At 60.4% G+C, this 57,671-nt stretch carries 43 protein-coding genes, 1 pseudogene and 1 riboswitch (1 of these 45 running past the window's edge); of the genes and pseudogenes, 25 read left to right on the top strand and 19 right to left on the bottom strand.

All coding sequences use genetic code 11. The features are described 5' to 3' along the window. Both narJ and narI read left to right on the top strand, forming a co-directional pair. Positions 1-624, top strand: the 3' portion of a protein-coding gene (gene narJ / locus ADIAG_RS05570; RefSeq protein WP_007270347.1) for a nitrate reductase molybdenum cofactor assembly chaperone. It extends 33 nt beyond the left edge of the window; 624 of the gene's 657 nt are visible here — the last part of the coding sequence; the start codon falls outside the window, past its left edge; the stop codon is at positions 622-624. Then, positions 624-1,370 carry a respiratory nitrate reductase subunit gamma gene (gene narI / locus ADIAG_RS05565; protein ID WP_007270346.1) on the top strand — a complete coding sequence of 249 codons (747 nt, stop codon included), beginning with the start codon at positions 624-626 and terminating at the stop codon, positions 1,368-1,370. Before narJ ends, narI begins: the two co-directional genes overlap by 1 nt. A 51-nt stretch (positions 1,371-1,421) precedes the next feature. On the opposite strand, the gene ADIAG_RS05560 is transcribed toward narI, so the two are convergent. Then, on the bottom strand, positions 1,422-2,549 hold the full coding sequence (locus ADIAG_RS05560; protein WP_007270345.1) for a tellurite resistance/C4-dicarboxylate transporter family protein: 1,128 nt from the start codon (positions 2,547-2,549) through the stop codon (positions 1,422-1,424). A gap of 383 nt (positions 2,550-2,932) precedes the next feature. On the opposite strand from ADIAG_RS05560, the gene rpsO reads away from it, so the two are divergent. The 8 genes and pseudogenes from rpsO to ADIAG_RS21360 all read left to right on the top strand — a co-directional run. Further along, a complete protein-coding gene (gene rpsO, locus ADIAG_RS05555) occupies positions 2,933-3,202 on the top strand; it encodes a 30S ribosomal protein S15 (RefSeq protein WP_007270344.1) in 270 nt (89 codons plus the stop codon). 153 nt (positions 3,203-3,355) lie between these two features. Then, positions 3,356-3,844 (top strand): MarR family winged helix-turn-helix transcriptional regulator, encoded by a 489-nt coding sequence (locus ADIAG_RS05550; RefSeq protein ID WP_043473665.1) that lies wholly within the window; start codon positions 3,356-3,358, stop codon positions 3,842-3,844. A 3-nt stretch (positions 3,845-3,847) separates the two neighbouring features. Continuing rightward, positions 3,848-4,270, top strand: a complete 423-nt coding sequence (locus ADIAG_RS05545) for an organic hydroperoxide resistance protein (protein WP_007270342.1) — start codon at positions 3,848-3,850, stop codon at positions 4,268-4,270. A 128-nt stretch (positions 4,271-4,398) separates the two neighbouring features. Then, the gene (locus tag ADIAG_RS05540; RefSeq protein WP_007270341.1) at positions 4,399-5,376 is read left to right on the top strand and encodes a zinc-binding dehydrogenase; all 978 of its coding nucleotides are present in this window, start codon (positions 4,399-4,401) and stop codon (positions 5,374-5,376) included. A gap of 341 nt (positions 5,377-5,717) precedes the next feature. Then, positions 5,718-5,948, top strand: a complete 231-nt coding sequence (locus ADIAG_RS05535; protein ID WP_007270340.1) for a helix-turn-helix domain-containing protein — start codon at positions 5,718-5,720, stop codon at positions 5,946-5,948. Between the two features lie 156 nt (positions 5,949-6,104). Continuing rightward, complete coding sequence (locus ADIAG_RS05530) at positions 6,105-7,523, top strand: 3' terminal RNA ribose 2'-O-methyltransferase Hen1 (RefSeq protein ID WP_007270339.1); 1,419 nt, start codon at positions 6,105-6,107, stop codon at positions 7,521-7,523. Beyond that, complete coding sequence (locus ADIAG_RS05525; RefSeq protein ID WP_007270338.1) at positions 7,520-10,042, top strand: polynucleotide kinase-phosphatase; 2,523 nt, start codon at positions 7,520-7,522, stop codon at positions 10,040-10,042. Before ADIAG_RS05530 ends, ADIAG_RS05525 begins: the two co-directional genes overlap by 4 nt. 73 nt (positions 10,043-10,115) lie before the next feature. Beyond that, positions 10,116-10,274, top strand: a pseudogene (locus ADIAG_RS21360) (30S ribosomal protein S15); the annotation flags it as partial. Between the two features lie 456 nt (positions 10,275-10,730). On the opposite strand, the gene ADIAG_RS05520 reads toward ADIAG_RS21360, so the two are convergent. Next, the gene (locus tag ADIAG_RS05520; RefSeq protein WP_007270337.1) at positions 10,731-11,483 is read right to left on the bottom strand and encodes a FadR/GntR family transcriptional regulator; all 753 of its coding nucleotides are present in this window, start codon (positions 11,481-11,483) and stop codon (positions 10,731-10,733) included. 92 nt (positions 11,484-11,575) lie between these two features. Then, entirely contained in the window at positions 11,576-11,971 is a 396-nt protein-coding gene (locus tag ADIAG_RS05515) for a hypothetical protein (protein WP_007270336.1), read from the bottom strand. Positions 11,972-12,251: 280 nt separating this feature from the next. Between ADIAG_RS05515 and ADIAG_RS05510 the strand changes: the two genes are divergently transcribed. The 5 genes from ADIAG_RS05510 (at position 12,252) to ADIAG_RS05490 (ending at position 18,877) form a co-directional block, all read left to right on the top strand. Further along, the gene (locus ADIAG_RS05510) at positions 12,252-13,772 is read left to right on the top strand and encodes an ABC transporter substrate-binding protein (RefSeq protein WP_007270335.1); all 1,521 of its coding nucleotides are present in this window, start codon (positions 12,252-12,254) and stop codon (positions 13,770-13,772) included. Between the two features lie 101 nt (positions 13,773-13,873). Beyond that, on the top strand, positions 13,874-14,821 hold the full coding sequence (locus ADIAG_RS05505; protein ID WP_007270334.1) for an ABC transporter permease: 948 nt from the start codon (positions 13,874-13,876) through the stop codon (positions 14,819-14,821). An 11-nt stretch (positions 14,822-14,832) separates the two neighbouring features. Continuing rightward, on the top strand, positions 14,833-15,693 hold the full coding sequence (locus ADIAG_RS05500; protein ID WP_007270333.1) for an ABC transporter permease: 861 nt from the start codon (positions 14,833-14,835) through the stop codon (positions 15,691-15,693). Continuing rightward, entirely contained in the window at positions 15,690-17,438 is a 1,749-nt protein-coding gene (locus ADIAG_RS05495; RefSeq protein WP_007270332.1) for a dipeptide ABC transporter ATP-binding protein, read from the top strand. The genes ADIAG_RS05500 and ADIAG_RS05495 overlap by 4 nt, the downstream gene beginning before the upstream one ends. Continuing rightward, on the top strand, positions 17,435-18,877 hold the full coding sequence (locus ADIAG_RS05490) for an amidase (protein WP_007270331.1): 1,443 nt from the start codon (positions 17,435-17,437) through the stop codon (positions 18,875-18,877). The genes ADIAG_RS05495 and ADIAG_RS05490 overlap by 4 nt, the downstream gene beginning before the upstream one ends. Before the next feature lie 104 nt (positions 18,878-18,981). Here ADIAG_RS05490 and ADIAG_RS05485 read toward each other — a convergent pair whose 3' ends face one another. Next, on the bottom strand, positions 18,982-19,752 hold the full coding sequence (locus ADIAG_RS05485) for an SDR family NAD(P)-dependent oxidoreductase (RefSeq protein WP_043473661.1): 771 nt from the start codon (positions 19,750-19,752) through the stop codon (positions 18,982-18,984). Positions 19,753-19,795: 43 nt separating this feature from the next. Then, the gene (locus ADIAG_RS05480; RefSeq protein WP_007270329.1) at positions 19,796-21,274 is read right to left on the bottom strand and encodes an aldehyde dehydrogenase family protein; all 1,479 of its coding nucleotides are present in this window, start codon (positions 21,272-21,274) and stop codon (positions 19,796-19,798) included. A 112-nt stretch (positions 21,275-21,386) separates the two neighbouring features. Here ADIAG_RS05480 and ADIAG_RS05475 point away from each other — a divergent pair, with 112 nt between their 5' ends. Next, positions 21,387-22,541 carry a 3-isopropylmalate dehydrogenase gene (locus ADIAG_RS05475; protein WP_043473659.1) on the top strand — a complete coding sequence of 385 codons (1,155 nt, stop codon included), beginning with the start codon at positions 21,387-21,389 and terminating at the stop codon, positions 22,539-22,541. 39 nt (positions 22,542-22,580) lie between these two features. On the opposite strand, the gene ADIAG_RS05470 is transcribed toward ADIAG_RS05475, so the two are convergent. After that, complete coding sequence (locus ADIAG_RS05470; RefSeq protein ID WP_007270327.1) at positions 22,581-22,871, bottom strand: hypothetical protein; 291 nt, start codon at positions 22,869-22,871, stop codon at positions 22,581-22,583. 299 nt (positions 22,872-23,170) lie between these two features. On the opposite strand from ADIAG_RS05470, the gene ADIAG_RS05465 reads away from it, so the two are divergent. Beyond that, entirely contained in the window at positions 23,171-24,418 is a 1,248-nt protein-coding gene (locus ADIAG_RS05465) for a serine hydrolase domain-containing protein (protein WP_007270326.1), read from the top strand. Positions 24,419-25,022: 604 nt separating this feature from the next. Here ADIAG_RS05465 and ADIAG_RS05460 read toward each other — a convergent pair. The 3 genes from ADIAG_RS05460 to ADIAG_RS05450 all read right to left on the bottom strand — a co-directional run bounded on the left by ADIAG_RS05460 (position 25,023) and on the right by ADIAG_RS05450 (position 27,281). Then, on the bottom strand, positions 25,023-25,676 hold the full coding sequence (locus ADIAG_RS05460; protein WP_007270325.1) for a GntR family transcriptional regulator: 654 nt from the start codon (positions 25,674-25,676) through the stop codon (positions 25,023-25,025). 85 nt (positions 25,677-25,761) lie between these two features. After that, complete coding sequence (locus ADIAG_RS05455; RefSeq protein ID WP_007270324.1) at positions 25,762-26,514, bottom strand: SDR family NAD(P)-dependent oxidoreductase; 753 nt, start codon at positions 26,512-26,514, stop codon at positions 25,762-25,764. After that, the gene (locus ADIAG_RS05450; protein WP_007270323.1) at positions 26,511-27,281 is read right to left on the bottom strand and encodes an SDR family NAD(P)-dependent oxidoreductase; all 771 of its coding nucleotides are present in this window, start codon (positions 27,279-27,281) and stop codon (positions 26,511-26,513) included. The genes ADIAG_RS05455 and ADIAG_RS05450 overlap by 4 nt, the downstream gene beginning before the upstream one ends. 216 nt (positions 27,282-27,497) lie before the next feature. On the opposite strand from ADIAG_RS05450, the gene ADIAG_RS05445 reads away from it, so the two are divergent. The 3 genes from ADIAG_RS05445 to ADIAG_RS05435 all read left to right on the top strand — a co-directional run bounded on the left by ADIAG_RS05445 (position 27,498) and on the right by ADIAG_RS05435 (position 32,401). Beyond that, positions 27,498-29,705 (top strand): alpha-ketoacid dehydrogenase subunit alpha/beta, encoded by a 2,208-nt coding sequence (locus tag ADIAG_RS05445; protein WP_007270322.1) that lies wholly within the window; start codon positions 27,498-27,500, stop codon positions 29,703-29,705. A gap of 28 nt (positions 29,706-29,733) precedes the next feature. After that, entirely contained in the window at positions 29,734-30,987 is a 1,254-nt protein-coding gene (locus ADIAG_RS05440; protein ID WP_007270321.1) for a dihydrolipoamide acetyltransferase family protein, read from the top strand. A gap of 73 nt (positions 30,988-31,060) precedes the next feature. Continuing rightward, the gene (locus ADIAG_RS05435; RefSeq protein ID WP_007270320.1) at positions 31,061-32,401 is read left to right on the top strand and encodes an MFS transporter; all 1,341 of its coding nucleotides are present in this window, start codon (positions 31,061-31,063) and stop codon (positions 32,399-32,401) included. A 407-nt stretch (positions 32,402-32,808) separates the two neighbouring features. On the opposite strand, the gene ADIAG_RS05430 is transcribed toward ADIAG_RS05435, so the two are convergent. Next, on the bottom strand, positions 32,809-33,588 hold the full coding sequence (locus tag ADIAG_RS05430) for a type 1 glutamine amidotransferase domain-containing protein (protein ID WP_007270319.1): 780 nt from the start codon (positions 33,586-33,588) through the stop codon (positions 32,809-32,811). Between the two features lie 628 nt (positions 33,589-34,216). Continuing rightward, positions 34,217-34,391, top strand: a riboswitch (cyclic di-AMP (ydaO/yuaA leader). Between ADIAG_RS05430 and ADIAG_RS19990 the strand changes: the two genes are divergently transcribed. After that, positions 34,380-35,456, top strand: a complete 1,077-nt coding sequence (locus ADIAG_RS19990; protein ID WP_007270318.1) for a M23 family metallopeptidase — start codon at positions 34,380-34,382, stop codon at positions 35,454-35,456. Its footprint overlaps the riboswitch before it by 12 nt. A gap of 234 nt (positions 35,457-35,690) precedes the next feature. Here ADIAG_RS19990 and ADIAG_RS05420 read toward each other — a convergent pair whose 3' ends face one another. Next, on the bottom strand, positions 35,691-35,909 hold the full coding sequence (locus ADIAG_RS05420; RefSeq protein ID WP_007270317.1) for a hypothetical protein: 219 nt from the start codon (positions 35,907-35,909) through the stop codon (positions 35,691-35,693). A 362-nt stretch (positions 35,910-36,271) separates the two neighbouring features. Here ADIAG_RS05420 and ADIAG_RS05415 point away from each other — a divergent pair, with 362 nt between their 5' ends. After that, positions 36,272-37,492: a Bcr/CflA family efflux MFS transporter gene (locus tag ADIAG_RS05415; RefSeq protein WP_007270316.1), complete on the top strand. Its 1,221-nt coding sequence runs from the start codon at positions 36,272-36,274 to the stop codon at positions 37,490-37,492. Between the two features lie 37 nt (positions 37,493-37,529). After that, on the top strand, positions 37,530-38,096 hold the full coding sequence (locus ADIAG_RS05410; protein ID WP_007270315.1) for a TetR/AcrR family transcriptional regulator: 567 nt from the start codon (positions 37,530-37,532) through the stop codon (positions 38,094-38,096). Between the two features lie 701 nt (positions 38,097-38,797). On the opposite strand, the gene ADIAG_RS05405 is transcribed toward ADIAG_RS05410, so the two are convergent. The 3 genes from ADIAG_RS05405 to ADIAG_RS05395 form a co-directional block, all read right to left on the bottom strand. Next, the gene (locus ADIAG_RS05405; protein ID WP_007270314.1) at positions 38,798-39,544 is read right to left on the bottom strand and encodes a CPBP family intramembrane glutamic endopeptidase; all 747 of its coding nucleotides are present in this window, start codon (positions 39,542-39,544) and stop codon (positions 38,798-38,800) included. A 354-nt stretch (positions 39,545-39,898) separates the two neighbouring features. Next, complete coding sequence (locus ADIAG_RS21355; RefSeq protein ID WP_007270313.1) at positions 39,899-40,246, bottom strand: hypothetical protein; 348 nt, start codon at positions 40,244-40,246, stop codon at positions 39,899-39,901. A gap of 777 nt (positions 40,247-41,023) precedes the next feature. Next, positions 41,024-41,221, bottom strand: a complete 198-nt coding sequence (locus ADIAG_RS05395) for a hypothetical protein (protein ID WP_007270310.1) — start codon at positions 41,219-41,221, stop codon at positions 41,024-41,026. Between the two features lie 308 nt (positions 41,222-41,529). Here ADIAG_RS05395 and ADIAG_RS19980 point away from each other — a divergent pair, with 308 nt between their 5' ends. After that, the gene (locus tag ADIAG_RS19980) at positions 41,530-43,437 is read left to right on the top strand and encodes a hypothetical protein (RefSeq protein WP_007270309.1); all 1,908 of its coding nucleotides are present in this window, start codon (positions 41,530-41,532) and stop codon (positions 43,435-43,437) included. A 332-nt stretch (positions 43,438-43,769) separates the two neighbouring features. On the opposite strand, the gene ADIAG_RS05385 is transcribed toward ADIAG_RS19980, so the two are convergent. The 5 genes from ADIAG_RS05385 to ADIAG_RS05365 all read right to left on the bottom strand — a co-directional run bounded on the left by ADIAG_RS05385 (position 43,770) and on the right by ADIAG_RS05365 (position 55,936). After that, positions 43,770-47,909, bottom strand: coding sequence for an AAA domain-containing protein (locus tag ADIAG_RS05385; RefSeq protein ID WP_007270308.1), 4,140 nt, complete (start codon positions 47,907-47,909; stop codon positions 43,770-43,772). Positions 47,910-48,316: 407 nt separating this feature from the next. Next, positions 48,317-50,431, bottom strand: coding sequence for a DUF262 and DUF1524 domain-containing protein (locus ADIAG_RS05380; protein ID WP_007270307.1), 2,115 nt, complete (start codon positions 50,429-50,431; stop codon positions 48,317-48,319). A 668-nt stretch (positions 50,432-51,099) separates the two neighbouring features. Continuing rightward, positions 51,100-53,652 carry a GIY-YIG nuclease family protein gene (locus tag ADIAG_RS05375; protein ID WP_007270306.1) on the bottom strand — a complete coding sequence of 851 codons (2,553 nt, stop codon included), beginning with the start codon at positions 53,650-53,652 and terminating at the stop codon, positions 51,100-51,102. Further along, positions 53,652-55,316, bottom strand: a complete 1,665-nt coding sequence (locus ADIAG_RS05370) for an Eco57I restriction-modification methylase domain-containing protein (RefSeq protein ID WP_007270305.1) — start codon at positions 55,314-55,316, stop codon at positions 53,652-53,654. Before ADIAG_RS05370 ends, ADIAG_RS05375 begins: the two co-directional genes overlap by 1 nt. After that, positions 55,313-55,936, bottom strand: a complete 624-nt coding sequence (locus tag ADIAG_RS05365) for an N-6 DNA methylase (RefSeq protein WP_007270304.1) — start codon at positions 55,934-55,936, stop codon at positions 55,313-55,315. Before ADIAG_RS05365 ends, ADIAG_RS05370 begins: the two co-directional genes overlap by 4 nt. Positions 55,937-56,403: 467 nt before the next feature. On the opposite strand from ADIAG_RS05365, the gene ADIAG_RS05360 reads away from it, so the two are divergent. After that, positions 56,404-57,510: a hypothetical protein gene (locus ADIAG_RS05360; protein ID WP_007270303.1), complete on the top strand. Its 1,107-nt coding sequence runs from the start codon at positions 56,404-56,406 to the stop codon at positions 57,508-57,510. The last annotated feature ends 161 nt before the right edge of the window (positions 57,511-57,671 follow it).

The raw sequence follows: 57,671 nt of genomic DNA, 5'->3' as shown, positions 1-57,671 counted from the left end.
CCGGAGGACATCACCCACGCGTGGCAGTGCGCCTCCATCCTGCTGGACTATCCCGACGAGCAGCTGCTCTCGCGCCTGGACCTGCTCGAGGAGGTCGCCGCATCCCTGCCGGCCACCATCGGAGCCGGGCTGCTGGAAACGATTCAGTACCTGCGCCGGCCCGGCGTGGGGGCGACACAAAGCCAATATGTTGACACCTTCGACACCCGCCGGCGCGGCTGCCTGTTCTTGACCTACTTCTCCAACGGCGAGACCAGAAAGCGGGGCCTGGCGCTGCTGCGCATCAAACAGGTCTACGCCCGGGCCGGGGTGGAGTTGGCCCCGGAGCAGCTGCCGGATCACCTCTGCGTGGTCCTGGAGTTCGGCGCGCTCACCGATGCCAAGGCGGGTCTGAAGATCATCCTGGACAATCGGGCAGGCCTGGAACTGCTGCGCCTTCACCTGCGCGAGACCGGCTCGCCGTGGTCGGGGGCCATCGAATCGGTCTGTGCCACGCTTCCGCCACTGAAGGGCAAGGACCATGAAGCGGTGGCACGGCTCATTGCCGAAGGCCCCGCGGATGAACAAGTTGGCCTAGACACTTATGGAGTCCCGGATTTGGCACCGATCCAAGGAGGCATGTGATGGACAACGGATTCGATATTTTCCTGTGGCTGATTTTTCCCTACATCTGCTTGACGATCTTTATCTTGGGACACATCTGGCGCTACCGCTATGACAAGTTCGGGTGGACCTCGCGCTCAAGCCAGATGTATGAGAGCAGCATCCTGCGCTGGGCCAACCCGATGTTCCACTTCGGCATCCTGGCGGTCTTTCTCGGCCATGTCATGGGCCTGGGCATCCCGCAAACCTGGACGGATGCGGCAGGGATCTCGCATTCGATGTACCACTTCATGGCGATCTCCGTGGGTGCCGTCGCGGGGATCTTCACCATTGTGGGATTCATTGGCCTGCTCTACCGGCGCCGCTTCACCAAGGCGGTGATGGGGGCAACCACCGTGATGGACAAGGTCATGTACTTCATGCTCGGAATCGTGATCTTGGGCGGCCTGCTGAACACCGCCACCGGAGCGGTGGGTGATTACAACTACCGGGAGGGTGTGTCCATCTGGTTCCGCGGCATCTTCTATTTCAACCCGCAGCCCGAGCTGATGGTCGGCGCTCCGCTGAGCTTCCAGTTCCATGCCATTGCCGCCATCGCGCTGTTCGCCTTGTGGCCCTTCACCCGTCTGGTGCATGTGTTCACGGCCCCTCTGGGCTACCTCTTCCGCCCGTACATCGTGTATCGCAGCCGCGATGCACATGAGGGTTCGCGGGCGCATAGGCGCGGCTGGGACAAAGTCGACACGATTCCGCGCCGCCGAAAGTGACGTTGGGCAGCGCGCGAATCAGGTGATCTCCGCGGGGCCGGACCCATGATTTCAGGGCGAAGAAGGGCCCGGTCTCGCTCCACGGAGGTCGCGGCGACGGCGTAGCCAGGAGAATGCAGCATGGGCCATGGCGAGGGAGGATGCCAGCCAGGCGAGCAGCGCCACCCAAATGATGATCCGACCCAGGCCCACCATGAAGTCCAGTCCTTCGACACCGCCAAAGAGCATGCTGGCGGTGGCGTACATGCCTAGCGGGAAGACGATGCTCCACAGGCTGATTTCATAGCGTAACGGGCGGTGCCGCAGCACGTGCCGCCAGATCCCGAAGAGGATCAACAGCGGGATCCACCACAGACCCAGGGCCCACAGGATGAAGCTGATTCCGGCAACAACCGGCGTCGCGGTTTCCATGATGGGCATCGTGGCGTCAAGCAGCAGGATCCGCGATCCGGCCAGCACGGAGATGGCCGTGGCACCCATGTAGATCCAGTAGGTGGGGCTCAGGGACGCGGGGTCCACCGGGTGGGTGAGCAGCCGTATCGTGACAAGGGTGGCCACAAGCAGATAGAGCATCACCCCGACGCCCCACAGCCCGACGGCAGCTGCACCCAGCAGCGCCGATCCGCCCAGGCGGGCCACCATGGCTGCCGCCACGGCAACGGACTGGGTTCCCACCACCCACAAAAACCAGCTGCCGTTGATTTCCGCGATCATGGGGGTTTTGCGCTCCGCCACCAGCAATTCCGTTGGCAGCGTGTAGTTCAGCACCACCCACACGACGGCGCCCAAGATGGCCATCGCCAGGGCCATCGTGATCCAGCCGTACATCTCAAATCGTGCGCCAAGCACGTTGGCGGCCGCCACGATCGTGAAGAACCCGAAGGCACGACCGGGACTGCGGATATCGCGCATCACCAGGCCGAACGTCCCGATCAAGCGCATCAGGGTGGCTGCGGCGAGCACGATGCCGGCGAGAACGGCAATGATGAAAAGCACCAGCGACGGCAATGCTGCCCCGTAAAGCTCCAGACCGGTCGAGACTATTCCGGTGGCCATCACAAAAGAAAAGGAAGCCGGCGGCAGGTTGGCGATCAGTCCGCCCGTTGGTTTGTCGACACCGGGGATCGGTGCGTTGGCGGGATTGAGTTGACCTTCACTGAACTCGTCAGAGGCCTGCATGGCTACCGGTCCGGCCCAATCGAGGGTCGGGGCCCGGCGTTTTGACGAGAAGGATCCATGCTCCGTCCCGTGGGCTTGAGAGCAGCCTGATCTTCGGATTGTGGACCCCTTGGGCTTACTTTCATGCCTTCACCCTAGGCATCCAAGGGGCAGGTGGCCAGAGAAGCCAGACAAATCAACAGGAATCGGCCGGATCATCGCATGCGGCGATATGGAGTGAATGGGTATCTGCAGGCAGCGATGCATGTGCTCTGCGTCTCCGCGCGTGCCAGGGTGCACATCCGTTTGCTAGACTGATCTGCGGTGCCCGCTGCAGTCCGCGGTTGCGAGTGCACCTGCCGGTGACGGTGTTTTTGAAACGCGGTACAACTCTAGGAGTTATTGTGGCATTAGACGCCGCTATCAAGCAGGAAATCATGAAGGCCTACGCCATCAGCGAAGGCGATACCGGTTCCCCCGAGGTTCAGATCGCCGTGATGTCACGTCGCATCCTGGATCTGACGGAGCACCTGAAGATGCACAAGCATGATCACCACACCCGCCGCGGCCTGATGGCCCTGGTTGGTCGTCGTCGTCGTATGCTTGCGTACCTCAAGGGCGCCGACATCCAGCGTTACCGTACGCTGATCGAACGCCTCGGCCTGCGTCGCTAATTTTTAGCACTAGGTTTGATTGAAATTCCCCGGTTCCTGTCAAAGGAACCGGGGAATTTTTTTAGTTCATTTTGGGTAGCGAGCCCTGAGCCTTGATGCCAACGTCACGCTATTTAGCTTGTGCACAAGTTACATGTGTGCAAGCCTTATTGTATGAACGACAGCCGAGGCGTCCCCAACGATGAATCTGATCCACTCGATCAGATGATTTGCTTTGCACTTTATGCTGCAGCACGTGCCACAAACCGCTGTTATGTATCACTGCTCAAGCCGTGGGGGCTGACGTATCCGCAATACCTGGTGCTCGTATTGCTATGGACACATCGGTCGCTGTCCGTGAAGGATGTTGCCGAGCACCTGAAGCTGGATTCGGGCACAACCTCACCCCTGATCCGAAGATTAGAGGCAAGGGGCTTCCTGACAAAGGAACGCTCAGTGGATGACGAACGCACGGTAATCGTCTCCATGACCGAATCCGGTACCGCCTTGCGCAAGGAATTAGCTCATATTCCTGGATGCGTTGCGGAGGCAACCAAGCTCACTCTTGCCGATAGCAACTCTGCGCTCTCACTGCTGCGCAATGTAGCAACCAATCTAGCCAGCGCACCCGCGCCTGAAAATCCTCCTGTCGAAAGGTCGTAACTCATGACTGCCATTTACACAGCCGAAGCTTTGTCAACGGGAGCCGGCCGCAACGGTCGCGTCTCCACGACATCTGGCACTATCGATCTGGACCTGGCGATTCCCAAAGAAATGGGTGGCGCGGGGAACGGTGCGAACCCGGAAGAGCTCTTCGCCGCAGGCTATGCCGCTTGCTTCCACTCGGCGCTGCAAATGGTTGCACGCACCCAGAAGCTCACCCTCACCGATACATCTGTAGGCAGCCGAGTCGGTGTGCTGCCCAACGGGGAAGGCGGCTTCATTCTTGCTGTCACGCTCGAAGTTGTTATCCCAGGGATGGCGCACGAACAAGCGCGAGCGTTGGCCGATGCAGCACACAAGGTTTGCCCGTACTCGAATGCGACCCGCGGCAACATCGAAGTCATCGTGAACGTCACCGACGACTAGGTCCGCTCGCGGGCTAGGACACACTCCTAGGACCGCCCAGGACAGGCAAGCAAGACTTGCCTCAAGACCACAACCTTTTCTTGGCAGCTTCAAACGAAGCGCCTAAAAAACAAACGATTGAGAGCATCATGCGTGCACTAATGCATAGCGAATTCGGTGACCCAGCAGAGGTCCTGACCATCGAGAACATCCCAGTTCCGGATCCCGGCCCCGGCGAAGTTCGCGTCCGCACGCTGCTTTCGCCCATCCACAACCACGATTTGTGGACCATACGCGGCAGCTACGGTTTCAAACCCGAATTCCCGGCCCGCTCGGGTTCCGAAGCAGTTGGAATCGTCGATGCTATGGGTGAAGGGGTCACCGGCCTTGAAATTGGTCAGCGAGTGGCAACGGGCGGCACCTTTGGTGTTTGGGCCGAATACTTCATCGCCAAGGCTGCCGCACTCATCCCGGTCGCCGAGGCAATCCCCGATGAGGTTGCTGCCCAGCTCGTGTCAATGCCTTTCAGCGCCATCAGCCTGGTGGAGTCCTTGAACCTCGAAGAGGGTGACTGGCTTGTACAGAACGCTGCAAACGGTGCTGTTGGACGCCTGGTTGCGCAGCTAGCTGCAGCACGCGGCATCAATGTCATTGGGTTGGTCCGCCGAAGCGCCGGCGTCGAGGAACTTTCGGCCCAGGGAATTGGCAACATTGTTGCCACTGACACCGAAGGCTGGGTCGATCAGGTTCATGCCATCGCAGCCGGCGCACCAATTATCGCCGGTGTTGACTCCGTTGGTGGCAGCGCAAGCGGAGAGGTGCTCTCGCTGCTTGCCGAAAATGGCACCCTTGTGGTGTTCGGGGCCATGCAGTCTCCGGTGATGGAAATCGGTTCCGGGGCTGTGATCTTCAAACAGGTCACCATCCGTGGGTTCTGGGGAAGCAAAGTGAGCGCCTCAATGCCCGCCGAAAAGCGTCGTGAGCTGATGGGTGAACTCTTCAAGCACCTTGGTGCCGGTGATTTGACTCTTCCCGTTGAAGCTATCTTCTCCTTAGAAGAAGCAGGTGCCGCAACCCAGGCAAACTTCGCGCCGGGCCGCGTTGGAAAAATCATGTTGCGCCCCTAGTCAGTTGTCACTTGTTTTGACAAAGCGTTCTCCGGCACAAGGGATTGGAATTGCTCTACCGTGAGCATTCCATGAGGGGCGTACCGCCAGCCCACGGCACGAAGCCCGCCCGCATCCGGGGAGCGCTCGATGTTGTGCAAACGGCGGGCGGCCTGGCTATTGCCGCGTTCTGCTGGCGTGTGCTGAAGGGCGCCCCTGCCGGGTACCTATCGCGCGGGGACAACGGCAACTGGCGTTTGACGTTCCGATGTATCGGTCAAGACGTTGGACTCGTTGACTGCCAGGGCTACCCCTGACGGAATTGACCCATGGTGAAGTCCCCTCCGTGCCCAGGAGAGATCATGCGTGTAGACGTGCTCGTTGAGCTCAAGCCCACCGTTGCGGAGGCAGCCCTCAGGATTGACGTCTCCCGCGCGACGCTGGGCCGTGTGATCAACGAGCACGCCGACATCGGCCCGAGCCTGGCCGTGTGGTTGGAGCGGGCCGGGGCGGGGGATTGGCTCGAGGATGGCTCGCCATGCAGACGAAGTACGACCTCGCCCGAGGGCTCAAGAACAATACCCACGGGGTGAAGCCGCTCGACGCTGCCTGACCAGAAAACGAAGTCACGCATCGTCTACCGTGGCGGCGCGCTGTTTCCGAGCCCTCCGCGACGCGGCTTTTAGCGTAGTTTTCTTCGAAAAGGCCTAGTAGGCATTTGATTGCCAGGAGTTCTTGAAGGAGAGACGTTGCTGATCAGCATCACACTGGAACCGGAGAGCGGCTCCCAAATCGATGCCACGGCCCTCTCCCATTTGCTGCGCAAGCATCCCGGCAGACTGCAGACCTTCGAGCTTTCGGTCGGCAAAGCCCACGTGTTCTACCCGGAGTATTCGCCGGAACGGACCACCGCGGCCCTGCTGCTGGAAGTCGATGCCATCGGACTGGTCCGCAGCAAGCGTTTCCGTGGCGACAACGGGGTGCTTGACTACTACATCAATGATCGGCCGTACACGGCCTCCAGCCTGTTGAGCGTGGCCCTGGGCAAGGTGCTGCGCAGCGCCATGACTACCACCAGCGAGACCTACCCGGAACTGGCCACCACACCGCTGCCGCTGCGCCTCGAAGTGCCGGTGATCTCCACCCGCGGCCGCGACGGCCACGATCTGGCCCAGCGGCTGTTCGCCCCGTTGGGCTGGAGAATCGAGCAACGCCCCATTGCCCTGGACGATGCCTACCCCTTGTGGGAGGACTCGCGCTACAGCCAGCTGGTGCTCACCGGCACGGTGCCCCTGCATCTGGCCCTGCGACAGCTCTACGTATTGCTGCCGGTGCTCGATGACAGCAAGCATTATTGGGTCAGCGACGATGAAGCTCAGAAGCTGGTGCGCCAGGGCGAGGGTTGGTTGCCCGACCATCCGGAGCGTGCACTGATTTCCCATCGGTACCTCGCGCACCAGAAGGACCTGGTAGCCGCCGTCGACACCCGGATCGCCGCGGAAACCTCGGACTCCACACCTGATGCGCTGGCGCCGGCCCAAGCCCAGGAAGGCGGGGCAACTCCGTTGCGGGTGCAACGTGCCGAGGCGGTCATGGCCGCGCTCAAGGATTGCGGCGCCCACCAGGTGGTCGATGTGGGATCGGGACCGGGTGCACTGCTGCACCGGATGCGCAAGGACAGGTTCTTCACCAAGATCCTCGGTACCGATGTCTCGGTGCGGTCGCTGGAACAAGCGGCCAGGACCATGAACCTCGATGAACTCGCCGACTCCGACAAGGACCGGATCACGTTGCTGCACAGCTCCGTGTTGTACCGCGATCAGCGGATCGCGGGCTTTGACGCCGCGGTGCTGATGGAAGTCATTGAACATATCGAGCCAAGCCGGCTTGCGGCGTTGGAGGATTCGATCTTTGCCGCCGCGGCTCCGCGCCACGTGATCGTGACAACCCCGAACTCCGAATACAACCACCTGTACCCGAACCTGGCCGCCGGAACCATGCGTCACGATGACCACCGCTTTGAATGGACGCGGGCCGAGTTCGCCCGGTGGGCGCAGGCGGTGGCGCAACGCCATGGCTATGACGTCGAATACCGTCCCGTGGGCGAGGAAGCGGCCAAAGCCGGGCCACCCACCCAAATGGCAATCTTCGAAAAGGTGGGAGCATGAACGAAATCCAGATCCCAGAGGTCGGGTTGGTGTTGCTGGTCGGTGTCTCGGGTTCGGGCAAGTCCCACTTCGCGGCCAAGCACTTTGGGGAATTCGAGGTGCTTTCCAGCGACTACTTCCGTGGGCTGGTCGGCAACGACGTGAACGACCAATCGGTGACCCCGGCGGCCTTCGAAGCCTTGAACTTCGTGGCGACCAAACGTTTGGAAGCGGGTCTGTTGACGGTGGTGGATGCCACAAATGTGCAGTCCGCAGCCCGGGAGAAGCTGGTGGAGGTGGCCCGGGCACAGGACATGCTCATCTCCGCGATCGTACTGGATGTGCCGGTGAAGCTGTGCCTGGAACGCAACGAGGGCCGTGGAGATCGTGCGATCGCACCGGCGGTGATTGACCGACAGCACCGGCAGCTGCGCAAGTCACTGCGTGGCATGCGCCGCGAGGGCTTTGCCCGGGTCCATGTGCTTTCCACAGCGGAGGAGATCGAGAGCGCGGTGGTCCACCGCCACAAGCTGCTTAATGACTTCCGCGACCAGCACGGGCCCTTCGACGTGATCGGGGATGTCCACGGTTGCCTCGACGAGCTGTTGCTGCTGCTTGAGACCCTCGGCTACGAGGTGGCGCGCGATGAACAGGGCAGGGCAGTGGATGCCGCGCATCCTCAAGGACGCAGGGTCATCTTTGTCGGGGACCTGGTGGACCGCGGACCCGACTCCGCCGGGGTGTTGCGGCTGGCCATGGGCATGGTCGGCAACGGCCATGCGCTGTGTGTGCCGGGCAACCACGAGGACAAGTTGGTGCGCGCCTTGCGCGGGCGCAAGGTGGCACTGACCCACGGGCTGGGTGCAACCATGGACCAGCTGGCGGGGCAGGAGGAAGGCTTTGGCCGCAAGGTCGCCGACTTCTGCGATGAGCTGGTTTCCCACCTGGTCCTGGACGAGGGAAAACTGGTGATTGCCCATGCGGGGCTGATCCAGCAGTACCACGGCCGTGCCTCCAGACGCGTGCGTGCCTTTGCCCTCTATGGACAGGTGACAGGTGAAGTTGATGAGTATGGTCTGCCGGTGCGCTACCCGTGGGCCAACGAATACCGCGGGGACGCCGCGGTGCTCTACGGGCACACAGCCGTCACCGAGGTGGCGTGGATCAACAACACCGCCTGTCTGGATACCGGTTGCGTCTTCGGGGGAGCGCTCAGTGCCATGCGCTATCCCGAACGTGAAGTCGTACAGGTCCAGGCGCTGAAGCAGTACTGCGAACCGGGAAGGCCGCTGGAATCTCCGCGCGGGCCGGAACGCGAACCCGGAGTGTTGTCCATGAAGGACGTTTCCGGAGCGCAGTTCCTCAAGGCCGAAGGCCTGGGAACCGTGAAGATCAACGAGGCCCAGGCCGCCGGCGCGTTGGAGACCATGAGCAGGTTTGCCATCGACCCGCGGTGGTTGTGCTACTTGCCGCCGACCATGTCGCCTGCAGAGTCCTCGACACAGCCCGGCTACCTGGAGCATCCGCAGGAAGCTTTTGAGTACTACAAGCGCCAGGGCGTCACGCAGCTGGTCTGCGAAGAAAAACACATGGGATCGCGAGCCGTGATGCTGCTGTCCCGCAACCCCGATCGCTTCGATGCACCCGAGGGTTGGCTGGGCGCGCTGCACACCCGTACCGGACGCCAGTTCCTGGCGGCGGAACACGAGCACCGAGTGCTGCAGCAGGCACACGAAGCCGTGGAACGCGCCGGGTTGTGGGACGAGTTGGACAGTGACTGGGTGCTGCTTGATGGCGAGCTGATGCCGTGGTCGTTGAAGGCCGAATCCTTGATCAAGGACACGTACGCCTCGATGGCCGCCTCGGCCATTGCCGCGACGGACGCATCCGTGGCAGTGCTTGAACAGGCAGCCAACAGCGGTATTGACGTCGAAGGATTGCTCTCACGTACCCGGACACGCCACACCAATGCCAAAGCGTTCCGGGAATCCTACCGACGCTATGTCGGCTCGGATAACGAGCTGCGCTTCGCTGCCTTCCAGGTGTTGGCAGCCGAGGGACAAAGCTTTGAAACCCGGGACCACGGCTGGCACCTGGAGATCAGCGACAGACTCGCCGCGGCCGGACCCGAGCTGTTCGCCACCACCAGAAACCTGAGCGTGGATCTGAACCAAGACGCCGACATTGACGCCGCGGTGCGCTGGTGGGAGGAGATGACCGCTGCCGGCTCTGAAGGCATGGTGGTCAAGCCCTGGCAGAACCTCACCCGCGCGAAGCGCGGCCTGGTGCAGCCGGGTATCAAGGTACGCGGCAGGGAGTACCTGCGGTTGATTTACGGACCTGACTACCTCGAAGATGGAAACCTTGAGCGTCTGCGCCAGCGTGCCACGGACAGGAAACGCAATCGGGCCCTGCAAGAGTACATTTTGGGGCTTGAATCTTTGCGGCTGACAGCCTCCGGAGCACCGATGTGGAAGATTCACCAGATGGTCTTCGGGGTCCTTGCTCTCGAGTCCGAGCCGTTGGACCCTCGGCTGTAGCTCGGAACCGGGGTATCTGCCTGGATGTCGGTTCCGGGGATTGGCCCGCCACCTGCGTAGGCGATATCGCTGCCCCGAAGTGCGGATCGCCGTGACGTCACGGCGCATCTTGGAACCGACGGGAGCACCTGAAGATTCACCAGCATGTCCACCACACCCGCCGCGGCGTGATGGGGCTGGTTGGTCGTGTCGTCGTCGTTTGCTTGCATACCTCACGGGCACCGACATCTAGTGCCTCGGACTGCGAGGCTCGATTTGAGTGAGATTCCCCGGCTCCCTGCACAGGGTGCCGAGGAATCTCTGTATGTAGGAACTTGATGGCGAAGGCTATGGGGGGCGATTCTTGTGGGCACATGGAAGTCTCAACGGGATTTAGTTCCGTGACGTGCCCGGGGCAGCTGCGAAGTCGGGAAAACCAACTGGGTTCCGTGGGCCGGTATCGCTTGCGCGGAGCACGATACCAAGGCGCCACGATGACACGAGGCTCGAGTTCATTTCCGGTGGCCCGATATAGCCCCGAGACGTTCGTTGAGTTGGGGGCAACAGGGGTGGTCCCTTTACTCAGGCCACCACCTGAAATTGGGCCGGAGCCCACCTTGTAGTTCCCCTCGATAGTCGCATCGATCTCCAAGGTGGGAGCAACGGCTTCGAGCTCGCTCTCCAGCACTCCGTGTTGAGCCGTTATTGCCTAACCGAGCAGGGCATCCAGTCCCAGCACGCCACCGGTAGGGAGCAAATCGGAGTAGCGGTCGTAGATCGCCTGCCGGGCGAGCCTCCCCGCCTCCACTGCGTCGCGGGCCGCGATGGCCTCGAAGATGCCCCGGTCCAGTGCGGCGGAATCGGCCTCGGTGCGTGTCGAGTCGGGTGAATCCTTCAACTGTTGGCTGATCAGGTCGAAGATGGCGCCGGATACGGCCTGGCCACAGAGGGAAACCAACGCATTACCGCTGGCTTCCCAGACTGCTTCGTGGAATTCCACATCTGCTCGAGCGAAGGCCTCGGCGTCGGTGCCCACCGCTGCTTCCATACGCACGATCCCGGATTCCATTCTCTGGAGCTGTTCCGGGGTGTGCAGGGCAGCTGCCAGACGGCACGCGGCGGAATCAAGCACCAGCCTGAATGGAACAAGATCATCCATGGAGAGGGCTTCGAGCCGGGCCATGGTGGTAAACGATCGGGCGAGCGTTGCCGGGGAAGGCTCGAGGACCTTGGGTCCACCTCGACCACCGGGCTTGGATTCGATCAAACCCATGGACTGGAGTACGCGCAATGCCTCGCGGATGGTCGGACGAGAGACCGAAAACTGCACCATGAGCTCGCGTTCGGAGGGCAGGTGGTCACCGGGCACGATGGAGCCCGAGGTGATGGCCTTCTCGATCTGTTCGACCACCCGTTCGTAGGTGAGGGTGGCCACGGCCGGAGTGAAGGAGACGGTATTCATGGGGGACCTGACGCTCGAGGTGTTGGATGTACCGGGACCGGACGATTGGCCGGACATAGGTGCACGGGGCGATGTAGAGGGGGAATTGGCCATTAGTCCTCCGCCTCGAAAACGGTCGTTTCCTTGGATTCGGACAAAGTGAAAACGACTTTCTCCAGCCTACCCGTGAAGGGAAAAACGCCGGTGTTGCTCGATGAGACGGGGGATAGCTTGTCCGCACCCAGGTGCAAACCATACCATCCCTGGAAATTCGGCAGGACGGCGGGGAAATCCGTGCTTCCTGCTGCACCGCCGAGATGTGGCGTGCGGATCTTTGATCCGTAGCAACCCAGGTCCGCGAGTCCCACGTCGTCAAGAACCGCGTAGATGATGTTGGGGGAACCCGGGGTAGCGGCGTCGGGCTCCGGCCACCAGGGCACAGAATCCTCATGGGTGCGCCCGATCCGGCCTTGGAAAGTAACGGTCCCGGGAAGAGGGATATATGTCATATTCTGCTCCTTCGTCGGAGGGGATCGGACTCGTCCGCTTGGGTCCGTGACCTGTGCCAGCGGTAAGGTTAGGTGCGAATCCGCGCCTGAATCGACCTGTCGGTCCGGTGCCGGACCCGGAGCCGTCTCAGCGCCCCTCTGGGGGCCGCACCAACGCCACTTCATCTAACTGGTAAGACCATGCGTATAGGTTGAAATATACAGCACCCTGCTGTTAGATGAATCACATACTAAAGGGCGGAATGATTTTCCACCCCCTCTAACATCGGAGAGCATGCCCATGTCCCGCTCCAAGAAGACCAGCCTCTCGCTTGCTGCCTTAATGGCCGCGACGCTCGCGCTGACCTCGTGTTCCGCTGGCTCCGGCGAAAGCAGCGGAGGGACCGAGAGCGAGAAGACCTCAGTCACCCTCGCGCTGACCGGCCCGCCCGTGAACCTCGACTTCACCACCACCGCCGGAGCCGCGATACCACAGGCACTCATGGCCAACGTCTACCAAGGCCTGGTGCAGATCAACCAGGAGGGCGCCCTTGAGCCGCTGCTGGCGGAATCTTGGAGCGTCAGCGATGACCTGAAGACCTACGATTTCAAACTTCACCCGGACGTTAAATTCTCCAACGGCGCGGACTTCACCGCCGAAGACGTGAAATTCAGCATCGACCGCGTTAAATCTGATGCCTGGACTTCCAGCGTCAAGAACAAGATGAATGTCGTTGACTCCGTGAAAGTGCTCAGCGACACCGAAGTCCAGATCGTCCTGAAGCAACCCAGCAACGCCTGGCTCTACGACATGGCTACCCGTATTGGCGCGATGTTCGATGAAAGCGGCGTCGACGACCTGGCCAAAACGGCGATTGGCACCGGCCCCTATACGGTCGAGTCTTGGAAGCCGAACGAATCCATGGCCCTGGCTGCACGCGAGGACTATTGGGGTGAGGCACCACAGATCAAAACCGCGACGCTCAGGTACTTCGCCGATGTCACCGCGACGACCAACGCCCTGCAATCCGGTGATGTCGATATCGTCTACAACATGCAGGCTCCGGATCTGTTGACGACCTTTGAAGGCAACCCGGAGTACCAGATCCTTGATGGCACCTCGACCGGTGAAATCATTCTTTCGATGAATAACCGCGTGGCGCCCTTCGACGACGTGAAGGTACGCCAAGCAGTCATGTACGCCATTGACCGCCAGGCAGTCATGGACGCGGCCTGGAACGGGAAGGGCACCTTGGTCGGTGGCCCGGTTCCGCCCACGGATCCGTACTACGAGGACCTCAACGGCGAATACCCCTTCGACCCGGCCAAGGCCAAATCACTGTTGAAGGAAGCCGGGGCAGAGAATACGAACATCACCTTCACCGTTCCGACCCGCCCCTACGCCACGGCCATCTCGGAGATCGTCGTGGCCCAGCTCAAGGATGTGGGTATCAACGCGACCATCGAATCCTCCGAGTTCCCTGCCGTCTGGCTGGATAAGGTCTTCACCAAGCACGACTTCCAGATGTCCATCATCCTGGCTGTTGAACCGCGTGACGTGCTGACCATCTTCAACGATCCGGACTACTACATCGGATACGACAATTCGAAGATCAAGGCCGAGGCCGCGGCGGCGGACCAGGCCGATGAGGCAGGCTACATCGAGGGGATGAAGAAGGTCGTGCGCACCATCGTCGACGATGCAGCATCCGACACGCTCTTCATCTTCCCCAACACCGTCTTGGCCAAGGCTGACGTCACCGGGATTCCTGCCAACGCCGTGTCCGAAGGACTGGATCTGAGCGTCATCGGCTGGAAGTAGCCGGCCCCGACGTCTCCACCCCAGGGATCGGTTCGCTCGCCATAGTCGAGGGAACCGATCCCTGACCTTGCACCACTACCCAGATCCCAGGAGGGCCAGCCATGGTCATGCGCATCCTGACCAACATCGCCCGATTCGTCGCAAGCATCATCGCCGCCAGCATCCTGGTGTTTGTGGTGCTGCGCCTGGTGCCGGGCGATCCGGCCCAAATCGCTCTCGGAGTCGACGCCAGCCCCGCGCTGCTCGAGGCCAAGCGCGCCGAATTCGGTACCGATAGGCCCGTGCTGGTCCAATACTTCGACTGGGCCTCGGGATTACCCTTCGGCGACTTTGGCACCTCCTACCTTTCCCGCCAGGACATCAGCCCGATGGTGCTGGACAAGGTGCAGGTCTCCTTGATCCTGGTGCTCTTGGCCATGATCTTGGCCCTGGTGATCGCCATCCCGTTCGGGACCTTTGCCGCGGTGCGGCACAACAAGGTCTCCGGTGCGGTGGTCAGCGCGGTCAGCCAGTTGGGCATCGCGATTCCCGGCTTCCTGGCCGGTCTGCTGTTGGTGATTTTCTTTGCCCTGAAGCTGGGCTGGTTCCCCTCGAACGGCTGGACCGCCCCCGGGGTGGACTTCGGCGAATTCCTCTCCCGGGTGGCGCTGCCGGTGGTGGCCCTGGCCTCGGTCCAGGCAGCCATCCTGACCCGCTACGTCCGCTCGGCCGTGCTGGAAGTGATGAGCGAGGACTACCTGCGCACCGCACGGGCCAAGGGGCTGTCGCCGATGAAGGCCCTGTTCAAGCACGGGCTGCGCAACGCGGCCATCCCGGTCATCACCGTCACCTCCGTTCAGCTGGCAGCGCTGATCATCGGTGCGGTGGTCATTGAGCGGGTCTTTGTGATCCCGGGACTCGGCTCGATGCTGCTCGATGCCGTGGGCAACCGGGACATGCTCACCGTCCAGTCCGTGGTGATGGTGCTGGTGGGAATCACCCTGGCCATCAACTTGATCGTTGACCTCTTGTACACCGTGGTTGATCCGCGAATTCGGAAATCGGCCTAGGGGAGCGGACCATGACAACATCATCAATCACCGAGCTGCGCGCCAAGCGCTCGAGGCGCAGAAACACCAATATGCTCATCGGCTCCGTGCTGGTATCCCTGGTGGTCCTGGCCGCGGTCTTGTCCTTCATCTGGACGCCGTATAACCCCTACGAACAGTTTTTTGCCGAAAAGCACCAAGGCTCGAGCCTCAGCCACCTGATGGGCACCGATCGGCTGGGACGCGATGTCTTCTCCAACATCCTCTATGGTGCCCGGATCACGCTGTTGGTCGGTTTGGTGGCCGTGGGCATCGCCCTGTTGGTCGGCACCCCGTTGGGCATTCTTGCCGGGATGAAACGTGGTGCCACCGAAGAAGTCACCATGCGTTTCGCCGATATCCTCTTGGCCTTCCCGGCCCTGCTGATGGCGATCATGTTTGCCGCAGTTTATGGTCCGGGCACCGTCTCGGCGATGGTGGCCATCGGTATCGGCTCGATCCCCGGGTTTGCGCGCATTGCTCGGTCCGGGACGCTGCAGGTGATGAGCACCGAATACGTGCAGGCGGCCCGCGCCTCTTCGCAACCGGCACTTCGCGTGGCCTGGCGCCACGTGATGCCCAATATTGTCGGCATGGTGGTGGTGCAGAGCTCGGTGACCTTTGCCCTGGCGGTGCTGGCCGAAGCCGCACTGTCCTTCCTGGGCCTAGGCACGCAGCCGCCCACGGCTTCCTGGGGTCGGATGCTGCAGGAATCCCAGCAGTACATCTCCATCAACCCGATGCTGGTGGTCTGGCCAGGCCTGGCCATTGCCGTGGCCGTCATGGGTTTCAACTTACTGGGTGACGGTCTACGCGACCGCTTTGATCCCAAGCTGAACGGAGAACGTTCATGAAGAATGAAAATACCTTGCTCAGCGTCGAAGGACTATCGGTATCCACCGGAAGGTTCCCGCTGGTCCACGACGTGAACTTCGCGATGGCCCGCGGTGAGCGCATTGGTCTGATCGGTGAATCGGGGTCCGGCAAATCGGTGACCAGCACCGCGTTGATGAGCCTGCTGCCCGACGGGCTCCAGGCCACCGGCACGGTGAAACTTGCCGGGCATGAAGCGAACTTTGTTGATGCCTCCGATGCGGTCATGCGTAAGATCCGCGGACGAGATATGGCCATGGTGTTCCAAGAACCCTTGACGGCACTGAACCCGCTGATGCGGGCCGGGGCCCAGGTCGCCGAGATCATGCTGCAGCACCAGATGGTTCCCTCGCGCCGGGCCGCGAAGGCCAAGGCCATCGAGATGCTGGCCTCGGTCAAGCTGCCGGACCCCGCCGAGGCCGCGATGGCCTACCCACACCAACTTTCCGGCGGCCAACGCCAGCGCGTGATGCTGGCGATGGCATTGGCCAATGACCCTTCCTTGCTGCTCTGCGACGAGCCCACCACCGCGTTGGATGTCACGGTGCAACGCCAGGTCCTAGACCTGGTCTTGGAGTCGGTGGTGCAACGCGGAACCGGGTTGCTGTTCATCACCCACGATCTGGCGGTGGTGGCCAATATGTGCACCCGCGTACTGGTGATGAACAACGGCAAGGTCGTGGAACAAGGTGCCACCGAGGAGATCTTCACCCGGCCCCAGCACCCTTACACGCGGGGATTGCTGGCCGCCAGTGACCTGGAAGCCACTGACCACGACGGACGGTTGTTCACCGTGGCCTCGGCCGCCGCGTACGTCCCGTGGACGGTCGCCGAGACTGAAGCGCACGCCGCGGCCGCCGAAGAAACCCCCGTGGAACCCGCAGCCCCGCAGCAGGACGCGGAGATCCAGCCGGTCATCAAGATCACCGACCTTTCACGCACCTACAAGCGCGGACGCACTTCGCTCTTTGGCAAGCCCACCGAGGTCCATGCGTTGCAAAAGGCCAACTTCACGGTGCTCCCGGGGGAGCGCCTGGGTGTGGTGGGAGAATCCGGCTCGGGCAAGTCAACGCTGTTGCGCATCCTGGCCGGCCTGGACCAGCCCACCTCCGGCTCCGCGGTGGTTGCCGGCAACGAGGTCGCAGGGGCCCCAGAGTCCCAGCTGGTGCAGCTGCGCCAAGAACTGCAAATCGTCTTCCAAGACCCGATGGGCTCGCTGAACCCACGGATGAAGGTGCTGGACATCGTCACCGAACCGCTGCTGGTCCCGGGACGCACCGAGAATGCGGCCAAGCGCCGGAAGATGGCCGAAGAGATGCTTGAGGCCGTGGGCCTGGGAGCCGAGACTCTCGAGCGCTATCCACACCAGTTTTCCGGTGGTCAGCGCCAACGCATCTCGATTGCCCGCGCCCTGATCTGCCGGCCCCGGGTGCTGGTGGCCGATGAGCCGGTCTCGGCATTGGATGTCTCGGTGCGCGCTCAGGTGTTGAACCTGCTGGCAGATTTGGTTGATGCCTACCAGCTCACCCTCGTTTTTGTTTCCCATGACCTGGCCGTGGTGCGCTACCTCTGCGACAAGGTCGTGGTGATGCAAAGCGGAATCATTGTGGAGGCTGGAGACACCGAATCGGTGTATACCAATCCACAACATCCCTATACCGCCAAGCTCGTGGCCAGCTCCATGAACCTGCATGCCGAGGTACTGGCCAAGGCAGGGACCGCATGAGCCTTGCAGAGCATGTGTCACAACGCGCCGAGAAGAAGGAATCCAGCATGACGCAGCAGACCCAAGACACCACCACCGCCGACCTAGCGGCCGGATTCGCCGCGGGACTGGACCCGCGCGAGGTCGCCGAGGCGGTCCTGTCACGGATCGCCGAGCGTGAGCCGGTGCTCAATGCCTTTTACCTACATGACCCGGACCAGGTCCGCGCCGACGCCGCGGCCTCCGCCGCCCGCTGGGCGGCCGGCACACAGCGATCGAAATATGACGGTGTGCCTGTCACCGTCAAGGAAAACATCCCGCGTGCCGGACACCCCGTCCCCTCGGGCACGGCCCTGGCCAACCCGCCGATTGCCCAGTCCAATGCCCCGGTGACCGACAGGCTGCTGGAGGCCGGCATGGTGATCCTGGGGTCCACCACCATGCCCGACTGGGGGATGCTCTCCTCCGGGGTCTCGTCCCTACATGGGATTTCCCGCAACGCCTGGAACCCCGCACTAACCACCGGTGGGTCCAGTGCAGGTGCCGGTGCAGCAGCCGCGGCCGGCTACGGGCCGCTGCACGTGGGCACGGACATCGGAGGATCCATCCGGTTGCCCGGCACCTGGGCGGGCTTGGCAACACTGAAACCCAGTGCCGGACTGGTCCCGCTGCATGCTCCCTATCTGGGGCGCGCTGCCGGACCGCTGTCCCGCACCGTGGCCGGTGCCGCGGACTTGATGAGCGTCATAGCCCGCCCGGATGCCCGGGACTACTCGACCCGTCCCTACCCGCAGATGGATTGGACCAAAATCCTATCCTCACCGCGGGGCCTGCGTGTGGGCTTACAGCTCCACGCAGGCCCGGGTGCCGCAGTGGACCCGGAGGTGGCGGCAGCTGTCCAGAGCGCCGCAGAAATGTTCTCCGCGGCAGGGGCCACCGTGGTGTCCGTGGCTCCATTCCTGACCCAAGAAGTGCTTACCGGGATCGACGCCTTCTGGCGCACCCGGTCCTGGGCCGACTACAAGGCCCTGGACGAGGAAGCACGCGGCAGCCTGCTGCCGTACATCGCCCGGTGGTGCACCGGCGGCAAGGACTACGACGGTGCGGCAACAATCCAGAATTATCAACGTTTTGGCCAATTGCAGCAGGCGACCCGGGAAGCCACCGAGGGCTTTGACCTGGTGCTCTCCCCGGTGGCCCCGATGGCGGCGTTCGGCGCCGAAGACCCGATGCCATCGAATGACCCGGATACGCCGATGACCCACATTTCCTTCACCCTGCCCTACAACATGTCAGGGCAGCCCGCGGCAACGATCAACTGCGGGTTCACCTCCGATGGGCGCACCATCGGGTTGCAGGTGGCAGGGCGCGTCGGGGCCGACGATGACGTGCTGGCTGCGTGTGCCTGGTACGAGTCGGTCCGTGGTGACGCGGCCCCGGACTGGTCGCGGGTTCCCTAGCCCGGGGGCAGCACCGCGACGTCGTGAAACCACAAATGGGCCGTGGTGCTTCCCTCAATTGAGGGAAGCAACACGGCCCATCTTGTTGAGACGAGGTTTTTAGTTTAGGACGGCGGGGTGAAGCGCCCGTCAATGGCAGTCCAGCCACCATCGACGGTGAGTACCGAACCGGTGACAAAGCTGGCTGCCTCCGAGGCCAGGTAGACCACGGCCCCGGCCAATTCCTCAGGTCGCGACCAGCGGCCCAGCGCGCTCTTGTTCGCGTAGGCGTCGTACCATTCTTGGTTGGCCTTGATCTGGGCGGTCAACGGGGTCTCCACCACACCCGGGGCAATCGCATTTACCCGAACGCCCTGGGGACCGAACTCGGCGGCGGCGGTCTTCAGCAGCTGGACCAGGCCAGCCTTGGTCGCGGCATAGACACCCTGTCCCGGCTCCACCACTGTCGCGCGGATCGAGGCGAAACCGGTGATCGATCCGCCCCCGTGCTGGGCCATGTTCGGGGCGAAGGCACGGATCAGTGAGAAGCTGGCTCGAAGGTTCAAATTCACCACGGTGTCGAACTCCTCCATGGAGTACTCGGCGATCCGCTTGCGGACGTTGGTGGCTGCAGTGAAGACCAACGAATCTAAATCCGTGTGTGCTGCGGATGCTGCGGTGACGGCTTCAAGGTCGGTGACATCCAGTGCGTAGGCGGTGGCCAGGGCCCCGGCGAGCTGGGCGGTTTCCGTGGCCGCCTCAAGGTTCCTGTCGGCGCATACCACCGTTGCTCCCTGGGCGGCCAGCGCCAGGGCAGCCTCACGACCGATTCCGCTGCCGGCACCGATCACCATGGCCTTGCGTCCGTCAAGGCGGAACAATTTGCTGTAATCCATTGCTGCGTTCACGTTCGTTTCCTTCGCTTGCTGCTGAGTTCTCTTAGGCCGGACGAATCATGGCCATGCGGGTGATGGTGAATTCCTCGATGGCCCACCGTGGTCCTTCGCGCCCCACCCCGGAGTCTTTGACCCCGCCGTAGGGCATGATGTCGGAGCGGAAGCCCGGGATTTCGTTGACCACCACACCGCCGACGTCCAAGCGATTAATGGCCTCGAAGGCGTTGGCCAATGAGCGGGTGTAGACCGCGGCTTGCAGACCATAACGGGAGTCATTGACCAAATCGATGGCCTCGTCGATGTTTGCGACAGTTTCTAGGCATAACACCGGACCAAAGATTTCCTGCGCCCACAAAGCGGAGTTGCGCGGCACCCCTAAGAGCACGGTGGGGCGCACCAGGGCATCGGTTCCGTCTTGATTCTCGGGGGCCGCCTCGGTTTCCAGGATCTGGGCTCCGGCGTCCAATGCCTCGTGGATCCAGGTCCGGATGCGGGTGGCGGAAGCGGCATTGATGACCGGGGCTACTCGGGTCGCTGGATCGCGTGGGTCGCCAACCACCACTTCGGGCATCCGGGCCGCGAGCTTGGTGGTGAATTCGGCGGCGATGTCCTGATGCAGCGCCACGCGCTGGATGGAGATGCAGGCCTGCCCGTTGGCGTAGAATCCGCCGCGGATCACCGCGTCTACGGCGGCATCCAGATCGGCATCGGCGTCGACGATCAGCCCGGTGTTGGAGCCGAGCTCGAGGACTACCTTGCGCGGCGCGGCGGCGCGGGCGATCTGGTGGCCCACGTCGGCCGAACCGGTGAAGGAGACTACCGCGGCGCGCGGATCGTTCACGAGTCTCTCGCCGACTTCTATCCCGCCGTTGACTAATTGCACGATCGAGCGCGGCAAACCGTGCTCGGCCAAGACCTCGCGGATCAGCGCCACCATCCACAAGGTGGCCAGCGGAGTATCGGGGGAGGGCTTGATGATGATGGGGCATCCGGCGGCCAGTGCCGGGGCGATCTTGTGACTCGCCAGCAGCACCGGGTAGTTGAAACCGGCGATACCCACCACAATGCCTGCTGGTCGACGGGTGTAGTAGCCCAGCATTCCTGTGCCCAAGGGCTGCAGATCGAGAGGGACCGTTTCGCCGGTCATCCGGGTGACTTCCTCGGCGGCTGCCTGCCAGGTGGTGAGTGTGCGTGCCATTTCCACGGCGCAGTCGATGGCGGGCTTGCCGGTTTCGAGCACCAGCAGCTCCTGCAGCTCTGTTCCGCGTGAGGCCAGGGCATCGTGGATGGCCATCAACAGTGCCCGGCGGGCTCCGGTGGTGGTTCCGGCCATGACCGCCTGCGTGCCGGCTGCCTCGTCCAAGGCAAGTGCCGCGGTGCTGGCATCGCCGCAGGGTGCCTGGCCGATGACCGAGCCGTCATAGGGGAAAACGACAGGTGAGCTGGTGGTGGACCCGACACCGTGCTCGCCCACGGGCAGCATCTGGGCCAACTGGGCGGGAAACGGGGAGCGGGTGCTCATGGGTGGTCATCCTATCCGGGGTCCGCCGTCGGGCCCGCTATTGAACGAGTGGTCTTACCAGTGATATAGGTAGACTACTGGTCAATGGCAGGACGATGCAATGGAGATCACAATGACAGCCGGTTCGACTACCCCCGCACGCACCTATTCACTGGCCGTTGTCCCGGGTGACGGGATCGGCCCGGAGGTGACAGGTTGCGCCTTGGCCGTCTTGGGCAAGGCCGAGGAACTCTTTGGTTTTGCCACCGAACGCGAGCATATTCAGGCTGGCGCCCAACACTATGTGGCCACCGGTGAGCTTTTCGCCGGACCCATCGAGGAGAGCCTACGGGGCAAGGACGCCATCTTGTTTGGTTCCATGGGCGATCCATCGGTGACCCCTGGCATCTTGGAGCGCGGCTTCATTTTGGCCATGCGCCAGGGGTTTGAACAGGCAGTGAACTTGCGCCCGGTACGGCTGTATCCCGGGGTGAAGACGCCGATCGCTGACCTGAGTCCCGAACGCTGCGACTTGGTGATCGTTCGGGAGAATACCGAGGGTGCCTATGTGGGGCGCGGCTCGACGGTGCATGCAGGAACAAAGAACGCCGTCGCGATCCAGGAATCGGTCAATACCCGGGCCGGTGTTGAACGCGTGATCGACTATGCCTTTCGCCTGGCGGCCTCACGACGCAAGAAACTGACGCTGTGCCACAAGACCAACATCCTGGTCGAGGCCGGGAGGCTGTGGAGCGACACTATGGCCGATGTTGCCAAGCGCTACCCGGAGGTGGAGACGGACTACGTCCACGTTGATGCCATGTGTTTCCACCTGCCGATCTCTCCGGAGCGTTTTGATGTGGTGGTGACCGATAATCTTTTTGGCGACATCATCACCGATCTTGGTGCGGTGATCCAGGGAGGGTTGGGTGTTGCCGCAAGTGCAAACCTCAACCTCGATGGCAGTGCACCGAGTATGTTCGAAGCGATCCACGGCTCAGCACCGGACATCGCCGGAATGGGCTTGGCAAACCCCGCCGGCGCGGTGCTTTCCTTGGCGATGTGCCTGGCGCACTTGGGTGAACCTGTTGCCGCCCATGCAGTGGAAACCGCTGTGGTGGAAGTCTTGGGATCCATGGAGGGCCTAGCTGGTGCTGCGATGGGTGGAACTACTATCGAGGTGGGCCAGCGCATCGTGACGGCTCTTGAAGCTGTCGCCAAGGGGAAAACTCCGCTGCTGGCAGGGCAGTCAATCATGGAGGCAATGGCTGCCGCCAAAAACAAGTAGTTGCCGGGGGCCGGTGCGGCCAAGGCCTCGAATGGATGATTACCGGTGGTCGGCTGGCCGGTTTTCCCTTGATGCTGAGGGGCGCATCACCTGCATGGCATCGATCTTGACCAGCGCCCGGTACGTCGCCGCAATCAGGAGGATCAGTCCCACAATGCCTAGCAGCCCTCCGAATACGCCTAAGCCTATGAAGACACCGTCCACGTTGGCTGAGGGATTGTCGAAAATCATCCAGGCATGGAACGTTACTGCAATGAAAACGATTAGTGGGCCGGCAAGAATCAGGCTGATACCGCCGACATAGAGCCCCGCAGAGTTTTTATACTCCAAGGTTTCCCCCTAATTTAGATGGAACCGATAATTCCAGATTACATGCCGAAGTTTTTGTCACGTTTCGCAGTTCTCAGTGCCTCGTTTTCGCCATGATTTCGGCTCCCTACCGGGGGGAAGACACCACCAGAGACTTCTCAACTTTCTTCACAGCACCGGCAGCCCACCGCTGTTATGCCGGCTGCCGGTACGTCATAGTCGGCTCCGCCCGGAGTACTGACGGAGTGGACTGGGGCGGGAGGGTTACCCAGTGGTAATGTCCATATATTCACTGGGGCAGCAACGGATAGGGAATACTCATGGACGGCACAAACTTGGATTACGTCCCGGCGGGTGTGGACATGAACAACTGGAAGCTGCCCGAGAACCTGCGCTGGTCCTTCCAACATATGGCCGACTTCCTGCCCACGGCTGCAATATCCCGAGGCGAGGGACCGGTAGCGCAGCTATCGGCGGCACTGCGTGACTTGGACTCGGTCATGGTGGCCCCGGCGATTCCCGGGGGAGCGCCGGTGAGTGTTGGCGCAATCATGAATACGACAGAGACCGACGGATGGATGCTCATGCACCGCGGCACGGTGCTCACCGAGCAGTACTTCGGAGAGATGGGCGCCCAGACCCCGCACCTGCTGATGTCCATGAGCAAGTCGCTGATCGGCGCGGTGGCCGGAGCCTTGTGCGACTCGGGGGTACTTCATGTCGACGCGCAATTGACCGACTACCTTCCCGAGCTTGCCGATGCCGGATATGCCGGATATGCCGGAGCGACGGTGCGCCAGTTGCTGGACATGCGCTCGGGCATTGAATTCTCCGAGAACTATCTGGACCCGAGCGCAGGGGTGCGGATGATGGAGCAGGCCATCGGTTGGTCCGCCCTCAGGGCTCCCGGGCCAACGGGCATGTACCCGTACTTGCGCACGTTGGTCCGCAAGACGGCCCACGGCGGAGTCTTTGAATACCGCTCTTGTGAGACCGATATGCTTGGCTGGGTCTGCGAGGCCGCAGCAAAGAGCCCCATGGCCGCGTTGATGTCCGAGCTGGTGTGGAGCAAGCTCGGCGCTGAATTCGATGCCACCATGGGCATCGACCAGTTCGGCACCGGGATATTCGATGGCGGGATCAACGCCACGATGCGCGACATGGCCCGTTTTGGTTCCCTCTTCCTGAACGACGGACTCTCACCGAGCGGCGAGCAGGTGCTCTCGAAAGAATGGATAGCCCAGACCTTTGCCGGGGCACCTGATTCCCGCGATGCCTTTGCCGACAGCCCGGTGGACAACCTGATGCCAGGCGGGATGTACCGGAACCAGATGTGGTTCCCGTACCCCGGCGACGACGTGGTGCTGTGCCTCGGGATCCACGGGCAGATGGTCTATATCAATCGTCCCGCCGAAGTTGTGGCAGTGAAGTTGTCCAGCTGGCCGATTCCGCAGGACCCAGCCCGGCTCTTTCCCACATTGCACGCCTTCGATGCCATCGCCGCGGCTTTGCTGGTCGAGGTCAACAGCGCATCACCGACACCGGTGGCACCTGCCGCCGCAAGTTAACAAAACAATAAGCTGCTCTGCCGCACCGGAAACCGCCTTCGGTGCCCTGGGACCCGTGACTTTGGATCTGGCTCTTTTCGTCCACTTCCCACCCTTGGCGAGCGCCTGACACCTGGCTCCTCCGGATGAACCGCGTGGTGAAAAACCTGCTGTTGACGGCCGTCAAGGTTCTCTGGGGCGCACGCTCTTGGAGGACGCGATACAAAGAATTGCAATTGGCCTTGTCACGTGGTCGAGATCTTGAAATCTCTGATTCGCTGACGGAGTTGAGCCTCCTCGGAGCGTCGGGGACTCTGAGCCTTGCCGTTCATGCGCCTCACCGGGGATCGCAACCGTACTAGTTCAATGTTCGCGTTGTGTCCGTTGCTCCATGCATCCAGAGCACTGGCATTGCCTTACCCGTTGCTCTCGGCGATGTTTCTTTGAACTCTAAAAGTCGCCAAAAGTCGACTGGCCTGGAGTACGAACATGGGCTCAAAGAGTTTCCGATTTTGGATCCACGGGGCGACATTAGTTACTTGATCGACGGGCGGAGAGTCGCGTTGTGTGGACAAAGCCACTGGGACACGGAGGGTGACAGTCGGCCTCGCTGTTTGAACAAGTGTCAGTCGGCTGCGGGGTCAAAAACTTCGGGGTGTCGGGCCAGTTCCAGTCGGGTGCGTCGTAGATGCGAGAACATGAGGCGTTCGGCGTCCTCGGCGTCCCGATGCTTGAAGGCCTCGAAGAGAAGCTTGTGTTCCGAATGGGTGATTTGCAGTCCCTCCCAGCCGATGATTTGGGAGTACGCGCGGCGGTAGTGCTCGGTGGTGTCCCACATGCGTTTCACCATGGAATAGAGGTTGTCCATGCGCGCTGGCTTGTAGCTTTCCAGGTGAAATTCGCGATCGGCAGCCAGATATCCAGTCACATCAGTGGCGTCTTCAATGGCCTGCAGTAGCCGCTCAAGATGATTAACGTCCGCTTCGGTGTACCTGGCAACGGCGCATGAAAGCAAAAGCGAATCCAGTCGTTCACGAATCAGGTAGGTTTCGGTGCATTCGGCCAAGTCCATGGCGGTGACCCATGCACCGGTATTGGCCACCAGCGTGACCAGTCCATCCGATTCGAGCATGCGCAGGGCTTCTCGCACCGGCAGGCGGCTGGCACCGAATTCCTCGGCCACCAGTTCCTGCAGGATGCGTTCGCCGGGCTTGCGCATGCCATCCAGAATTTCCTGACGCAGCGCCGCCGCAATGCGCAGGCTTGCGGACTTCTTCACCAATTGACCTCATTCTCGTCTGATTCGGATTCATCATATGACGTGGGAGGCGTTCGCGCTGAATTACGGCTACTCAGGGGCAGTATCAACCAGCCATGAAAAGCCCGCCATTGACGTGAAGTGTCTCCCCGTTGATGAAACTTGCGCCTTCGCTGGCTAGGAACACGGCGGCTTGGGCGACCTCCTCGGCGCGGCCGAAGCGGTGCAGCGGGGTCCCGGAGAGCATCGAGTCCCCGCGTTCGGCCACTAGGGCTTGGACCATCGGGGTGGAGATCGTGCCCGGGGAAACCGCGTTGACGCGGATATTTCGGTGCCCAAGTTCATGGGCGAGGGAACGGGTCAGGGCGATGACTCCAGCTTTGCTGGCCGCGTAGTGCGCGTGGTTCTTGCTGCCGCGGTGCCCTGCCACGGAAGCAAAGGTCACGATGGCGCCGCCGTCGTTCATCAGCGGGGCAGCGGACCGCAATAGCCGGAAGGTCCCGTCCAGATTGATGTCCATGACCTGGCGCCACAGCTCGTTGCTGGTTTCGATGACGGGAGACTCGGGGTAGATTCCGGCCACTGGAACCAGTACATCCACGGCTCCGAAGCGTGCCGCGGCCATGGACAGGGCCTCATCGATGGTCCATTGCGCGGAGGCGTTTCCTGCCAGTGTGGCCACGCGGCCCGGGGCCCCGAGCGCTGTGGCCAGCGCGGCCAGTGGCCCGGGGTCAAGGTCCAGCATGACCAGATTGGCCCCGAAATCGGCGAATAGGCGGCAGATCTCACGCCCAATGCCTCCGGTCGCCCCGGTGATCAGGGCCGTCTTGTTCGTGAAGTCGTAACGTGGGGTGCTCATTCGTACCAGTTCCCGTCGATGGTCAGGCCGCCGTCGACCATCATTAGATGACCTGTGACGTAGGAGGCGGCAGGGGATGCGAGGAAATTGATGACCTCGGCAATTTCTTGCGGTTCGGCAAATCGGCCCAGCGGGGTGCGCTTTTCGATGGGGGCCGCATCCAGCAGTCCCGACTCGATCTGCGTGGCTGTCAGGTTCGTGCGGACGTAGCCGGGTCCCACGGCGTTGACGCGGATGCCGTGGGGTGCCCATTCCACTGCCAACGTGCGCGTCAGCCCGCCGACACCGGCCTTGGACGTGGTGTAGCTGGCACGCCCCGGCATGCCCGAGTGCGCGGCGACCGAGGCAAGATTGACGATGGCCGCGCGCGGCGAGACCGCGAGCAGTGGGAATGCCTGTTGGCAGGCGCGCAGAGTGCCGGTGAGATTGATGTCCAGAACCCGGTTGAACGACGCGGGGTCGACCTGGTGGCTAGGCGCCGGGCGGGACAGGCCGGCGGAGTTCACCAGGGCATCCAGCGACCCTTCGGTGTCAGCGATCGAGCCGAAAGCGGCCACAACGTCCTGGTCGTTGGTGACATCGACCTCGAGGGCCCGCGCATTGTCCGGCCCGAGCCGGGCGACCGCGGTCCGCAGGTGGCTAGGGGATACATCGAGCAGCACGACGCGTCCGCCACCGTCGACCCAACGTTCGGCGAACGACAGGCCGATGCCTGCGCCGCCGCCGGTCACCACCGCTACGGGTGCTGTTGCGAGAGGGGATGCCATGGTTATTAATTCCTGCCGAAAATCGAGTGGGGTGGGACCTTGAACGAGTCTTTGGATCCATTTGTTCACTATTCTTGCATGAAAGTGTGAAATAGACGTCGTTTTCGTTTGCGTTGTATCCAATCTGTGGTTACATTGGATTTCCGAGACGGACATCACGTCACGACGATCAGACCTACCGGATGCCGGCGGGCCAAACCCAGCGGAGAACACAACATGCCAGAAGCACACCCCCTGACCCCGAACGTGGATTGGGTCGAACTTACGACCACGGCGGCGGACTGGGACGCCGCCGATCCCGGGCTGCTGCGCACCATGCTGGTGCAGATGCAGGTGATCAGGTCGTTCGAAGAAGCGGTGCTGGAACTTGCCGGCGCCGGCCTGGTCCACGGACCAGCCCATTCAAGCATTGGCCAGGAAGGCGGGGCCGTGGGCTCCGCCATCGATATGCGTCCCGGCGACGGCGTCAACGGTACCCACCGCGGACACCACCAGTTCTTGGCCAAGGCCATGTCCTACCTGGCCCGGGGAAACGGCGGCCGCATGGACCCGGGAAAGCCGGTATCTCCAGAACTGCAGAAATTGCTCCAGCGAACGTTGGCCGAAATCCTCGGACTGGAACAAGGTTTCAGTCGCGGCCGGGGCGGTTCCATGCACCTGCAGTGGCTCGAAGCAGGGGCCCTGGGGACCAACGCGATCGTCGGCGGGGGAGTCCCGCTGGCCGCGGGAAACGCCTGGGCGCAGCGCCACACGGACGCGGGGGCCGGGTCCAGCGATCTGACGGCAACCTACTTCGGTGACGGTGCCACAAATATCGGTTCTTCGCTGGAAACCATGAATCTTGCTGCCGCTTGGAAGCTGCCCCTGCTGTTCTTCATTGAAAACAATCTCTACGCGGTCTCCACCCACGTTGCCGATGTCACCGGTGAATCCCGGCTTTCTGGCCGTGGACCCGGGTTTGGGATCCGCTCCTGGCGTGTGGACGGCATGGATCCGTTGGCCGTTTACCTGGCCACCGAACAAGCCGCCGAGCACATGCGCGCCGGCCACGGCCCGGCGCTCATCGAGGCCCAGGTTTACCGCTTCTTCCACCAGAACGGCCCGTTTCCCGGAAGCGCCTTCGGCTACCGGTCCAAGGCAGAGGAAAAAGCCTGGCGTGAACGCGACCCGATCTTGCGCGTGGCAGAAGAACTGCTGCGCCGCGGACTGATGGACGGGGAGGCGATCTCCGCGATGACCACTGTGATCGACGCCGCCTGCGCCGAGGCCGTGGCGGCACTGACCGAGCAAGACCCCGAGTCGGCAAAGGAACGCCGCCGAATCCGCCCCGAGCTGTGGCCCGACCCCTCCTTTGTGGACGTGGGAATCCGCGGAGACGGAAGCGAACTGGCCAGCGCCCGTACCGCCGAGGCCGAGACCTTCGTCGGTGAGCTGGCCGAACGCCGGTTCATCGACGCGGTCGCCGACGTCATGGGCGCGAGGATGGACGCCGATGAGTCAATCGTGGTCCTGGGCGAAGACGTGCACCGGCTCAAGGGCGGAACCAACGGTGCGACCCGGGGATTGGTCGACGCACATCCGGACCGGGTGCTGGGAACCCCCATCGCGGAGAACGCGTTCACCGGGCTCGCCGGGGGCATGGCCATGGACGGTCGCTACAAGCCCGTGATCGAGTTCATGTACGCCGACTTCATGTGGGTTGCAGCAGATCAGTTGTTCAACCAGATCGGCAAGTCCCGTCACATGTTTGGCGACCAGGGAACCATGCCGGTGGTGTTGCGCTCGAAGGTCGCCATGGGAACCGGGTACGGCTCCCAGCACTCGATGGACCCGGCCGGGGTGTTCGCGACCCAGCCCGGGTGGCGCATCGTTGCCCCATCGACGCCCTTCGACTACGTCGGGGCCATGAACACCGCGCTGGCACTGAACGACCCGGTGATCATCATCGAGCATGTGGACCTCTATTCCTCCACCGGAGTGTCCCCGGTCTCCGACTTCGACCACCATCTGGAACTGGGCAAGGCAGCCGTACGTCGCGAAGGCAGCGAACTCACCGTGCTGACCTACCTGGCGATGGTCGCGCCGGCGCTGGCTGCCGCGGAAGAATCCCAGCTGGACACCGAAGTCATCGACCTGCGCTGGCTAGATAGGGCTTCCATCGACTGGGACACCATCGGGACGAGCATCAAGAAAACCAATAACGTGCTCATCGTCGAACAGGGCGCCCGAGGAACCTCCTATGGCGACTGGCTCTCCGACGAGATCCAGCGGCGCTACTTCGACTACCTCGACTCCCCGATCCAGCGGGTGACCGGTGCGGAGTCCTCGCCGAGCATCTCCAAGGTGCTGGAACGTGCGGCCTTCACCGGCCGCGAAGAAATCAACGCAGCGCTGGCAACCGCCGCCACCAACCTGGGCCGCTAGGCCCACCGGAACTGGAGAAACAGCTCTTATGGCAACCCTTGTGAAGATGCCGGCCATCGTGGCCGACGCCGACTCGGCGTTCCTCGCCGCCTGGCTCAAATCTGTCGGCCAAACCGTAGCGATCGGCGAGCCGCTGGCAGAAATCGAGACGGAAAAAGCCACGGTGGAAATGGAAGCCGACACCGCCGGCGTAGTGGCCCGCCTCCTGGTCAGCCCCGGGATCGACGTGGAGGTCGGCACGCCGATCGCCGTCATCGCCGCGGAAAGTGATGACGATGCCGCGATTGATGCGTTGTTGGCCGCTGCCGGAGCGGTGCCGGAGCCTGCCCTGGCCGGCGCACCGAGTCCCGGTGAATCCGACCCATGGCCCCAGGCCCCCTCGAATCCCGCGGATCGGGCACCGGCCGCGCCGCGGGTCTTTAGCTCCCCGTTGGCCCGCCGTCTGGCGCGCGAGCTAGAGGTAGACCTCGCCGTGCTCGTGGGAACTGGCCCGTCCGGCCGCATCCTGCGCCAAGACGTCGAAGCCGCCGCCGCGTGTTCTACCCCCGTAGCGGAGCCTCCGGCCCCCGAACAGCCGGCAACGGAGCCCGATGCCCTGGCAGAGGGCACCGAACGCATCGAACTGACCCGAATGCGCCAGGTCATTGCCCGCCGGCTGACTGAATCCAAGACCACCGTCCCGCACTTCTACCTCACCGTTGATGTGCGCATGGACGAGCTGCTGGGACTGCGCAAGCAGATCAATGCAGGGGCACCCCGCAAGATCACGGTCAACGACCTGGTCGTGCGTGCGATGGCGTTGGCCCTCAGCGAGGTGCCCGAAGCAAACTCCACCTGGGACGGGGACGCGATCATTCGCCACCGCCATGCCGACATCTCGGTGGCCATCGCGACCGAGACCGGGCTGTTGACACCGATCGCACGCCGCGTTGAGAGCACCTCGATCTCCAAGCTTTCCGCCACGATCGCCGACTATGCGCAGCGCGCGCACGCCGGCAAGATCCGCCCGGAGGAATTGGCCGGAGGAACCTTCACCGTCTCGAACCTCGGAATGTTCGGCACCAAGGAGTTCTCCGCGATCCTGAACCCGCCGCAGGCAGGGATCCTAGCCGTGGGGGCCGCGGAACCACGTCCCGTGGTGAACGACGGAGAACTGTCCGTGGCCACGGTCATGACGTGCACGCTTTCGGCCGACCACCGAGTCATCGACGGTGCCGTGGCCGCCCGGCTCATGCGCGTCTTCAAGGAGCGGATTGAACATCCGCTCTCGATCCTGCTGTAGCGCACACCCTCCCACCAACCCACTAAAATCGTGTGTGCATGGTCGCCGCCCTGCACCAGACATAAGGACAGCTATGAAAGCACTCGCTTCGCTGAAGCCCGGCAACCCGGCCTATGTGGCAGCCATGAACAAGCTCAACTTCCGCAAACTCATGCCGTTGTTGATTCTCGCCTACATCATTTCGTTCCTGGACCGGACCAATATCGGCATGGCCAAGGACCGCTTGGAAATCGACCTGGGGATCAGTGCCGCAGCCTACGGGCTCGGCGCCGGGCTCTTCTTCCTGGCCTACGCGGCATTGGAAATCCCCAGCAACCTGATCATGCACAAGGTCGGTGCCCGCTTCTGGATCACCCGTATCATGATCACCTGGGGCGTGCTTTCGGCCTGCATGGCGTTTGTCGTCAATGACACTTCCTTCTACATCATGCGGGTCCTGTTGGGCGCCGCCGAGGCGGGACTGTTTCCGGGTGTGATGCTCTATCTGACCTATTGGTTCGGTCGCGATGTACGGGCGCGGGCAAATGGCTACTTCCTGATCGGTGCCTGCATTGCCGTCGTCGCCGGCGGTCCGCTGGGCGGCCTGCTGCTGGAAATGGAAGGCATCGGCGGCTGGCACGGCTGGCAGTGGATGTTCATAATCGAAGGCATCCCCGCTGTGCTGCTGGCCTTCGTGGTTTGGAAGCATTTGCCGAACCGGCCCCAGGACGCCAAGTGGCTCACGGCCGAGCAATCCTCCGAATTGGAATGCCGCCTCGCGGCAGAACAAGCCGAGTCGATCGAGGCCTCCGGCACACACTCGTTCTTCCAGATCTTCAAAGACCGCACGGTCATGCTGGCGATCTTCATCAACCTAGCCCACCAGGTCTCCCTGTACTCCGTCACCTACTTCCTGCCCAGTGTCATTGCCAAGTCCAATGACATGGCACCGTGGCTGGTCGGATCCCTGGCTGCGGTCCCGTGGCTTTTCGGCGCCCTTGGGGCACTGTTCATCACCCCGCGTGCCAACACCCCGCAGAAGAGCAAGAACTTCGTGATCATTGGCCTGATTGCCATGAGCGTCGGCACGACCATCGGTGTGCTGGGCGGCTCGGTGCTGAGTCTGGTCGGCTTCGCGTTGGCCGGCCTGTTCTGGTTCGTGGTCCAGCCGATCATGTTCTCGGTGCCCGGCACCCGCCTGAACGGGGTCACCCTCGCCTCCGGCCTGGCCCTGATGAACACCATTGGCATCACCGGAGGGTTCTTCGGACCGACCATCATGGGTGCGGTGGAATCCCGTACCGGCAGCGGGCTGGGCGGTCTGTGGTTCGCCATCGGCCTGCTGCTGCTGGCTGTTGTTGCGGCCTGCTTCCTGCAACTGGACCCAAAGAAGGTCCAGACGAAGGGCGACAAAAAGAACCTGCAGGACGCCTAGGCCCCGGCAAAACGGGGGCCAGCCACTGCTGGAAAACCAGAGCGGACCTTTCCTGCGGAATAGCAGGAGAGGTCCGCGTTTTCGTGCCCCGACGGTGTCAGCCCAACTCCAGTAATTCGGTGGTGCCCGGCATGGAAGTGGGGGGTAAAGTGACCAAATGGTCCTTGGTGCGTGAACGCAGCTTCCCGACGGACCGGAACCGTACTAACCCGTGTCAGTGTGCGGCTTCATTTTCGAGATGAATCGGTCTGGAGGAGTCGACCCCGGCCAACAACATAAGAAGCGGCGGGATGCACCGGGAAGCGCTGTGGCAACCCCCGGCACAGAGACGTTCAAATTTGCCGGAAACGACAACTGGCGGTCGTCCCCTCGAGGGGACGACCGCCAGTCACAGTGAACTGTTCGTCTTAATGCTCAGGGTGCGCCTCTGCTGCCTTCTTGGCCGCCTTTTCGGCGTCCTTCTCGGCCCGCACGGCGTCGGCCTCGTCCGATTCCTCGGCCTTCTCCTGGTGGATGGCCTCCGCTAGGAGCTTCTCCATTTCCTTGGCCACACCGGCGGCTGAGGCGGGGTTCTGTCCAGTGACCAGGCGTTCGTCAACTACGACGTTTTCCGCCCAGTTATCCGCTGGCACGTGGGTTGCTCCTTGTTCTTCCAGCCGATCGGCTAGGAAGAATGGGATGATTTTGTCCTTCTCCGCGGCAACTTCTTCGTCGTTGGTGAAGGCAGCCACCCTGCGTCCCTCGACGAGGCGGAACCCGTTGTCGAGTTCCACGTTCACCAGACCGGCAGGGCCGTGGCAGACCGCGCCGACTACGCCGCCGGTGTTGTAGACGTTAGCCACGATGTTTTGCAGGCCTTCGCTGTCTGGGAAGTCCCACATGGTGCCGTGGCCACCCACGAGGTAGACGGCGTCGTATTGGCTGGGGTCGATGACGTCGACTCGGGCGGTGTTGTAGAGACCGGCGCGCGTGGTCTCGTCTTCGGTGAAAGCAACTTGGATGGGATCTTCGGTGTCCACGGTGTCGCGCGGGGGCTGGCCGCCCTGGATGGAGGCGAAGTCAACGAAGTGCCCGGAATCCTTGAAGACCTTCCAAGGGTGCGCGGCCTCGGCCACGTTGTAGCCGGTCGCCTCTCCCGTATCGCCGATCTCGGAAACGCTGGTCAGAACCATGAGAATTTTCTTCATGAAGTGCTCCTTTCGTCCTCTTCCCACCCTAGGGGAGTGCCCGTGACCTGCCTACCCCCTGATTGATCTGCCGCACCGAAGTTCGCTTTCGCGAACAGTAAGAACCATGCGGATTCAATAGGCGGTTACTTGATTACCAAGGGTCGCGGTAGGCGATCGGTTCTGGGACTTTCTATGTGCTTCCGACGGCTGAGACTAGTTTCCGAAAGGACCGGCTGTTGGGAACGTGGAGAACCGCGGTTGGAGATTTCAGCACTCTCGTCCAACCCCAGATGGGACCATTCGCACCGTTGTAGACCCCGGGAATACGGTCTCCTTGATCACGTTTACGCCGCCGTCATGGGGGAGCGCCCGGCCGAAATCATCCAGATGGAACTTGACCTGTTGGACTAGCCCGGCTATAGCAGCATTCGATCGGGTGCCTAGTCACCCCGAGAGGGGCGGTATCACATCATTGTGCAGCCGTAGGGAAAGGTGGCGCCGTAGTGCTGCCGAAAGCAGTTGTTTCCCTTGCGTTTGTCAGCTGTTTGGATTGATAACGAAATTATAACTTTTGCCTTTACCTCGGTAGCGTCGTATGTCAGGTTGCACTTGGGCAACCCAGTCCCGATCCGGTTCGCACAACCCTACCGGCGGATCGCGGATCAAGAATTCCCGGTAGGGGCGGAGGACCCAATCAACCGTTCCTGGTCTTGGACCATGGATCTCGGGGTGAAGCTGAGTCCGCCTAGGCGGGCTCGGCCGAGTTGATCTCATGACTCGAATCCGACAGCTAACTTCGCAGGCGACACATGAGAGGTAATCATTTGACCCAGCAGCACAATTCCGGGCGTTCCCGTGCGGCCAATCCCGTTGACGCTTCGCCTACCGATGGTTCGCTAGAGCAGATCGTGGACACCGCACTTACCGGCGAGAGAACTTCCCGACGCCCCGGCCGACGCGCTTCAAGCGCGGTCCCTGATTCCGTCGAGACCCCTAATGCCGAGCAGAAGGGTGGTCGCCGCTATGTGGCAAGTTCTGGCTATGCCGCCTCACCGGAGCCGGCATCCATCGCCGCTGCCGAACTTCCTTCAGAGAATGATGCACTCCCGGTGCCATCGGCGAAGGGCACCGAAGGCGACAAACTGGACAACGCTCTGAAGTCCACACCCCGAGCCCAACGGCCTCGACTGGGGTTTGTGCACAAGCTCGCCGCGATCGCCGCAGTGACCGGCTTGGCATTCGCTGCCGCCCCCGCACAAGAAGCTGAAAAAGTTGCCGCTGACCCCCAGCGCGTCGCCCAAAGTGCTGTTGCAGATGTCAAAGCACCGGCCGACGACAAGCTCACGGTAGATCGCGCCTCGGTGACCAGTGAGTACATCGAGCCCAAGAAAGAAAAGCCGGCACCTGTCACGACCGCTGGCGGGAAAACAACCACCAAGGCGGACAAGCTGGGAACGACCACGACAGCTGCCGCTGGAGGGATCACCGAGATGCCCGCTAACGGAGCCCTGGCCCAGCCGGTTGACAGCATCCGGTTGACCTCTCGCTTCGGACACCGCAAGAACCCGACCGGACCCGGCTACATGATTCACAACGGCCTGGACTACGCAGTTCCCATGGGAACACCGGTCAAGGCCAGCGCCTCAGGCACCGTCGTGCAGGCCGAATTTGCTGGGCACTCCGGAAACCGGGTCAAGATTGACCACGGCAACGGGCTAGAAACTAGCTACAACCACAACTCGTCCCTGCAGGTCTCCGTGGGACAAAAGGTCTCGGTCGGCGAAGTTGTTGCGCTTTCCGGTAGTACGGGCAACTCGACAGGTCCCCACCTACACCTCGAAGTCATTGTTAATGGCGAGTGGGTCGACCCCGAGAGCCGTCTCTAAAACTTCATTTGTCCTCGTTCCTGATCGGTCGATCCGGAACGGGGACTTTTGCGTTCGCCCTATACTCCGCGTTCCCTGTATCTGCAGTCGTCTAGGTTTCCGCGCGCTGCAGGACCACATGCGCCTCATGCCAAGGGCAGTCAGGATTCATGAGTGGGTGCTTGCGGCCGTAGATGAAGTGGACGATGTAGATGGCCCGACTGACGACGTGCTAGACCCATCATCACCGTTCAGCTAAGCGTTCCCACCCAATGCCAACGCCCCTCCTGGCCCCGGAAAACGTGCCTCCGGGGCTTGATCCAGTCCTGGGGTTTCACGATTGTGCCCGGTGAGCCCGTAGTCGACATAGACCAAGTCGTCCGGGACGCCAAGTGCCTTGAGTCCGGATTGCTGCGAGGCGAGGTTCAGATAGTTGATGAAGACGCGGGTGTTCTCGACCAGATGCTGTGGCATGCCTCGAATATCTGCGATGTCTATGCTTCGAGATGTCTTGAAAACCATAAAGTTTTCAAAATACCTCGGTCGACCGGGGATATCGCCGGAAGGTCCGGTGTTAGGAGATGCCTGCACGGCTGATGCGCTGCTCGTTCCGAAAGGTCTACGGGCATATTCGTGGCCTAGGAGTCGCCTGTTGCATCCGCCCGCGCCGGCATCTGTGTACCGCCGCGTCTGCAAGCTCCTTGGACCCCTAGTGTGGCGTCTGCCATGACCTCTTCGGATTGTTGCACTTGATTTCCCATGTGCGTTAGAGTCAGCTGCCTACCTATCGGTAGGTAGGCAACTGAATTCATTCGATTTTTGAGGAGATCCCCACAATGACTACTATTCAGCGCCAACGGAAAGTGGGTGCGTGGTTCGCCGTGTCGCTAGCGCTGGTGACCGTACTGGGCCCGGCCGGCACCGACATGTACCTGGCCTCCCTGCCCGACATCGTCCAGCAACTCAACGGAACCGCAGCGTCTGGCCAGTTGACCCTCACGGTTTACCTGCTGGCGATGGGCGCGGGACAACTAATTTTTGGTCCAATCACCGATGCCTTCGGTCGACGTCGCCCCCTCTTGGTCGCCTTGGTGGTATTTCTTCTGGCTTCGCTCTGGGCAGCAGCCAGCCCAACTATGGGAATCCTCCTAACGGCTCGCGCCTTACAAGGGCTCGCGGCGGCGCTGACACTCGTCGTGGCCTTGAGCATGGTTCGGGATGCGGCTCAAGGAGTGCGCGCCGCTCAGCTCTTCGCATTGTTGATGACAATTGAGGGCCTTGCCCCGGTGCTTGCACCGACCATCGGCGGGTTCGTTGACCAGCACTTTGGCTGGCGCGCAGTGCTGCTGGTTCTTGCAGGTCTGGCCGCCATCGCACTAGCCAACTCGACGGTCAACCTGCGTGAGACTCTCCCGGTGGAAACCCGATCTTCCCTCCGGCTGGGAACGGTCCTTAGCACTTACAAGCGAATTGCCAAGGATGCCGGATTCCTGCTTCCGGCCTTGGGGCTGTCCGCGGTGTTCTTTTTCCTTTTTGGCTACATCGGAGGTGCACCATTCATCTACCAAGGTCATTTTGATCTTGATGCCAACACCTTCGGGCTCGTGTTCGGGGGAACGGGACTTTCCGTCATGCTCGGTGCCATCGTCGCTGGACGCACCGTGACACGATTCGGCGCTGGTGCACTAGGAATGGCTGGAACCATCCTCGTGGCGCTCGGTGCCGCGGTCGGTTTCGTGCTGGTGCTGTTGGGAATGGGTCTACCGGGCATCGTCATTGGCATGTTCATTTCACTTTTCGGCATTGGCATCGCGGAAGCGACACTTATGGCACTGGCCATGGCATCCCAGCACACGTCCCTGGGTTCTACAGCAGCCCTGCTAGGAGCATTCCAGCTCATCATTTCCTCGGCCGCTACCCCCATCGCGGGAGTAATGGTCGAGACAGGACCCCTGGCCTGGCTGGCATTCCTGATGGTGGTCGGTGCGGTTGCCATTGCTATCGTGGCAGTGAGCGTCAAACGCGCACCTGCCGTGACCGATCTCGGCAGCCACTAATCGTTTCGACCCAACGAATACGGAGCATGAGCACCCAATGTCATTGTCCCCATCGGCAAAGAAGATTTGCACCTTTGCTGTTGAACACTTCGCAGAATTCGGTTACGACGCTTCCTCGCTCACGGTGATCGCGGAACAGGCCGGGATGCGAAAGGCCTCCCTTTATGCCCACTTTGCCAACAAGGATGGGCTCTTCAACGAGGTCATGGACATCGCCCTGCGGGAGGAACGTCTCGCTGCAAGCAATGCCTTCGCCGCAGAATCAGGCGTACCCTTGCCCGGTGGTGAGTATCTAAACGCTCTGCACACCAGATACGCGTCATCGCCGGACTTCCGTTTCTTGTTGCGCACCGTCTATGCTCCACCGCTTGCGCTCCGCGAGGACGTGATCACCAAGTACCGACTCTTTGAGGCGGATCTAAGATCACTGTTCATTGCAGCTCTGCCCAGAAGTCTCGACCCGCATAATGCTACAACGCTAGTCGATGCATACCTTGGCATCGTCGACAGCTTGCAGGTCGAACTTATCTACAACTCACCAGAGAACTATGAGGCCCGGCATCGGGCCCTCTGGGAGATACTTCAGCGATATCCAATCTCATAACAACTGGTAATGCCCAGGGTGGGTATGGTTCTCACGGAACCAGGCCCACCCTGGGCCTACCGACTCGTCAGATCGTTGTAGCGGATGTTCGAACTTCAAAACGCCGAGGTTTCCGCCCCCGCCTAGGCTGAAGGGGCCCTGCTCAAAACCGATCCTGACAGAACACGCAAATTCGGCGGTAACCGCCATTTCTGGGTAAAAGAAGGAACTTTCGTTACCTACGAACAGTCATATCTAAACTGTCGGATTTTGGTACGCGGGTGGCGAGGTGGGGACCGGCTGACGGGTCGTTAGAATGTCGTCGGATTGCTGATATCCCTTTCCGAGTCGATCTTCCGCGCGAAATGCAGGTCGATCATCTTGATTGGGCTGGCCTTCCTGAAGTGTCTCGGAATCCAAAGGATTATGAGAATAGCTCGACTCGCGAATCCTTGGGTGGCTGGCCGCCGCGCGTGGATAGAAGACCGGGTTTTCTGCGAGGGAGTGTTGCGGTCAAGTATCGGTTTGTGGGTCCAACGGTTGCCGGAATTTAGGGTTGCGTCTCTGCAAGACGGCAGGAGGCTCAGGAACCCGGACGGATTTTGTCATCTGCCTCCAAGCTGACCGCAATGGTTGTCTGCCGTCTTCTGCCCTGCGATTGCGCGTGCACGAGTGGGAGCTTGATCCCGCCATTCGTTGCCCGGCGTACATGGGCAGGGGTCTCAGTACAAGAAAATCGGCAGCCAGTCACGGTTGTGGGCGTGCACCAGTACGAGGAACAAAACAAAGTCGAAGATCAAATGCACGGAGACGACATAGGTCAACGACTTGGTCAGTTTGAAGGTGTACCCCTGCAGCAACGCGAAGGGGAACGTCAAAAGTGGACCCCAGGATTGATAGCCGATCTCCCACAGAAAAGATGAGAAGATCACCGCCTGCAGGATGTTGGCGAGCCAATCCGGAAAGTGCCGCCTCAACAGCGTGAAGGTGGTGCAGATAAAGAACAGCTCGTCCCAGATGCCGACGGCATTCACTCCCAGAAAGAGCCGGCCGAAGATGGTGGCCTCCGACGCATCCGGCCAGTTTTGGTAGACCCCCGTGCCGATCAAGTACACCGGCAAAATGAGGTATCCGAGCGCCACGACACCGAGCAGGTACAGCTTGGCACTCAACGGCCATTTACGTCCGGTGTTCACCGGAAACTTGATGACCTCCTCGCGGTAAACAAACCGCGAGACTAGCCACGGCACCAATACGGCCAGAGTGAGCGCACCGCCCATCAGGATCATATGCTGGGTGCTCAAATCGGCATTTAGCGGAACAGCGCTGATGATCAACAGTCCCGCCGCGATCAGGGCAAGGTGGCGTGCGAGCCCGCGGTCGGTAAATACAGCCGTGAGCACGCTCAAGGCGAGTAGGGTGTAGCCCACCGGGTCGTTGCCTACGCCAAAAAGCAGTACTCCGGACATTGAGAGCAGCGCTGCTGGTAGGAGTTTCCAGCTGCGGGCGGTACGGGGTGGATCAGACAGGATTGGTCTCAGCCCACCAGCATGCCAGCACCGCGCGCAGTGCAATAGTGTTCTGACTTCCGGCGTTTCGTCGGGCTTGCAGTCCACGACCCGGCAAGCGGCTGGTGGGGTTCCGCAGAATGCTCACGATTTTCTGCGGTGGGCCAGGGACACTGCTTAGGTTTCCCCGTGCTGCAGCACCACGCGTTCGTCGTGACGTGGGCCGTCCGGGTTCATAAGAGAGAAACGCGGGCGCAGACGAAGTAGTTGATCACGGACCGGCAGACCACCGCGAAGGCTGCAATGATTCCGGTGTCATTCAGGTGCTCGATGGCCTTGATCGGCAAGACTCGGGCCATCAGCGTGGAAGGGATGCCCGCGATCCATGTGATGCGCTTGGGTGTTCCGTTGCGGTCGGTCTGGGAGAATCAGTCCCGGATGACGCCAAGCAAGAAGCTCAACAAACATCACGCTGACGATGGGCAAGACCGCGAACTCGGAGATGACTGTGGCAGTGATGCGAAGCCCTACGCTGTTGAACTCGAAGGGGTATCCTAGGGTCGGATCGCCTTCTTGGTGGTTCTGCGTGCCGGTGAGCACCAGAGTGGCAGCCGCGTAGGGCAGCCTGACGATGACCAGCGAGAAGACGCTTGTCTTGGGCATGTGCTTCTTGCCCTAGGTCTGCTTCTCGGCGGCGGTGCTGATGGCGTCGTAGCCGAAGACCGCGAAGAACACCGACGCTTTCCGGGCCACCACCGGGCAGAACCCTCCGGGCATGATCGGGTTGTAGTTCCCGGCGCCGATCTAGAAGGTGCCCAGGGGCGATGATGAACAGGATCAGGAAGAAGCTCCATCAGCTCGAAGCGCTCGAAGGTCCGGGCACAGCAGGGGAGGACCCAAGGCAACAGAACCCACACGGCTAGGGCGAGGAAGGTGATGCTGCTGCATCGGCCCGATGACGACGTACTGCAGCAACAAGTTCCAGACTATGAATGTCCGGTCTCAGTATTGTTGGCAACGCTGACGTGGGGTTTTGCCATGTTTAGTGAGACGGATATTGGCCGTTTCGTCTCAATGAAGTTGGCAATTCCGTATCCTTCTTACGGGTAGCTAGCTGGACTGTATTTGGCGAAAGTGCATTGATACCGCCCATTCGACTGGAGTGATCTCAAAATAGCCCAGCATGTGCACGGAATCTCTCTAGTTCAGCAACATTGACCTCGGAGCCTCCGCGTTGCCAACTTGAATGAGACAAACCTTGTAATCCGTATCTTGCCAAGTGTATTGAGAATATTGCCAACAATACTGAGACGGGACAATGAACGAACCGATAGTCTCCCGGAGTAACACTTCCTGATGTCATATGTGCGGTTATCGGCGATTGGAGGGGAATATTCCGTTCGCTGATGCCCATTTCACTCCAGATCCAACGTGAGTTTTCTACGGATTTTTCACGATGTCGATGCGGTGGTCCCCGTGTTGCCAACCGTCTTTCGGATTCATCGCGAACCCTTCCACGTAGACGGTTCCGTCTCCGACCCGGCTGGCCTCGAAGACAAATTGCATGGCTCGCGCCAGTGCTCGGGCATCGGTGACATTCTCGTCGCTAAACTCAATGGCAATTTTTCTCTGCGGCATGGACCAAACTTATCCGGTGGTCTGCAGATCGCGGGCGATGGCACGGAATTGTTGCGCAGCATCGATCCGTCGTCGTACCCGTGGTAGCCGTGGTGTTGTGGTGGGCGTACAGGACGATGCCGACGGTGGTCGTGGGGGTCCCTGGCCTACTGGTGTCCCCGGCCATGGAATCTAAAATCTTGGCGCCTTGTGGACTTGCCGAGCATGCTCAAGTCCGAAGGCACAAATTCGACCCGGACGCGCAGTAGACTGGCCGAAAAGACCACGCGGGACGGTTGATCCGTCCCAAATCCTTGGGGGAACCAAACTTGATAGAAGTACGCCCACGCTGGGCCAAGACCGTACTTGCGGCTGTATCCGCCACTGCCCTCGTCCTGGGCCTGGGAATGGGCCTGGGCGCTCCCGCGGCAGCGGCTCCCGTTGCTGTAACAGCGGTTCCGGCCGCAGTGGAAGCCGATGACGGCAGCCAGATGCGGTTCAAGGGAAACCCGGATCCGGAAGGCTTCTTCTGCCCGGACCAGCCAGTGACCGCCGGAGAACTCGGGGACTACTGGCAGTGGGAGCCGACGGCCGCACCGCAACTCGTCTACCAGTGGTACCGCGATGACACCCCGATTGCCGGGGCCAGAACAGACGAATATTGGGTCCAGGGTGTCGATCTGGGACACCGTTTGTGGGTGGAAGTCATTGCGCAGCCGTTGTTCTCCAACACCGGTGCGGTGACGACTCGCGCTGTGGGCACCAAGAAGGAGGTCAAGCCTTGCGCGACTTACCCCGTAGCACCAGGTTATGCATCGGTGGGTGGAAGCAGCGTTGTCGGTGGAACCGTGGAGATAGACGGCCACATCAGTCCGGGCGTCCATGTCGACTATTACTGGACCCGCGTCGGGGACGGGCAGCTGATTTCCACCGCGTCGCGGTTGCGACTCGGCTTGGAGCACTACGACCAGGAATTCTCCCTGCGTGCCGTTTTCACCAAGCAAGGTGCATGGCCTGTAGAGAGAATTTACCAGACGTTCGGAGTCAGCCCCGCGGACCTAGTGGCCAAGTCTGAATCCACAATCACGGGGGCCCTGCGCACCGGGGCGAAGCTCACCGTAAAGGATGGCAAATTCAATGTAGCGGGGGTCCATCTGGACCATTTCCAGTGGCACCGCAACGGGCAGCCGATCAAGGGCGCCACCGGCAGGTCATACACCTTGACCCATGCCGATGCCGGCAAGCGGATGTACGTGACGATGGAGGCGTTCGCGCACGGCTACACCAATATCTCAACCTGGGCAGGGGAGACGACGACGGTTTCCGGCGGCAGCCTGTTGGCCAAGGGCAAGCCGACCATCAGCGGTACCGCCAGCGCGGGGTTGGCAGTCGCAGTGACGAAGGGGTCGTGGAACTTTGCCCCGACGTCGTATTCCTACCAGTGGTACCGCAGCGGCAAGGCGATCAAGGGTGCCACGAAACCCACCTACAAGCTGACCGGCACGGATGTCGGCCGGAAGATCACGGCGAAGGTGTCCGCCAAGCGGTATGGCTACAAGACGGGATCCGTCACCACTGCCGCGCGGACGGTGTCCAGTGCGGCGATCAAGCCGGTGGGCAAGCCGAAGATCAGCGGGACCATCCGCCGGGGGTCAACGGTCATGGCGACGAAGGGGTCCTGGAACATCACTCCGACGTCGTACGCCTACCAGTGGTATCGCAGCGGCAAGGCAATCAAGGGCGCGACGAAGCCCAAGTACAAAATCACCACCACGGATATCGGCCGGAAGATCACGGCGAAGGTGTCCGCCAAGCGGCACGGTTTCAGGACGGGGTCGGCCACGACCGCCGCGCGGACGGCGGCCGGCACGGCCTTCAAGTCCGTGGGCAGGCCGAAGATCAGTGGCACGAAGAAGGTTGGCTATACGCTGACCGCCAAGCCCGGAATTGCCTCGCCACAGGCCACGTCCTACTCCTACCAGTGGTATCGCGACGGCAAGGCCATCAAGGGGGCCACCAAAAAGGCCTACAAGCTGCGTGCCGCCGACGAGGGGAGCGACATGACCGTGAAGGTCGCCGCGAAACGTGCCCACTATTCGAGCACATCGCGCACCAGCCATACGGCTGTCGTGGCATGGGGTCCGGCCCCCGATTCCGGCGGATCCGGTGGGCATTCCTCCGGCAAGGCCCCGAACCGCTGCTACTACCCTGGCGGACGGGACTTCTACTACTGCTAGCGTCGGTGAGGATGGGGGCCGGCAGTAGCGTGTGACCGTTCTGAGCAAAAAAGCTGAGTAGGTTGTGGTCCACTGTCTTGGACCACAACCTACTCAGGGGGATCGATCTTCCACGGGCGAACCGCGATGCAAAAGGTAGGCCACGTCTCCTTTGGTTCTTGCCCTGATGCGCACAGGGCAAGACATCACCCTGGTGAAACAACGGAAGTGCCACTATTGAATGGGTAGTGGCTCGCCCGAGACGGGAGGAAAGCACCCTGCCATATGGCCCACTTACAGTGGTGGCGGCATTGTTTCAGGGAGGGGTCAGGTTGGGCTGTAAGGCGCAATGGCTATGGTCGGTTTTCCAGAAGGTCGGCGTTTCGTTGTGCTCCTTCGATGGCAGCGACGATATTACGGCCGCGGGAGGAGAAACCGAGTTCTTTCATGGTTGCCAGAAGCTCATCGTCTGCACTCCGGATTTTTCCGTCGCTTCGGATATGCATCACGAGGTCTAGCAACACGCCGGACGGATAGGTTCGTATCGGATTTCCGGGTGTGAAATGTGGTTTTGGCTTGGTCCTCGACTGCTCGATGACCCTCCAGGTTTTCCCAGAAACGTTCGATGGGTCTGGGGTGCTTATCGAAACCTTTATGTCAGGTTGTGTATGGGCAAGGGCGGCCGTGACCGCCGCCTGGACCTTTCGAACCTCGGCTTCGGCATTATTGAACCAGTCGGTGCTCCAGATGCGATGGAAGGTCCAACCTCGCCGTTCCAGGAGATCCTGTCGCAGGCGGTCTCGTTCACGGGCAACGTGCCCCGAATGGTACGAAGCGCCATCTGCCTCGATAGCCAGAATGTGTCGACCAGGAAATGTGGGGTGGCGAACTGCAAAATCAATCCGATAGGCTCCCACGCCTACTTGGGCATCAAGCTGGAGGCCTGCCTCCGTGAGCCGATCCCGGACATCAATTTCGAAGGGATTCAGCGGCATGGTGTTATCCGGTCCGCCATGGAGTTCCTTCCCTCCGGAAGAGACAAAGCGCAGGAAGCGGTACATGAGCTTGAAGCCTGCAGAAGCATGCGCGTCCTCGGCGATGTCGTCCAGGGCAAAGCTGGACACGAGAGTCATGCGGCGCCTGGCACGGCTGATTGCCACATTGAGGCGGCGTTCTCCTCCTTCCTTAAGGAGCGGACCCCACAAGTACCGCATTTTTCCATCCATGCCTTTGCCGTATCCCACGGTGAGAATGATGGCGTCCCTTTCATCGCCCTGGACCCTTTCAATGCTCTTGACAAAGAAAGTCTCATCGTGGCCAGAGAGGGCTGCTTCAAATTCAGGATCCTGAACCCGGGCACGATCGAGGGCCATCTCGATGCGGTTCTGGTGCTTGATACCGAACGCGATCACGCCCAGTGATTCCGTGGGACGCTCTCGCACGTGCTCCTTGACCAACTGAACGACTTTTTCAACTTCCGCAACAGGACTGTTGGTCGTTTGGCCAATGCCCTCACTGGGCTCGACAGCAACGTGCCGGAGGGCATCAAGTGCGTCCGCAGCCGGAAAGGTCGTGAGCGAACCGCTATAGACGTGCGCGTTGGAAACCGCGATCAGCCTTTCGTCCCGGGAACGATAGTGCCACAGAAGACTCCTCGACTGGCCCACCAAGAGCCGCTCCATGGCGAAAAGGATGCTCTCGGCGTCCTTCGTGAGGGAACCCGTTGGTCTGTTGGGCTTCAGCGCCGGTTCTTCAACGGCATTCAGAGCGCCGTCTTCCTCCGGGCCTGATTCATCTGGGCCGTTTCCATTTGGCAATTCCGGCAGGTCTTCAAGAACCTTGCTGAAGAACTCGGTGGGGGGAAGCTGTCGACTGTCACCGGCAACGATGGCTTGGTTGGCGCGCAGCAGAGCAGGGATCGCGTCGGAGGGCTTGATCTGGCTGGCCTCGTCGAAAATCACGACATCAAAACACTGCTCAGCGGGCAGGAGCCTCGAAACCTGCAGCGGGCTCATCGCCCATACGGGCTTGGCTGCACGGATGACGGTGGGTGCCTCGCTAAAGAACGTTCGGACGGAACGAAAGTTCCTTTTTTTCGTCAGTTCCGTCTTGAGTGTGGCGTGTTCCTCTGGGTGATGATCCAGGGCAATCTTTAGGCGCTCCGCGACGAGGCGCCGAATGCGGGCAGAATTTGCAGCCATGTGGTCCATGTCGGAGCGAATGAATTTTCTTCTCGCTGACTCCAGCTCGCTGCCAGAGACACCAGCGAGCCCGGGGTCGGTCATTTCCGCATCTTCGAGAATCGAAGAGTACACGACCCAGCGCAGGACCTCAGAGGGCCGGCCCCCCAGGTGTCCGTGTTGCGCCATGTCGGCACAAATGCTCCCGACAACAGTCCCCAGCCCCGCCTGTGAAAGCCGGGCTTCGAGATCGAACGCGCGGGGGAAATTCATGCGCGCCGGGTGATTTGCAAGCGACTGCAGGAACGGTGCCAGGTCAGCAAGGAGCATCTCATCGAAATCGATGTGCTGAAGTGCTGCCTGAAGCCGGGCGAGCCTGCCCCGGAGCGACTTTGCAGCGTCCACAAAAAGGAGATGGTCAGGTGTTGCTTGAGCTACGCCGTGGCCGGTCCACGTGTCACGAATGTGGACTGCCCGAAGAATCCATTGGTGAATCGCGGCACGGTCGAGGGCCGGGTTCAACGCTGCAGCTTGTTTGCTGAACTGGCGTCGTTCCTTCCAACTAAATCGTTGCGCGGACGCCTTCTTGAACGCCCTGTTGGTGGCACACAGCAGACCGTGAAGTTCGTCGCTGGTGCGTTCCAAGGAGAGCGCTTCCGGAACGGCATTTTGGACAGCAGCCAGCTCTTCGATCCGTGAAACCAGGGCATCGATTTCGGGCCATTTGGACGGGGTCGGAACCCGCATGTCAGCACAGGTTTTTGTCAGTGACGCGAGGAGAGCGGGGACTTCGGCTGTGGACATGTTCCGAGCAACATCGGTTCCGTTGCTAACGGCCTCAGGGGTGTTCACGGCCTGCGGATTCCAGCCCGGTGACAGGTGCCACTGCGGTTCAAGGGCTCCGAGCGCCAACAGATTATCGAGAGCCGCTTCAAATTCTGTCAGGCTTGATGCTGTCCATGTGGTGAACGTTGTCGCTGGCAGTCGGATCTGGCTCCTGGCAGTGGGCGGGATGCCGGGAAGTTGGGAACGCAACCACGAAACGGAAACGCCCCACCCTCGGGTGGGCTTGGAAAGTGCGTCATTGTGGCTCACGAGGCGGTCGCGAGACTGCGTCATGGTGAATTCCAGGGCGGCTACGTCGGGTACACCCGTGTTCTGTTGCAACTCCAGAACATTTCGGAGCTCATCTGCGACAAAGCGTCGGGACGAGGAAGCTGCAAATAGATCGAGCACCAAATGCTCGAGGTGCGCGCCCTTAAGCCTGTCCAAGACAGCGGTAATTGCCGCCCGCTTCTGGGCAACGAAGAGCACTTTCTTGTCTGCGGCCACCAACGATGCAATGGTGTTGGCGATTGTTTGGCTTTTCCCTGTTCCAGGGGGTCCCTGGACTACCAGGCTGCTGCCGCCTACCGCAGCGTTGATCACATAGCTCTGGCTGGAGTCTGCATCGAGAATAAGAAATTCGGCATCGACCGGGGAGTAGTCAGGTCCCGACTCGCGAAGATCCAGCTTTTGGCCCCTGATTCGGGAAGCTGCAGCGGAATCTCCGGCCAGGGCTGAAACGAGATCGGACGATGCGAGAGCCTCAAGGTTGTCGATGTCAGCGACCATGGGCTGCTTCAGGTAGGTAAATGCGCCCAAGTAGTGATGGGACTCGATTCTGAAATCAACAACATCCCTGCACGCGGCTTCTACCGCCTTAAGCATTTCATTCACACTCTGTGGGGATCCGTTGTCGAGGTCAAGGATTGCTTCTTCGTCCAGGCGAAAGCGGTCCGCATTCATGACGTGTACGAGCACGCTATTCAGTGAGAAATCTTCATCAAGACGCAGTTCCCATGAGTCTTGGGCGCCTCTCTTGCGTGAAAGTTCGAGCGCGCGCAGAAGTACCGGGGCGGAGGGAAGCGTGTAGTTTCGCTTCTTTGCGTTTCCCTCTTCCGGATCTGCTACTTGGTCGGCTTCTGCTGCGATGATAGCTTCGCTTGCCGTCGGATCCCATGTGGCGGTCCCCACGGCCATGAATGCCACGGGAACCCCGAATTCTTCCTGGGCCTCGCGCTGCTTTCGGGCAAGCGCAGTGCAGGCCCGTTGCGCCTTTCGGAGAGCGTCGGCATTCACGAAGAGTTCGTTGAGCCGAACCGTTTTGCCGGAGAAGAGCTTGGTGGCAGCAGATTCAGGCATTGCGTCAAGCTGTATGGTCGACGCATTTGGACGGAAGTACAGGAGTCGGTTATTTCCACCCACGTCGATCAGGGAGGTGCGCCACTCATTAGACGCTGTAGTAATGGCCCTGGAAACAGAATCCTGCATACTCATATCCAAACTTTTTCGATAGGTGGCGGAAATTGCTTAACGAATCCTCCCAAAATACTCTGAAGCATCTTGATCCTGAAAAGCATGTCCTGAAGCGAAAGTACACGTTGATCGCGCTGGGATAGCCAAAGTTGAGTCGATGAATAAACTGGTGGCACCGTCCCTGCTGTTCAAACTAACCGGAGTCAGGAGTACCCTGACCGGCGGCGTACATCAATGCTTGTCGCCGCATCGATCCTGAAACGCTCTGGTAAGGGCGTCGCCGTGCACCTCGAAGTGGGCCTGGCGGCTGACCAACGCGGATCCCGTGCGGTCTCGCCGTGCCGGCCTTGGATACGCCGGTCCGAGGATGCTGCATGGAAATCTAGCGGTCAGTCGCTTGGAATATCGGTGTTCCCGTTCAGTTACTCGGCGGCGGAGGTCCCGTTGCTGAGCTGTCGTTCCAGGGATTGCCGCACTAGCCCCAGAACATAGGGGATCTCTCCCACGGTGGACAGGCCGACTTCCACATCGCCGTTTCCCCACCGGCCCAGGTTCGTCACATCCTTGGCCACGCCTTTGGGGTCGAGGAGTTCGGGGAAGGGCATGTTCAGGGACAGTCGCAGCCGGGTAGCCTGGGGGACGATGTCGACCACGTTGGTTTCGGCCTTGTAGGCGATGTAGAGCTTCAGGATCTCTTCGCCGATGTTGGGGTCGAGCGCGAGCAATTCGAGGCGCAGTGCCTCGAAGAGGCGGCGCATGGGACGGCCCGCGGAGAGGTGTGGGTGGTCCTCGAGGCCATATTCAGGCCGGGCGTCGCCCCTGGGCTTGGCGCCGTAGGCGGTGAGCACGCTTTTCTCGACGTCGGGGCGTTGCCATACCGTGATCGCGGTTTTTGACAGGGCGGCCGCTCTGGCTTCGATCTGGTCCTCGCTCCACTGCTCCACGGCGCCGATGCCGCGGTTCAGGTGGAGCGGGCTCTCGCGGAACCCGCCTGGCATGTCGCGCTTCTGCCGGAACGGCCGGTCGCTGTATTCGCTGTTGTATCCGGTGAGGGTCAGGTTCCCGAGGGTGTGCAGCTTCGCTTCGTGGATGCGTTCCCATTCCGGGCCCAGCTCGCGCTTCCACTCCTCCGGCACGGTGGGATTTTGGGGCATGATGTGCTCGATGGTGTATTCATCGACGAACACCCGTTCCTTGCGGCCGTGGTTTTCCAGCCTGCGCAACCAGAAGCTGCGGCGGGGGAGGTTGTACATGTCGCGTGTTTCAAGTTCACGGCGGAATTCTTCGTCGTTGGGGAAGCGCCGGTAGGAGGGCAGCAGCAGGAAATTCGCCTCCAGGCTTTCGAGGTACCGGTCCTTCTTCAGGCTGCGGCCGAGCGTCGCGAAGGTCTTGTTCAGCGAATTGGTTGGGATGGCGCAGATGGCGCGCCGGAAGACGTAGGACTCGATGAGCTGCAGGGCTCGCAGGAAATCCTCCCGCGGCAGCGTTGCATTGGCATAGTCGTGGTACAGCTCAAGGAGCAGGGGATAGGCGACATCCACGCGCAGGTCGCGCAGGTCCTGGAAGGAATCCTTCAGCGCGGGGTCGGGTTCCCGGCCCAGGGCCATGGAGCAGTAGTATCCCGCGTAGAGCTGGACGTCCTTGACCAGCTCGTCCACACCGGCTTCCGCGACCTCGGGCCGGCTCGCATGGGCCTTGAACGCCTCGTACACGGCGCGGACATTCGGGATGTCCCCGGTCTTGACGGTGAGGTAGTGCCGCATGAAGGCGTCGAAGTACGACCCGTAGCTTTCCTGGCCGAACTCGAGCTCCATGGGTCGCCAGTGCAGTTCATACAGTTCCGTCTGGTGTTCAGGTTCCAGCCCCATCAGCACGTAGTTGCGGATCAGGTCTGCCTGGCTGAGTTCGCGGCCGGTGGAGTTCATGCTCTCGAAAATCAGCTGCGGGTTGTCCTGTTCGCGGTTCAGCGCAACGTCGACAATCATCAGTTTGCCCAGGCCCCGGCACAAGAGTTCCAGGTTCGATCCGAGGCGGCGCACCTTTTGGTCGAAAAACTCGAAGTTCTGTTGGACACGCACGGAGTGTTCCCGCGGAAGCGGGCGTTGCTGCACGAGGTTAATCAGGGTTTCCCGGTCTGTCTGCGTCAGAAGAAGCTTGAACGCCTTGTCTCCGTCTTCCAGGGGATTGAGCAGGTAGTAGCTGCGCAGCTTCTTCGCCGAGAAGCCTTCAACCGGTTCGCGGTCACCCAGGTGGCGTGAGAGCGCCTCGAGTAGAAGCGTCACGGTGGTCAGGCGCTGCTGGCCGTCGATGACCAGGAGCGGGGATTGGCTGGATACCTGGTAGATCCCCTTCTCGACGTAGACCACCGAGCCGACGAAGTGCGCGTTCGCGTCGTCGTTTTCGCCGGCACGGATCACGTCGGACCAGAGTTGGTCGCACTCCTTTTCGGTCCAGCTGTAGGTGCGTTGATAGATCGGGATGACGAACTGCGGCGATTTCTTCAAGAATTGCAGGAGCGATGCCTCAGTTGCCTTCATGATCCCAGTAAATCATTTGCTGTAGAAAAGTCACCAACGAGGTCGAAGGGTGACCCGGAACAGTTTCTTCCAGCCCCTATGATTCCGATGTACAAAGGCGCTGTTATCGGCGATCGCTCTCGTAGTGAGGACTCTCGAGGGCTCAAGACCTTTTCCGAGCTTTCAAACCTGTGCGTCAAGGAATTCCGACACCTGGGTGGGTGTACGTGTGGAATCCCGTCACCGCGGAGGACCTGGAACAACTCCTGACCCGGCTGCCGACGGTGAAATTCTGGGGCAGCATCCCCCATGGAGGAGGAACGCGAGATCAAGGACCAACTGACCTTCAGCCGCTCCTTCTCCACTCCCATCACCGACTCGCGCGGCATGGAGCAGGTTCAGTGTGCGGCCTAGGAATCCCGAGATGCTCCTCATGCAGTCTGTGTTTTTTCGCGGGGGACTGCACAGTCACGTTTGCAGTTCAGCCCTCACTGAAGTCAGGCATTGCTGTTGACTCGGAGGGGTCGCGCTGACGCAGCGTTTCGTATTCTGCATCGGCGGAACCGGCCACAGCTGGGAACTCGATCCGGTGTATTGGTTCTCCAAAAATAACTCGCCGAGTTTCAGGCCCGGCGCCCCTGGTGCGACAGCATGGTAGGACGATTCTTGTGTCCCAGGTGCTGGCATGTTTAGGAAGCCGGAGCCACCAGTACTTCCCTTGCGACTACGGTGTCATATAGGCCATACCGTGTTAGGCCTTCGTGGCTCTCGATGCCGGTGTATGACAGCGATGCATCCTCGTAGCGCCTGAACGCGAACACGGCCTGGTTCATGTGTTCAGTGTTAAATACCTTGAGCCGTACAAGCAGGTGGAAATCTTCCACCGAAAGACCGGTTACGGTCTTAAAGACATCGGGTTCCAGCTTTGTAATAACGTCTTGAAGCGTGTTCTCCCGGTAGTCCGTGAGGTACATGAAGGCAGGGATACGAGTCGCGAACTTTATTAGCTTTTCTTGGATAAGCTTGCGCTTGGACTTGTATTCCCGCTCCTCGGCAGTAATTTCCCGCTTCTCCTTAGGGGTGAGATCCTCGCCCTTACTCTTCTTTGTCGCCTTGACCTTCTCACTCTTGTTGATAACGGTCTCGATGACGTGGTCTCCGAGCGCTCGAAATCCCTCGATGTTCATAACCGCTTTCAGAGCTTCCTCATTGTTGAGGATGCGCCGTAGAGTGTCGTTGTCTACGTTCACCAAGATGGCCGACTCCCACTTGCGAGCAAGCAGGGTGGCACTCGTGCCAGCCATGGCCACATCGAGGATCCCGCCCGCATCGATCTGCACCATGCGTGAACCGTCGTAGGCGAGAACGGGAAGGAACGACACTAGCTCCTCGAGTGCGTTCTCGGGATTCTCGCTAGGGCTGAGGCCCACGCCGTAGTCCGACAACTGCCTCAGCGCCCGGGTCGGGGCAAAATCGAAGACGAAGCAGACGGGTTTGTATATCTCTTCTTCGTTGGGGTTGTTGCCGTTGGGATTCTTCTGGCTCCACGGAGATTGAACTCGGAAGGCCGCTTGGAAGTAGGTCTCAGGGGATTTCAGGTTACGGAGCATGAGGATCGACGACCATTGCGGAACCGTCACGCCGGTGGTGAGCTTGCCGCACGACAACGTGATTGAGCCGTTCCCGTGCCCACTGCCAATAGCCTCTCGCACGGGCGGAAGGGCTTCCAAACCGACTCCTGCGCTCGTTCCAGCAACTGTTAACACTCTGTATTTGTGGAAAAAGGCGTTCTGCGGTTCCGCAAGCAGGTTTGACATCGCATGGCAGGCAGCCACATTCGGAAAGAACCAGAAGGAATGCTGAAGGTAAGGAAGTAGCCGTATGTCCGAGTATGGGAAGGGCGGTCGCTGAGAGCCTTGCTTGAGGTTGTCGACCTGCGTTGGGGCGTAGGCACCCCGGATGATGTCGAGCCACTTCTGAACATCGTTCTTGTGTTTGAACTCAGCGCTCTTTCCGACACCGGTGGCAGAGAAGAAAGCATTAAGATCGAACTCATCAAACTCGCCCATACTGGCAATGGACAGCAGTTCATCAGGCATCTGGTAGGTCATCAGCCGCATCTCTGGCAAGGCCCCATAGGGGTTCAACTCGCCCGAATGAACCCTGCCGAAACGAGCCTTCTCCCGCTGCTCATCCGTATAGGTCCAGTTGAAGATCTGCTCCTCAATAAACTCGCCCGTAGCTAGAGCCTTGAAGGGCGTACCAGACAAGTACAGGTAAGCCCGTGTCGTGATAGGAAGGAACTCCGTTTCGGGCTCGCTCAGCACGTCCAAGTCTTCATTGTAGGCATCCAGCTCGGGGTTGTAAGCAAGTTTGGTTTCCGCCGTAATTTGCGAATCGTCCTCCCCCTCGAAAAGCTCCTTGGCGGTGTCGCGCCATGCGCCGAAGTGGTACTCATCGAAGATAACCAGATCCCAGTTGATTTCGTGTAGCCACTGGTTCTTGGCCTTGATGTTGCCAACCTTGTCGCGGCCCAACAGGTCTTGGAAAGAGCCGAAGTAGACAAGCGGCTGGTCTTTGGCCACCGCCGACGGATCGACACCGGATTGCTTGCTCATGTATTGCCAACCTTCAAAGTCGGCGTGGTTCTCAAGGTCGGTTTGCCATGCATCTTCGACAGCGGGTTTGAAGGTCACCACAAGGACGCGAGTAGCACCAAGGCTCTTGGCCAATTGGTAGGAGGTGAAGGTCTTGCCAAAGCGCATCTTCGCGTTCCAGAGGAACCGCGGAACGGCGTGCATGTCCTCCTGCCAGATGGAGTGGAAATAGTCGCGCGTCTTCTTGACGGCTTCGGCCTGCTCCCGCCGCGGACGGAAGGTCTCATGATGGGTTCCGACAAGCCTCTTCCCTGTACGCAGTTCAGTTATCACCGTCTTCACGTCATCGAGTGAGCACCTCATCCACTCAAGATGGACGTTCTCTAAGCCCCTGGTCTTGAGACGCGCCCGCACTTCGAAGTCAGTGAAGGAACTGCCATCCTCCCGCTCCGCGGGTACGTCTAAAAGGATCGTGGGAGTGATGCCAGCCGTCTTGGTCTGCTCCTCGATCCGCTTCTTCACGTCGCGGGTGGTCTGCCCCACTTTGACAAGTCCAACGTGGGCAGGGCTGTCGATGGAGTAAGCGTAGATCCGCAGTCGAGCATCAGGTTTCGGTGGTAGAAGTTCCTCGATGGACTTTCCCATCAGTCAGCTGCCGTTGTGGTCGCATTCATGGGACGAATCATCGACTCGATAAAGGCGACCTCATCCTCGGTGATGCCGTACTTCTCATAGAGGGCAGCATCAGTCCACGTGCGGTCCCAAGGTTGCTGGGGAACCCATCGGTACATGCCCCGGAAGACGTGCTGTGCTGGTTTTCGAAGGGAAATGAGGAACCGAATAAGTCGTGTTCGCAGGTACGAATCGATGCTCTGTGCCTCGTTCTTTGAACTTAAAGGGCCGGCCACCAAGTACGTCTGCGTGCAGGCAGATTGGGGTTCTCCAACGATTGGTGGACTGAGGACTACGTCTACGCCACTCCGTTCACGCTCACGGCCTGATCCAGCAACGGGAAGGAAGAGTTTCCATGCGTCGATCAGATGGGTGTTCTTCCTGATCACATTGCGGTCTATGGCACCCCGAACCCGAGTGGTGCCGAGGTTGGCGTAGAGAAGTATCTGATCAGATTTCGGGCTCGCATCCCTGTGGTATTCCTTGAAGTTTGTTGCCAGCCCGAATGGCGTGTCACCGCTCACGAGTTTCTCAAATGAACTTTCGCCTAACGCCAGTACCTTATGAAGGATATCGACGGCCCGCTTGTCCCGCACGAAAACGTCGAACTCATCAAGACGACGAGGGTAGGGCCCGATGCTCACGTCATTGCGGTGATACACGCTTTCGCACAGTCCTGGGTTGTCGCGATCCCATAGAAAATAGCAGATACCACCGCCAATGCCGACCGTGGGAAAAGCATCTTTCGCGTTTTCGTAGTCTACGAGCGTACGAATGTGTGAATCAGCCAGAAACTCCGCCCGGAACTCGCTCAAGCCTCTGCCTCCAGCCATCCAGCGGGATTGGATGACCATGCTGAGGAATCGCGGCTGTAGATGAATGGCCTGTTTGACGAAGAGGTTATAGATCGGCGAATCGTTGGAACCGCCGCCCCCGCCTTTAATCTGATACGGAGGGTTCCCGATAATCACATCAAATTGCATGTCTTCTCCAAACAACTCGGAGAGCCGAGCCTTGATATCGTGTGTGTGAATGAAGGCGTATGCATGGGTTTCCAGCTCTGCGCCGCGGTCCGTCACTAGTTGGGAAGCGCCGCAGAACTTGCAGCGTCCGTTGGTGAATTTTTTTATCGGCCTACCGCCTGGGTCAGCTGTGTGAACCCATTCGGTGCCGCCTTCCCAAGTGTGTTCAAGGCGTTCAAACCACACGTTTCCGTTCGCGTTGTCGAACGCCGCGGTGATCGAGCGCGATCCGTTGGCCACCTTTGAGCAATAGACGCTGCGGCGTGCCATCAGGCTTGTCAGGCGGGTGATGGCAATGCCGAAGACCTGCTTCGTGAGGATGTGATCGACACGGGACTGCAAGTCAGGCATCATCTCAGTGAGCCCTTCGGTCAATCGACTCGTAATCTCCCGCAGGAACACACCTGACTTGGTGAATGGGTCGAGGAACCGTACGGCAGGGTTCGACCAAATGTTCTCCCCATCGTGAGCTTCGGCCCACGCCTGGGTCAAGTTGTCGAGCATGAGGTTGGCAAACTCGGGAGGAGTGAAGACCTCATCATTAGAGAGGTTAGCGATGCATGAGAGCACGTCGGGGTTGCGGCCGCGGAGCGAGAAATTGGCATGGGCGGTCATGACGCCAGCTCTCCAACACTCATGGCCAAGTAGCTTTTGGTCGGGGTAAAGACATCGTGACTCCCGAGGTCCGCAAAGAGGGTGTCTTGCCCACCGAAGGCGCTCATCTGCGTGAGGGTGTCGTAGCGGAAGTCTCGACGCTGGAACTTGCCCTTCCCGAGGTAACCCCACTCCGGGAAACTGATGGCCGTGCCATCGTCGGTTAGCATCGTCATGGCATCCCCATGAACGATGTTCTGGCTCAGCACATATGCCCCGGCTCGGTGGAATTCGTCGTCCTCCGTGAGCGCGAGGAAATCATCGAAGATCTCCAGCATATTCTCACGGCACTCGGCGACATTGTCAGGGAGTAACTCGATACCGTAGATGCACATGAGGCCGTACAGGGCGTAATGGCGCTTCTCGAAGGCAGACTTGCCGTACTTAATCTCGACGGCGGCGAGCTTGCGCCGAAGCACGCGCACAATAAAATTTCCTGACCCGCAAGCCGGCTCGAGGAATCGGGAGTCGATGCGCTCGGTTTCGTCCTTCACCAGATCAAGCATCGCCTCGACCAACCAAGCCGGCGTAAATACCTCACCATGGTCTTCAACACGTTGCTTCGACTTCACCAGATTCATACCTCTACCTTATTGATGACGCCTGACATTGGACCCGCCCGACCTGTTCTAAGGATGCGTCCGGCGCGCCATCATCAGCGTGGACGTCGCTAGCTTGATATTGCGGCCCGGCGATCGCAATAGTTTCATACTTCCCAGACGCTTCACCATTGGTAAAGTCTTACGGTTCAACTGCTCGTCGATTGTAACATTCGGTTTGGCAGCGAATAATTCGGTGCGCGGCCGCCGTGTGCATGACCGAAGATGAATTAGACGGCGGCCAAGGGATGTTCCATGGTGCCCCTACGGCCTTGTCGCACGGTATCCATCGAGATATGGATGCAGGGGCATCCATAGGTCGAACCTTGATAGATTAGTTTCGTACGTATGTAATCAATCTTCCTGTCAATTCTGCTGCACTCAAAGTTGGAATTTTCCCTTTCATCCGCGATGATTCTCAGTAACTATGAGTCCCTTCGGAGGAATACATGCCAGCTTTCCAAACCCTTGATATGTCGACGGTGTACATGCACCAGATTGCAACGGTAGGGCAAGCTAACGATCGTCATTTCGAGGCAATTCTGACGGACTTGCCAGTTCAGTTGGAAGATATCGATAGAAAGTTCATGATCGACAGGTTTGTCGATGCTTTGGCCTCGCGTGCGCTAAGGGTTGTACCTAGCGACAAGGTTGATTCTCCAACGCCGAAGGAAACAAGACGCTTTTTTGAGGATCAAGATCTCTTAGGATTCAGCAAGTTCCTCGCTTCTCGGTTGGCAGAAGTACAGCGTTTAACCGCGAAGCCTGGACTAATGGTCGTTGCCGATGCAACCCTTGACGGGATTGCTTGTGTCTTGGTTGCTAAGGTCGAGCATCAAGAGGCTATGCGTGCCGAACAGACTACAAATGAAAACGGTCTAAAAGGAATCTCAATTGAGCATATCCGCGACTTAGTTTTTAGTGAGCTCAACAGGGTCTACAAGATCGCACTTCTGTTTACTGGCGATGTTGCGTTGGATGCCGACGAGACTTCGACTGACACTGACACTGACACTGAGCCTATGGTCGCTCATGGATACCTTGCGGACGTCCAGAATGGTAGGAACTTTGCAAACTACTACATTGGCGAGTTCTTGGGAATGAAACTTGGCGAACAACCGGTCGTTCTGACAGAACGGTATTTGAACGTACTGTCAGAGGCAATCGAAATTAGTAGTCTCGATGCAAACGAGAAGATCAGGCTTCACAGTGCCCTCAGCGTCGAATTGAGTAGCAACATGCCGACCCTTGATGCCGGCGACTTCATCCGCACCCATGTTCCCGCCCATTCTCAACAAGAAGTGGAACTAGCGACGGTTGCACGTGGCATGCCCCTTGTCACGTTCTCTAAAGATGCAGGCCGTGTCAGAAACCGACTTAGCAACCTTCGATTGAATCTCGGTGCCGAAATATCTATCAACGCGCCTGCAAGTTTGATAGGTGCAGGTGGAACAGTCATTGTAGAACCGCATCCAAACAGTGCCAATGAAGAACTGTACGACGTCATCATTCGAGGTGTTCCGCTGAGCTCTGTATCAAATTCGAACGTGAGATAGCGCAATGTCTCAAGAGTGGAATGCGAAAGCCACCTACGAAAGATACGTACGGGTTCAAGAGGACTATAGATCAGCGCTTGAAGCGATCGAGAAACGGTTGATCGATTATCTAGATACATGCGAGATTTTTCCGCATATGGTCACATCTAGAGCAAAGGACC

This window comes from Paeniglutamicibacter gangotriensis Lz1y, from assembly GCF_000348945.1.
In the GTDB taxonomy this organism is placed as follows: domain Bacteria; phylum Actinomycetota; class Actinomycetes; order Actinomycetales; family Micrococcaceae; genus Paeniglutamicibacter; species Paeniglutamicibacter gangotriensis.
Note: the sequence above shows the minus strand (reverse complement) of the source record. Positions and strands in the feature narration are given on the sequence as shown.

Coding starts and splice junctions, on each gene's coding strand:
- ADIAG_RS05540 (WP_007270341.1), top strand. CDS start 4,399: ATGCGTGCACTAATGCATAGCGAATTCGGTGACCCAGCAGAGGTCCTG.
- ADIAG_RS05495 (WP_007270332.1), top strand. CDS start 15,690: ATGAAGAATGAAAATACCTTGCTCAGCGTCGAAGGACTATCGGTATCC.
- ADIAG_RS05510 (WP_007270335.1), top strand. CDS start 12,252: ATGTCCCGCTCCAAGAAGACCAGCCTCTCGCTTGCTGCCTTAATGGCC.
- ADIAG_RS05525 (WP_007270338.1), top strand. CDS start 7,520: ATGAACGAAATCCAGATCCCAGAGGTCGGGTTGGTGTTGCTGGTCGGT.
- ADIAG_RS05375 (WP_007270306.1), bottom strand. CDS start 53,652: ATGGGAAAGTCCATCGAGGAACTTCTACCACCGAAACCTGATGCTCGA.
- ADIAG_RS05440 (WP_007270321.1), top strand. CDS start 29,734: ATGGCAACCCTTGTGAAGATGCCGGCCATCGTGGCCGACGCCGACTCG.
- ADIAG_RS05380 (WP_007270307.1), bottom strand. CDS start 50,431: ATGAAGGCAACTGAGGCATCGCTCCTGCAATTCTTGAAGAAATCGCCG.
- ADIAG_RS05370 (WP_007270305.1), bottom strand. CDS start 55,316: ATGACCGCCCATGCCAATTTCTCGCTCCGCGGCCGCAACCCCGACGTG.
- ADIAG_RS05515 (WP_007270336.1), bottom strand. CDS start 11,971: ATGACATATATCCCTCTTCCCGGGACCGTTACTTTCCAAGGCCGGATC.
- ADIAG_RS05485 (WP_043473661.1), bottom strand. CDS start 19,752: ATGGATTACAGCAAATTGTTCCGCCTTGACGGACGCAAGGCCATGGTG.
- ADIAG_RS05415 (WP_007270316.1), top strand. CDS start 36,272: ATGACTACTATTCAGCGCCAACGGAAAGTGGGTGCGTGGTTCGCCGTG.
- ADIAG_RS05360 (WP_007270303.1), top strand. CDS start 56,404: ATGCCAGCTTTCCAAACCCTTGATATGTCGACGGTGTACATGCACCAG.
- ADIAG_RS05520 (WP_007270337.1), bottom strand. CDS start 11,483: ATGAATACCGTCTCCTTCACTCCGGCCGTGGCCACCCTCACCTACGAA.
- ADIAG_RS05490 (WP_007270331.1), top strand. CDS start 17,435: ATGAGCCTTGCAGAGCATGTGTCACAACGCGCCGAGAAGAAGGAATCC.
- ADIAG_RS05550 (WP_043473665.1), top strand. CDS start 3,356: ATGAACGACAGCCGAGGCGTCCCCAACGATGAATCTGATCCACTCGAT.
- narI (WP_007270346.1), top strand. CDS start 624: ATGGACAACGGATTCGATATTTTCCTGTGGCTGATTTTTCCCTACATC.
- ADIAG_RS05500 (WP_007270333.1), top strand. CDS start 14,833: ATGACAACATCATCAATCACCGAGCTGCGCGCCAAGCGCTCGAGGCGC.
- ADIAG_RS05455 (WP_007270324.1), bottom strand. CDS start 26,514: ATGAGCACCCCACGTTACGACTTCACGAACAAGACGGCCCTGATCACC.
- ADIAG_RS05475 (WP_043473659.1), top strand. CDS start 21,387: ATGACAGCCGGTTCGACTACCCCCGCACGCACCTATTCACTGGCCGTT.
- ADIAG_RS05420 (WP_007270317.1), bottom strand. CDS start 35,909: ATGCCACAGCATCTGGTCGAGAACACCCGCGTCTTCATCAACTATCTG.
- ADIAG_RS05365 (WP_007270304.1), bottom strand. CDS start 55,936: ATGAATCTGGTGAAGTCGAAGCAACGTGTTGAAGACCATGGTGAGGTA.
- ADIAG_RS05445 (WP_007270322.1), top strand. CDS start 27,498: ATGCCAGAAGCACACCCCCTGACCCCGAACGTGGATTGGGTCGAACTT.
- ADIAG_RS21355 (WP_007270313.1), bottom strand. CDS start 40,246: ATGCCCAAGACAAGCGTCTTCTCGCTGGTCATCGTCAGGCTGCCCTAC.
- ADIAG_RS05430 (WP_007270319.1), bottom strand. CDS start 33,588: ATGAAGAAAATTCTCATGGTTCTGACCAGCGTTTCCGAGATCGGCGAT.
- ADIAG_RS05480 (WP_007270329.1), bottom strand. CDS start 21,274: ATGAGCACCCGCTCCCCGTTTCCCGCCCAGTTGGCCCAGATGCTGCCC.
- ADIAG_RS05395 (WP_007270310.1), bottom strand. CDS start 41,221: ATGCCGCAGAGAAAAATTGCCATTGAGTTTAGCGACGAGAATGTCACC.
- ADIAG_RS05385 (WP_007270308.1), bottom strand. CDS start 47,909: ATGCAGGATTCTGTTTCCAGGGCCATTACTACAGCGTCTAATGAGTGG.
- ADIAG_RS05545 (WP_007270342.1), top strand. CDS start 3,848: ATGACTGCCATTTACACAGCCGAAGCTTTGTCAACGGGAGCCGGCCGC.
- ADIAG_RS19990 (WP_007270318.1), top strand. CDS start 34,380: ATGAGAGGTAATCATTTGACCCAGCAGCACAATTCCGGGCGTTCCCGT.
- ADIAG_RS05505 (WP_007270334.1), top strand. CDS start 13,874: ATGGTCATGCGCATCCTGACCAACATCGCCCGATTCGTCGCAAGCATC.
- ADIAG_RS05535 (WP_007270340.1), top strand. CDS start 5,718: ATGCGTGTAGACGTGCTCGTTGAGCTCAAGCCCACCGTTGCGGAGGCA.
- ADIAG_RS05410 (WP_007270315.1), top strand. CDS start 37,530: ATGTCATTGTCCCCATCGGCAAAGAAGATTTGCACCTTTGCTGTTGAA.
- ADIAG_RS05560 (WP_007270345.1), bottom strand. CDS start 2,549: ATGCAGGCCTCTGACGAGTTCAGTGAAGGTCAACTCAATCCCGCCAAC.
- ADIAG_RS05450 (WP_007270323.1), bottom strand. CDS start 27,281: ATGGCATCCCCTCTCGCAACAGCACCCGTAGCGGTGGTGACCGGCGGC.
- ADIAG_RS05405 (WP_007270314.1), bottom strand. CDS start 39,544: ATGTCCGGAGTACTGCTTTTTGGCGTAGGCAACGACCCGGTGGGCTAC.
- ADIAG_RS05435 (WP_007270320.1), top strand. CDS start 31,061: ATGAAAGCACTCGCTTCGCTGAAGCCCGGCAACCCGGCCTATGTGGCA.
- ADIAG_RS05465 (WP_007270326.1), top strand. CDS start 23,171: ATGGACGGCACAAACTTGGATTACGTCCCGGCGGGTGTGGACATGAAC.